At 39.3% G+C, this 57,671-nt stretch carries 55 protein-coding genes and 1 riboswitch (1 of these 56 cut by a window edge); of the genes, 31 read left to right on the top strand and 24 right to left on the bottom strand.

Annotation, left to right across the window (positions count from 1 at the left end):
* Positions 1-305: 305 nt before the first annotated feature.
* A complete protein-coding gene (locus LC454_RS02490) occupies positions 306-1,772 on the bottom strand; it encodes an aminoacyl-histidine dipeptidase (protein WP_223578858.1) in 1,467 nt (488 codons plus the stop codon).
* Between the two features lie 127 nt (positions 1,773-1,899).
* Here LC454_RS02490 and LC454_RS02485 point away from each other — a divergent pair, with 127 nt between their 5' ends.
* Positions 1,900-3,384 (top strand): glycoside hydrolase family 130 protein, encoded by a 1,485-nt coding sequence (locus LC454_RS02485; protein ID WP_223578855.1) that lies wholly within the window; start codon positions 1,900-1,902, stop codon positions 3,382-3,384.
* Here the strand turns inward: LC454_RS02485 and LC454_RS02480 are convergent.
* A complete protein-coding gene (locus tag LC454_RS02480; protein WP_223578852.1) occupies positions 3,356-5,569 on the bottom strand; it encodes a glycosyltransferase family 4 protein in 2,214 nt (737 codons plus the stop codon). The two genes, LC454_RS02485 and LC454_RS02480, sit on opposite strands and share 29 nt — an antisense overlap.
* A gap of 218 nt (positions 5,570-5,787) precedes the next feature.
* On the opposite strand from LC454_RS02480, the gene LC454_RS02475 reads away from it, so the two are divergent.
* A complete protein-coding gene (locus LC454_RS02475; RefSeq protein WP_223578849.1) occupies positions 5,788-6,375 on the top strand; it encodes a sugar O-acetyltransferase in 588 nt (195 codons plus the stop codon).
* 265 nt (positions 6,376-6,640) lie between these two features.
* On the opposite strand, the gene LC454_RS02470 is transcribed toward LC454_RS02475, so the two are convergent.
* The 3 genes from LC454_RS02470 to LC454_RS02460 all read right to left on the bottom strand — a co-directional run bounded on the left by LC454_RS02470 (position 6,641) and on the right by LC454_RS02460 (position 12,069).
* On the bottom strand, positions 6,641-7,039 hold the full coding sequence (locus LC454_RS02470; protein ID WP_223578846.1) for a GNAT family N-acetyltransferase: 399 nt from the start codon (positions 7,037-7,039) through the stop codon (positions 6,641-6,643).
* On the bottom strand, positions 7,036-8,544 hold the full coding sequence (locus LC454_RS02465; protein WP_223578843.1) for an NAD(P)H-hydrate dehydratase: 1,509 nt from the start codon (positions 8,542-8,544) through the stop codon (positions 7,036-7,038). The genes LC454_RS02470 and LC454_RS02465 overlap by 4 nt, the downstream gene beginning before the upstream one ends.
* Positions 8,545-8,646: 102 nt before the next feature.
* Positions 8,647-12,069: a glycosyltransferase gene (locus LC454_RS02460; RefSeq protein WP_223578840.1), complete on the bottom strand. Its 3,423-nt coding sequence runs from the start codon at positions 12,067-12,069 to the stop codon at positions 8,647-8,649.
* A 163-nt stretch (positions 12,070-12,232) separates the two neighbouring features.
* On the opposite strand from LC454_RS02460, the gene LC454_RS02455 reads away from it, so the two are divergent.
* Positions 12,233-13,069, top strand: coding sequence for a DUF4846 domain-containing protein (locus tag LC454_RS02455; protein ID WP_223578837.1), 837 nt, complete (start codon positions 12,233-12,235; stop codon positions 13,067-13,069).
* Between the two features lie 988 nt (positions 13,070-14,057).
* Here the strand turns inward: LC454_RS02455 and LC454_RS02450 are convergent.
* Positions 14,058-14,222 carry a hypothetical protein gene (locus LC454_RS02450; RefSeq protein ID WP_223578835.1) on the bottom strand — a complete coding sequence of 55 codons (165 nt, stop codon included), beginning with the start codon at positions 14,220-14,222 and terminating at the stop codon, positions 14,058-14,060.
* An 857-nt stretch (positions 14,223-15,079) separates the two neighbouring features.
* Here LC454_RS02450 and LC454_RS02445 point away from each other — a divergent pair.
* Both LC454_RS02445 and LC454_RS02440 read left to right on the top strand, forming a co-directional pair.
* Positions 15,080-15,742: a hypothetical protein gene (locus LC454_RS02445; protein WP_223578833.1), complete on the top strand. Its 663-nt coding sequence runs from the start codon at positions 15,080-15,082 to the stop codon at positions 15,740-15,742.
* 8 nt (positions 15,743-15,750) lie between these two features.
* Positions 15,751-16,371: a hypothetical protein gene (locus LC454_RS02440; protein WP_223578832.1), complete on the top strand. Its 621-nt coding sequence runs from the start codon at positions 15,751-15,753 to the stop codon at positions 16,369-16,371.
* Between the two features lie 42 nt (positions 16,372-16,413).
* Here LC454_RS02440 and LC454_RS02435 read toward each other — a convergent pair whose 3' ends face one another.
* On the bottom strand, positions 16,414-16,893 hold the full coding sequence (locus tag LC454_RS02435; protein WP_223578831.1) for an SRPBCC family protein: 480 nt from the start codon (positions 16,891-16,893) through the stop codon (positions 16,414-16,416).
* A 117-nt stretch (positions 16,894-17,010) separates the two neighbouring features.
* Between LC454_RS02435 and LC454_RS02430 the strand changes: the two genes are divergently transcribed.
* The 3 genes from LC454_RS02430 (at position 17,011) to LC454_RS02420 (ending at position 18,835) form a co-directional block, all read left to right on the top strand.
* The gene (locus LC454_RS02430) at positions 17,011-17,520 is read left to right on the top strand and encodes a GNAT family N-acetyltransferase (protein WP_223578830.1); all 510 of its coding nucleotides are present in this window, start codon (positions 17,011-17,013) and stop codon (positions 17,518-17,520) included.
* On the top strand, positions 17,517-18,362 hold the full coding sequence (locus LC454_RS02425; protein ID WP_223578829.1) for a metallophosphoesterase: 846 nt from the start codon (positions 17,517-17,519) through the stop codon (positions 18,360-18,362). Before LC454_RS02430 ends, LC454_RS02425 begins: the two co-directional genes overlap by 4 nt.
* A 182-nt stretch (positions 18,363-18,544) precedes the next feature.
* On the top strand, positions 18,545-18,835 hold the full coding sequence (locus LC454_RS02420; RefSeq protein ID WP_223578828.1) for an RNA polymerase alpha subunit C-terminal domain-containing protein: 291 nt from the start codon (positions 18,545-18,547) through the stop codon (positions 18,833-18,835).
* 125 nt (positions 18,836-18,960) lie between these two features.
* Here LC454_RS02420 and LC454_RS02415 read toward each other — a convergent pair whose 3' ends face one another.
* Positions 18,961-19,386: a cold-shock protein gene (locus tag LC454_RS02415; protein WP_223578826.1), complete on the bottom strand. Its 426-nt coding sequence runs from the start codon at positions 19,384-19,386 to the stop codon at positions 18,961-18,963.
* 281 nt (positions 19,387-19,667) lie between these two features.
* Between LC454_RS02415 and LC454_RS02410 the strand changes: the two genes are divergently transcribed.
* Complete coding sequence (locus LC454_RS02410) at positions 19,668-19,949, top strand: GNAT family N-acetyltransferase (protein ID WP_120258347.1); 282 nt, start codon at positions 19,668-19,670, stop codon at positions 19,947-19,949.
* 55 nt (positions 19,950-20,004) lie between these two features.
* On the opposite strand, the gene leuS is transcribed toward LC454_RS02410, so the two are convergent.
* The gene (gene leuS / locus LC454_RS02405) at positions 20,005-22,788 is read right to left on the bottom strand and encodes a leucine--tRNA ligase (protein ID WP_223578824.1); all 2,784 of its coding nucleotides are present in this window, start codon (positions 22,786-22,788) and stop codon (positions 20,005-20,007) included.
* Positions 22,789-23,006: 218 nt separating this feature from the next.
* On the opposite strand from leuS, the gene LC454_RS02400 reads away from it, so the two are divergent.
* From LC454_RS02400 to LC454_RS02380, 5 genes are read left to right on the top strand one after another with little or no spacing between them, the layout of a single operon-like run.
* The gene (locus tag LC454_RS02400) at positions 23,007-23,885 is read left to right on the top strand and encodes a cell division protein FtsX (protein WP_120258349.1); all 879 of its coding nucleotides are present in this window, start codon (positions 23,007-23,009) and stop codon (positions 23,883-23,885) included.
* 2 nt (positions 23,886-23,887) lie between these two features.
* Complete coding sequence (locus LC454_RS02395) at positions 23,888-24,133, top strand: DUF3098 domain-containing protein (protein ID WP_223578822.1); 246 nt, start codon at positions 23,888-23,890, stop codon at positions 24,131-24,133.
* Positions 24,134-24,148: 15 nt separating this feature from the next.
* Positions 24,149-24,943 (top strand): undecaprenyl-diphosphate phosphatase, encoded by a 795-nt coding sequence (locus LC454_RS02390; RefSeq protein WP_223578820.1) that lies wholly within the window; start codon positions 24,149-24,151, stop codon positions 24,941-24,943.
* A 9-nt stretch (positions 24,944-24,952) separates the two neighbouring features.
* Entirely contained in the window at positions 24,953-25,675 is a 723-nt protein-coding gene (truB, locus tag LC454_RS02385; protein ID WP_223578818.1) for a tRNA pseudouridine(55) synthase TruB, read from the top strand.
* 55 nt (positions 25,676-25,730) lie between these two features.
* Positions 25,731-26,705 carry a bifunctional riboflavin kinase/FAD synthetase gene (locus tag LC454_RS02380; RefSeq protein WP_223578816.1) on the top strand — a complete coding sequence of 325 codons (975 nt, stop codon included), beginning with the start codon at positions 25,731-25,733 and terminating at the stop codon, positions 26,703-26,705.
* 194 nt (positions 26,706-26,899) lie between these two features.
* Here the strand turns inward: LC454_RS02380 and aroQ are convergent, their stop codons facing one another.
* Both aroQ and LC454_RS02370 read right to left on the bottom strand, forming a co-directional pair.
* A complete protein-coding gene (aroQ, locus tag LC454_RS02375; protein WP_223578814.1) occupies positions 26,900-27,319 on the bottom strand; it encodes a type II 3-dehydroquinate dehydratase in 420 nt (139 codons plus the stop codon).
* Positions 27,320-27,513: 194 nt separating this feature from the next.
* On the bottom strand, positions 27,514-29,187 hold the full coding sequence (locus tag LC454_RS02370; protein ID WP_223578812.1) for a gliding motility protein RemB: 1,674 nt from the start codon (positions 29,185-29,187) through the stop codon (positions 27,514-27,516).
* Positions 29,188-29,383: 196 nt separating this feature from the next.
* Between LC454_RS02370 and LC454_RS02365 the strand changes: the two genes are divergently transcribed.
* From LC454_RS02365 to LC454_RS02350, 4 genes are all read left to right on the top strand, one after another.
* Complete coding sequence (locus LC454_RS02365; protein ID WP_223578810.1) at positions 29,384-30,799, top strand: glycoside hydrolase family 125 protein; 1,416 nt, start codon at positions 29,384-29,386, stop codon at positions 30,797-30,799.
* A 54-nt stretch (positions 30,800-30,853) separates the two neighbouring features.
* Entirely contained in the window at positions 30,854-31,678 is an 825-nt protein-coding gene (gene murI / locus LC454_RS02360) for a glutamate racemase (RefSeq protein ID WP_223578808.1), read from the top strand.
* Positions 31,679-31,748: 70 nt separating this feature from the next.
* On the top strand, positions 31,749-31,994 hold the full coding sequence (locus LC454_RS02355; RefSeq protein WP_223578806.1) for a hypothetical protein: 246 nt from the start codon (positions 31,749-31,751) through the stop codon (positions 31,992-31,994).
* A gap of 169 nt (positions 31,995-32,163) precedes the next feature.
* Entirely contained in the window at positions 32,164-33,414 is a 1,251-nt protein-coding gene (locus LC454_RS02350; RefSeq protein ID WP_223578804.1) for a PQQ-dependent sugar dehydrogenase, read from the top strand.
* Positions 33,415-33,973: 559 nt separating this feature from the next.
* Here the strand turns inward: LC454_RS02350 and LC454_RS26340 are convergent.
* Complete coding sequence (locus LC454_RS26340; RefSeq protein WP_262507815.1) at positions 33,974-34,102, bottom strand: hypothetical protein; 129 nt, start codon at positions 34,100-34,102, stop codon at positions 33,974-33,976.
* 44 nt (positions 34,103-34,146) lie between these two features.
* Positions 34,147-34,620: a 23S rRNA (pseudouridine(1915)-N(3))-methyltransferase RlmH gene (gene rlmH / locus LC454_RS02345; RefSeq protein ID WP_223578802.1), complete on the bottom strand. Its 474-nt coding sequence runs from the start codon at positions 34,618-34,620 to the stop codon at positions 34,147-34,149.
* 138 nt (positions 34,621-34,758) lie between these two features.
* On the opposite strand from rlmH, the gene LC454_RS02340 reads away from it, so the two are divergent.
* Entirely contained in the window at positions 34,759-35,652 is an 894-nt protein-coding gene (locus LC454_RS02340) for a DUF3078 domain-containing protein (protein ID WP_223578800.1), read from the top strand.
* Between the two features lie 140 nt (positions 35,653-35,792).
* On the opposite strand, the gene dnaB is transcribed toward LC454_RS02340, so the two are convergent.
* Positions 35,793-37,406 (bottom strand): replicative DNA helicase, encoded by a 1,614-nt coding sequence (gene dnaB / locus LC454_RS02335; protein ID WP_223578798.1) that lies wholly within the window; start codon positions 37,404-37,406, stop codon positions 35,793-35,795.
* 414 nt (positions 37,407-37,820) lie between these two features.
* Between dnaB and ubiE the strand changes: the two genes are divergently transcribed.
* From ubiE to LC454_RS02305, 6 genes are all read left to right on the top strand, one after another.
* Entirely contained in the window at positions 37,821-38,561 is a 741-nt protein-coding gene (ubiE, locus tag LC454_RS02330; protein WP_223578796.1) for a bifunctional demethylmenaquinone methyltransferase/2-methoxy-6-polyprenyl-1,4-benzoquinol methylase UbiE, read from the top strand.
* 86 nt (positions 38,562-38,647) lie between these two features.
* Positions 38,648-39,409, top strand: a complete 762-nt coding sequence (locus LC454_RS02325) for an SDR family oxidoreductase (RefSeq protein WP_223578794.1) — start codon at positions 38,648-38,650, stop codon at positions 39,407-39,409.
* A gap of 10 nt (positions 39,410-39,419) precedes the next feature.
* Positions 39,420-39,869, top strand: coding sequence for a GatB/YqeY domain-containing protein (locus tag LC454_RS02320; RefSeq protein ID WP_223578792.1), 450 nt, complete (start codon positions 39,420-39,422; stop codon positions 39,867-39,869).
* Between the two features lie 89 nt (positions 39,870-39,958).
* Positions 39,959-40,414, top strand: coding sequence for a GNAT family N-acetyltransferase (locus tag LC454_RS02315; protein WP_223578790.1), 456 nt, complete (start codon positions 39,959-39,961; stop codon positions 40,412-40,414).
* Positions 40,415-40,423: 9 nt separating this feature from the next.
* A complete protein-coding gene (locus LC454_RS02310; RefSeq protein ID WP_223578788.1) occupies positions 40,424-40,798 on the top strand; it encodes a DUF423 domain-containing protein in 375 nt (124 codons plus the stop codon).
* 6 nt (positions 40,799-40,804) lie between these two features.
* A riboswitch (Fluoride riboswitch) is annotated at positions 40,805-40,867 on the top strand.
* 37 nt (positions 40,868-40,904) lie between these two features.
* On the top strand, positions 40,905-42,152 hold the full coding sequence (locus tag LC454_RS02305) for a chloride channel protein (RefSeq protein WP_223578786.1): 1,248 nt from the start codon (positions 40,905-40,907) through the stop codon (positions 42,150-42,152).
* Positions 42,153-42,222: 70 nt separating this feature from the next.
* On the opposite strand, the gene mgtE is transcribed toward LC454_RS02305, so the two are convergent.
* The 4 genes from mgtE to LC454_RS02285 form a co-directional block, all read right to left on the bottom strand.
* Positions 42,223-43,539 (bottom strand): magnesium transporter, encoded by a 1,317-nt coding sequence (gene mgtE, locus LC454_RS02300; protein ID WP_223578776.1) that lies wholly within the window; start codon positions 43,537-43,539, stop codon positions 42,223-42,225.
* 170 nt (positions 43,540-43,709) lie between these two features.
* Positions 43,710-44,420 carry a dipeptidase PepE gene (pepE, locus tag LC454_RS02295; protein WP_223578774.1) on the bottom strand — a complete coding sequence of 237 codons (711 nt, stop codon included), beginning with the start codon at positions 44,418-44,420 and terminating at the stop codon, positions 43,710-43,712.
* Between the two features lie 90 nt (positions 44,421-44,510).
* The gene (locus LC454_RS02290; protein ID WP_223578772.1) at positions 44,511-44,687 is read right to left on the bottom strand and encodes a ribbon-helix-helix domain-containing protein; all 177 of its coding nucleotides are present in this window, start codon (positions 44,685-44,687) and stop codon (positions 44,511-44,513) included.
* Positions 44,688-44,697: 10 nt separating this feature from the next.
* Positions 44,698-45,561 (bottom strand): SPFH domain-containing protein, encoded by an 864-nt coding sequence (locus LC454_RS02285; protein ID WP_223578771.1) that lies wholly within the window; start codon positions 45,559-45,561, stop codon positions 44,698-44,700.
* A 97-nt stretch (positions 45,562-45,658) separates the two neighbouring features.
* Between LC454_RS02285 and LC454_RS02280 the strand changes: the two genes are divergently transcribed.
* The 5 genes from LC454_RS02280 (at position 45,659) to LC454_RS02260 (ending at position 51,767) form a co-directional block, all read left to right on the top strand.
* Positions 45,659-46,141 (top strand): DNA-deoxyinosine glycosylase, encoded by a 483-nt coding sequence (locus LC454_RS02280; RefSeq protein ID WP_223578770.1) that lies wholly within the window; start codon positions 45,659-45,661, stop codon positions 46,139-46,141.
* 53 nt (positions 46,142-46,194) lie between these two features.
* The gene (locus LC454_RS02275; protein ID WP_120258372.1) at positions 46,195-47,373 is read left to right on the top strand and encodes an AIR synthase related protein; all 1,179 of its coding nucleotides are present in this window, start codon (positions 46,195-46,197) and stop codon (positions 47,371-47,373) included.
* Positions 47,374-47,431: 58 nt separating this feature from the next.
* On the top strand, positions 47,432-47,869 hold the full coding sequence (locus LC454_RS02270) for an ATP-dependent zinc protease (RefSeq protein ID WP_120258373.1): 438 nt from the start codon (positions 47,432-47,434) through the stop codon (positions 47,867-47,869).
* A 59-nt stretch (positions 47,870-47,928) separates the two neighbouring features.
* A complete protein-coding gene (gene rimK, locus LC454_RS02265; protein WP_223578769.1) occupies positions 47,929-48,864 on the top strand; it encodes a 30S ribosomal protein S6--L-glutamate ligase in 936 nt (311 codons plus the stop codon).
* A 161-nt stretch (positions 48,865-49,025) separates the two neighbouring features.
* The gene (locus LC454_RS02260) at positions 49,026-51,767 is read left to right on the top strand and encodes a DUF3857 domain-containing protein (RefSeq protein ID WP_223578768.1); all 2,742 of its coding nucleotides are present in this window, start codon (positions 49,026-49,028) and stop codon (positions 51,765-51,767) included.
* A 72-nt stretch (positions 51,768-51,839) separates the two neighbouring features.
* On the opposite strand, the gene LC454_RS02255 is transcribed toward LC454_RS02260, so the two are convergent.
* The 5 genes from LC454_RS02255 to thrS form a co-directional block, all read right to left on the bottom strand.
* A complete protein-coding gene (locus LC454_RS02255; RefSeq protein ID WP_223578767.1) occupies positions 51,840-52,286 on the bottom strand; it encodes a DUF3060 domain-containing protein in 447 nt (148 codons plus the stop codon).
* A gap of 263 nt (positions 52,287-52,549) precedes the next feature.
* On the bottom strand, positions 52,550-52,894 hold the full coding sequence (gene rplT / locus LC454_RS02250) for a 50S ribosomal protein L20 (RefSeq protein WP_046674462.1): 345 nt from the start codon (positions 52,892-52,894) through the stop codon (positions 52,550-52,552).
* Between the two features lie 99 nt (positions 52,895-52,993).
* On the bottom strand, positions 52,994-53,194 hold the full coding sequence (rpmI, locus tag LC454_RS02245; RefSeq protein ID WP_002993964.1) for a 50S ribosomal protein L35: 201 nt from the start codon (positions 53,192-53,194) through the stop codon (positions 52,994-52,996).
* 39 nt (positions 53,195-53,233) lie between these two features.
* Positions 53,234-53,794 carry a translation initiation factor IF-3 gene (infC, locus tag LC454_RS02240; protein ID WP_120258375.1) on the bottom strand — a complete coding sequence of 187 codons (561 nt, stop codon included), beginning with the start codon at positions 53,792-53,794 and terminating at the stop codon, positions 53,234-53,236.
* 11 nt (positions 53,795-53,805) lie between these two features.
* A complete protein-coding gene (gene thrS, locus LC454_RS02235; protein WP_223578766.1) occupies positions 53,806-55,731 on the bottom strand; it encodes a threonine--tRNA ligase in 1,926 nt (641 codons plus the stop codon).
* 342 nt (positions 55,732-56,073) lie between these two features.
* On the opposite strand from thrS, the gene LC454_RS02230 reads away from it, so the two are divergent.
* Positions 56,074-56,697, top strand: a complete 624-nt coding sequence (locus LC454_RS02230) for a 7-carboxy-7-deazaguanine synthase QueE (protein WP_104382573.1) — start codon at positions 56,074-56,076, stop codon at positions 56,695-56,697.
* 102 nt (positions 56,698-56,799) lie between these two features.
* Here the strand turns inward: LC454_RS02230 and LC454_RS02225 are convergent, their stop codons facing one another.
* Positions 56,800-57,671: the 3' portion of a hypothetical protein gene (locus LC454_RS02225; protein ID WP_223578765.1), read on the bottom strand. The gene runs 376 nt beyond the window's last position; only the last 872 of its 1,248 coding nucleotides appear in the window; its start codon lies off the right edge, out of view; it ends in the stop codon at positions 56,800-56,802.

Below are 57,671 nucleotides of genomic sequence, written 5' to 3'. Positions count from 1 at the left end.
TTAATAAAATTTTGGTCTAGTAAATCATTTTTTCATCCTGAAAATACAATTATCTTTCGTTTTCTGCAAGGAAAGTGAAAAATAATTGAAAATATCACCATATACGACTATCACATTAGCGGCGGGTTTATTTGATTTTTTTTATACAGAGTAATAAGACGACTTACTTTTTTGGTTGATGAAATACACTATTTAAAGAGAATCTGGAAATAAACAGCATAAAAAATGCCCCCAGAAATTGTGTAAATTTTGGGGGCAAGTATATTCTTATCAAGGCTGCTATTGCAGCAAAAGAGAACAGCGGCTTACTTACGCGGGATCTCTTTTAGAATTTCGAGCACAAAACTCCAATATTTCTGAACAGAAGATATCGAAGCGCGTTCTGCTGGTGAGTGCGCCCCCAATATCGTTGGACCAAAGGAAATCATATCCATACCGGGATAATTGGTTCCCAATATACCACACTCCAATCCAGCGTGACAAGCTACAACTTCTGGAGCCTCCCCGTGTTGTTTTGTATAAATGGATTTAAGCACCTCTAAAATTTCAGAATTTGGATTGGGTGCCCATCCCGGATAATTTCCGGAGAATGCCACATCAAAACCTCCTAATTCAAAGGCAGCCTGTAGTGAATAGGCTAGATCAAACTTGGACGTTTCAACCGAAGATCTGGTTAAACATTTGATCGCAATCTGCTCCGCTTCTACCTCAACTTTAGCGATATTATTGGAAGTTTCAACAAGATCCTCGAAGTCAGCACTCACCCGATATACGCCATTCAACGCTGCATAAACACAATTAATTAAATTCTCCTGCACAGGGACAGGAACAACTGTGGTCCATATCGTATCCGTTGGTTCCACTAAGATTTCCATAGCCGGTTCAGTTGTCGCGAATTCGATTTTGATAGCCTGAGCCAATTGTGTTAAAGCCTCGACAAAGGCTACCGATTTATCTTTACTGACAACAACCTTAGCAACACTCTCCCTTGGAATTGCATTACGAAGGCTTCCACCCAATAACGATGCAATGCGTAAGCCATAGCGCTCATTTGCCTTAAACAGTAGGCGGTTCATCACCTTATTCGCATTCGCAAAGCCCTTATGGATATCCATACCTGAGTGTCCGCCATGCAGCCCTTTTACTGTAAGAACAAAAGATATGGTATCAGAAGGACAGGTTTCTGCGACATAGGATTGTGTAGCCGTAACATCAATACCACCCGCACAACCGATGTCAATTTCATTGTCATTTTCAGTATCAAGGTTCAATAGGATCTCGCCTGACAACACACCACCTTTTAATCCCAAAGCTCCGGTCATTCCAGTCTCTTCATCAATGGTAAACAAAGCTTCAATCGCTGGATGAACAATTGTTGTCGACTCTAAAACAGACATGATCGTAGCCACACCAAGCCCATTATCCGCACCCAAAGTAGTTCCTTCGGCTTTTACCCAATCACCGTCCACATACATTTTAATACCCTCATTGTCGAAGTCAAAAATGGTATCATTATTCTTTTGGTGAACCATATCCAAGTGCGATTGCAACACCACAGTTTTGCGATCTTCCATTCCTGTACTTGCCGGTTTCTTGATCAGCACATTACCTATTTCATCTACGCTGGTTGCTAAGCCCAGGTTTTTTCCGAAATCTACCATAAATGCAATGACACGCTCTTCTTTTTTCGAAGCCCGTGGAACAGCATTCAAAGCAGCGAAATTTTTCCAAATTGGTTTTGGTTCTAATTTATCTAAAGTATTTTCAGCCATATCTAAAAATTTGTATCCGTCAAAGTTACTCCATTTTTACAATATATCCCCCTTTATCGGAAGCTTATAAAAACAAAATCCCTTCGCTGATCGTTCTTATAAGAGTGTAAACTTGAAAAATAACGACATGCACAAACCCGTAAAAGTAGAGCGAAAAGACATTTATTTCAAACCGGATAAGAAAAGGGTACTGGCAAGATTCTTCTCTCTCGGTGAGGAGCGTACCATCAAGGTCATCAAACGTACACTGGAACTGACTGAATCCGAGCGTAAAAAGGTTTTTGGTCAGGTTCTTCGGAGCTACACAAAAAGACATCGTAGTATTATCAATATTTTCGAACGTAATTTTGAGCGTGTAAGTTACTTACTGGAAAAAATTCCTTTTCCTAAAGAAAAACTCAGTCAATTGGACAAGCTGCTGATCGGTTCTTACTTTACGATGGAGTATTCCATTGAATCGGCTGCCCTTTTTAATCCCTCTATCGTAGAACACCCGGATCAGACCGAGCTCTTTAAGGGTGAAAAACGCGTGATACTCAGCTTTCGAGCCACGGGTGAGGGCCATGTATCCTCGATTGTATTTCGGGCCGGAACACTCGACCGGGACAATAATATTCACATAGATTACATTGGTAATTTGTTGGACAAACCTATTCAGGTCAAAAACCACCGCTACCATAAGGAATCTTTTTTAAAGAAGATGAACGAGCTCCACGCCGAACCCACTGAAGTCAAAACGAAACTTGAGCAGAAATTAACAGCAACATTTACCTATGAAGAACTCAAACGCTATATTGACGAGGTCAGGCAGGATAGTGAGGAAAATCTAGAAAACATCACCTTTCTACAGCAGGCGCTGTGGTTGGCCTCATCGCATTATGAAATGACTTTTTCGCTGGATACCTCCATTTCCGAACGTGTGATCTTCCCTATTGCGGACACCGAAAAAAGAGGGATCGAAGACGCTCGCTTCGTGCAGTTTAAAGATGAAAAGGGAGAAAGTGTCTACTATGCGACCTATACAGCCTACGACGGTTTTAGTATCCTTCCCAAGCTTTTAACCACAAAGGATTTCTATCACTTTAAAGTGAAACCGATCTATGGGGAGATAGCCAATAAAGGCGCGGCACTCTTTCCCCGAAAAATCAATGGACGATACGCGATGCTCTGTAGGATAGACGGTGAAAACAACTATATTGCTTATTCTCACAACATTAATATCTGGCAAGAAACCGCCATACGTATCCAACAACCCGAATATGCGTATGAATTTGTGCAGATAGGCAATTGTGGTTCTCCGATAGAGACACAATATGGCTGGCTGATTTTGACCCATGCTGTCGGACCGATGCGTGAATATGTCCTTGGTGCTGCCCTACTAGATCTGGATAATCCGCATGTAGAAATAGGCCGTCTACACAGCCCTTTGATGACCCCAAATGATGAGGAACGGGAAGGCTATGTGCCAAATGTTATTTACTCATGTGGTGCACTGGTTCATAACGAACAGCTTATTTTGCCCTACGCAATGTCCGATTATGCATCGACTTATGCTACCATCAATCTGGAGGAACTCCTACTCGCTATTTTGAATCCTGAGCGCTATCAATAAAGGCGCGGTAAACCACTATATAGGCGAGATAGAAACAGAGTGTACTTTCAGCCCCTTGATTTCGGTTGATTCCATAGGATTCAAGGCCATCACAGCATCCCTTGGTCTCCTCATCATACAGGCCCAGTTTTAAGTCATTCTCACCTAAAAACCAGCGGAAAGATGCAATCATACGGGCAAAATACACTTTTTTGTTGGTGAGTCTAAAGGCCTCACGGTACATAAACACCATTGCTGTGACATCGAGGGGCTGCTGACCAAATTTGCTGATATGTTTACCCCGTTTTGCCCATTCCTGATTTCCGACCAGAGAAAGCCCTCCGTTCTGAACGGTAATACCCTCCAGGAATGTCAGGGTCAACAAGCCTAATTGCTTCACAGCCTCATCATTCAGAAATGGATAGGCCGTCAATAAGGCATAGGGCAAAATGGCATTGTCATAAGCCAGTACCGGTTCAAACCATTGCCAACTGTCGTCCGAGCTTGCCTCATATTCTTTGATCAACTTTTCGATCAGCTCCCGCATTAGTTCGACCATAACTTCGTCATTCGACTGATGATGCAAATACTCCGCAATTCCGAGTATGGTATAGGCAATAGCACGGTTGGACCGCAACTGCTTAAAATGTGGTACGGACCTGAAAAACAGCTCATGTCCCAGCTGGTAATAACTCGTCAATTTTGTTTCCCGAAGGAGTACACCCAGAGCCCAGACCGTTCGACCAAAAGAATCTTCCGAACCCACTTCATCCAGAAAATTATGCTGAAAACTCATAAAATTATGAAACAATCCGTCTTCGCGCTGATGATAATAAATATAACTCAAATAGGTTGAGATACGACGATCATGCCGTTTGTCCGCAAAGTCAGACTGGGCCAATAAAGTCATCAATAGGGCCCGCGCATTATCATCCAGGCAATAACCTTCCTTATAATTGGGTAGTGAATAAGTCGCATGCTGCAGTATACCGACCTGGTTGGTCAGACGATCAATATGCTTCCAGCTGAATTTGGGCATTTCATCTTTAGAAAATGTCGCGTTTTCTTTAAAGCCGTCAAGCGAAGGAACTACTTTATCCAAAAGTCTGGTATAGCGAAGCCCGATATTTTTCCAGGTCATTTCTTTACCAAATGCCCGGGCATTATCCCGCAGGGTCATGCGATGTTCCTGATCGCTAAATAGTGCAGCCAAGGTTGTTGCCATTAATGCTGGATTCTTAAATTCGACCAGCACACCCCGACCATCTGCCAATAACTCTTTGGCGTGCCAATACGGGGTAGATACCACTGCTGCTCCTGCTCCAATTGCATACGACAATGTTCCGCTGGTGATCTGGGCTTCATTGACATAGGGAGTGACATAAACATCACAGGCAGATAAATAGGTAACAAGATCGGACTGGTTCACAAAAGAATTGACAAATTGGACATGATCTTCCAAATGATATGCATCGATCATGCTCTTTAGGTATTCACGGTATTCTTCTCCAGAATGAGCAAGTACATTGGGGTGTGTCTTGCCAACGATCAAATAAATAAGATCTGGTTCGTTTTTAACGACCGCAGCAAGTGACTCGATAACGGTTTCGATTCCTTTATTGCGCCCTATAAACCCAAAAGTCAGTAAAATCTTTTTCCCGGAAAATCCTTTTTTTTCTTTTGCTTCCTCCTGAGTAAGATGAAATTCGGGCACACCATGATGAATGAGCCTAACTTTTGCCGTATTGACCCGATAGACGGATTTCAACAATGTAATTGCATAATTACTCATGACAACAACAATCGAAGCCCGTTTGACTATTTCAATTAAAATTGCTTTTTCATCCACATTTGGTTTTTCCAGGATGGTATGTAAATTTACCAGCAAAGGAATATGGAGTGCATTAATAAGCGAAAGAATATACATACCACTATTTCCGCCAAAAATACCATATTCGTGCTCCAGGATAACGCAATCGTAACCATTGTTGTTGATATAGTCGGCAGCCGCGATGTAAGAAAGCTGATGCTGTTGATCTATGGTAAAAACCACCTCTCCAGGATAAGCATAGTCGCGGTCTGCAACGGCAATGACGTGCTGGATCAAATCCTGGTTGTGTAAGGCCACAGCATGTAACAGATCCGAGGTGAAGGTGGCAATCCCACATTCTTTGGGCAGGTAAGTACTGATATAAGCGATTTTCATTGAAATGATTGTTTTGAATAAAAGCCTTTTGTGAGGACAATAGCATTCATGTGTTCCATTATCTAAATGCTTTTCAACAGCAAATTGTTTGTAAAGAGTATGTTATTTAATCCGGAAGGAGTAAATTTCGTGGATAAATGGCTCCCTTAAATTTTATAGGCCCATGTGGAGCCTGAAAAACTTCCTGTATATTTGTGCCAGATCAAAATATTGACTGAATGAAATCACCCAAGGAGAAAATGATTGCGGGCATCCCCTATATTGATACGGATGGACAACTATTTAAGGAAAGACAATATGCAAAGGAAGAGCTCAAACGTTTCAATGACTCCGAACCGAAACAGATCAAATTCAGAAAACAGATCATCCAAAAGCTGTTTAAAGCGTCCGGTACCCGTTTCTTTTTGGAACCACCATTTCGTTGCGATTATGGTTATAATATTTCAATAGGTGAAAACTTTTATAGCAATTACAACTGTACCATTTTGGATGGGGCTCCAGTGACAATCGGTGAAAACGTATTGTTTGGTCCGAATGTTAGTCTTTTCACCGCTGGTCATCCGATTTATTTTGAAACAAGAAATCAAGGCTGGGAATTTTCGGCGCCCATTGTCATTGAAGATAATGTATGGATTGGCGGTCAGGTAGTTGTTAACCCCGGTGTCCGTATTGGCAGAAATGCGGTGATCGGATCGGGTTCGGTAGTGACCAAAGATATTCCTGCAGATGTCGTTGCCGTTGGAAATCCATGTCGTGTCATCCGGCCGATTACAGCCGCAGACCGTATTGATTATGCAAGCATTTAGACAGCATAAAGATGTCATTTACTATCAAAACAAGGTCATCATGTACGTGATGATCTTGTTTTTAGGTACTTCGCCACGCGCAGCGGACATGAATTGTATTATTCTCGACATATCGCTGCAAACGATGCGAACTTGAGGCACTTCAAAAAATCTCGTTTAAATGTCCGCTCAGTCTATTATTCAACGCGAAGGAAATTTTAAGGACTAGCCTCATCGTGATAGGAATTCCCCATTTGCACATTTATCACTGGGATATATTATACTCTTATAAATTACATATAAATCGGTCCGGCTTACCTGATTCTTTCATTAGAACAAATCCATTTTGTGTCCAAAAATGATGCTGCTGCGAAGTCGCCCAAACAAAGAGACTACGACCTTCAACTGTTTTAATAAATTGGAGCGCATAACGAAGTAGCGCACTGCCTACTCCTTGTTTTCTAAAATCGGGGTGAACGGCAAAATAAAGAATCTCATAATCCCCTTCCGAGCACAGCAAGGTAAGTATGCCGACAACCTCGTCACCACTATAAGCTGCGAAATGAGCCGCTTCAAAATCCCCATCAAGCATGACCTCCGACAGTTGCCTTTTGGCACTGAACACCTCCTTTCGGAGCTTCCAGGTGCGAGCCGCAAATACCTGCTCGATATACCAGTCTGTCATCCCTGTATTTCGAGTTCTAAAAATGCCGCTGGAAGGTAACTAATAATGTCTGAAGGCAATAAGGAATAAACGCCAATTGAAGGTACCGCAATATCAGCTGCCCTTCCGTGAACGTATACTCCCATAACCAGTGCTTCCTGTGAAGAATAGCCCTGACCGACCAAAGCCGTCAATATCCCTGTCAAGATATCTCCGCTCCCCCCCGTAGCCATTCCGACATTGCCGGTGCTATTGAAATAAATTACTCCTTCAGGTGTAACCATCGCACTGTTGGCCCCTTTGATCAAAACGTACAACTGGTATTGTACTGCAAAGGCCTTCACCTTATCCATCTTTTCGAAGTCATTCTGCCAAGTCCCTAGTAATCGACTTAATTCTTTAGGATGTGGAGTCAATATACTTTGTTTCGGAACGAACTGCCATAGCTCAGGTTGTTGCGCCAAAATATTCAATGCATCGGCATCTAATACCAAGGGGGTATCAAGACCCTGCGTGATAAACACCTTAAAAGCATCAATCGTAGATTGGGCTGTCCCCATACCAATGCCGATACCGATGGATTGAAAGCTGTGCACATCGGGAAACTGTGTGATCAGCTCGTCGTCGGGGTCAGTAATTACCATCGCTTCGGGGACGGCAGTCTGAATACTTGTATAGCCACAGGATGGTATGTAAGCAGAAGCCAAACCACAGCCTGCACGCAAAGCAGCCTTTAAGGCCAATTGCACAGCGCCCATCTTGCCCCTACTCCCACCGACGATCAGACTATGCCCAAAGGTTCCTTTGTGATCAAATTTATTTCGTTTCCGGTAGAACGAGCCGAGCAAAGCTGAGTCGACATAGTGAAAAGCAGTATCAACCTGATTAAAGGCTGTTGGGTTCAGCCCAATATCTAATACGCGAAATGCTTTGACCCGAAATCTATTCTCAGGCATTAACAGCCCCAATTTAGGGGACTGAAACGTATACACCAGATCAGCCTCCACAACTGGTGAATCCTTGGGTGTAGTTTCGTCACTTAAAAGACCTGAAGGCATATCTATCGCATAAAGCGGACCATCACAATGATTGATGGCTGCAATGAGATTCCGCCAGAATTCATTCAGAGGGTATTTCAGTCCGTAGCCAAACAGACAATCCAACACAATTGCCCCTCCAGGAATATGAACCTGACTTTCACTACTGATTTTTTGGATAAGATGAGCAGGCAACCGGTTTTGGTTTGCTAAGTTATCTGCGGAATAATCGGGCGAATCAATTAAATAAACGCTGACCTCAGCTTGCTGTTGATCCAGGAGCCTGGCCAGTACCAGTCCATCGCCACCATTATTGCCTTTACCACAAAAAATACAAAAAGAGTGCTGCTCCAAGCTTGGATGCTGCTGCTTGATTGCATCAAAAACAGCGGTCGCTGCCCGCTCCATCAAGTCAAGACTGCTGATCCCCTCATCTTGCATCGTTTGTCTATCTACCCAGCTCATCTGGGGCGCCGAAAGTATTTTCATGTTTTTCTTCCTGTTTTAGCGAATCATGTCCTTCTCGACTATGAAAACAGATTCTCCTGTTCTAAATTACTTAGAAAATAGGGTACCACCAAGATCTAATCCCTATTCGCTGACCGTTACTTCCCGCACTCCCCCTGTTCGCTTCAATGTACCCCAGGTATTCAATTCACCTTTAATGGCTTTTCTGACCGATTTGAATAACACAAAATACATCAGTTGTCGCCAGAAAAAACGCTGCGGAAACAGGTAGATCAAATTTTTTATTTTCTCACCTTCCATCCGAAAAGCAATCCCGGCAAAGAAAATATCCACGAATACAAATAAAAAGTAATAAAACATAACCTGACCAAAACCATTATGCAGGGAGAACAAACCGGCGAGGCCCGTCCAGCTGATTCCATTGACTTCACTCAGTGAAAACAGACCGCTAAGCAAGGAAAACAGCATAAATAGATCTGCCAATGGCGCAAATAAGGGCAGGATGATCTGAAAAATCAAGATATTGGGCATACCGACCATACCGAAATATCCGTATCGGGGGTTTAACAATGTATCTCTATTTTTCCAGAAGCTTTGCAGCACGCCAAAACTCCAGCGGAAGCGTTGCTTGAAAAGCATTTTTACAGTATCGGGTGCTTCGGTGAATGCAACCGCTTCTGCCGAGTTGCGTACGGTATAACCGGCCTTCAGTATCCGCATGGTCAGATCACAGTCTTCGGCCAATGTATCTGTTGTAAACCCACCGACTTCCAAAATGACGGACCGCCGAAAAGCACCGATTGCGCCGGGAACGACCGAAATCATATTGAGCAGATCAAAAGCCCTTCTATCCATATTCTGCGAAGTGATATATTCAATAGATTGCCAATGGGTCAGCATATTGTGTACATTACCAACTTTCACGCTACCGGCAACCGCAGCAACCTGATCTTTATTGAAATACTTAATCAACATCCGCAAAGCGTCAGTCTTCAACTGCGTATCTGCATCTATACAGAGTACAAAAGCCGCATCGGACTGTTGGATACCATAATTGAGCGCCGAGGCTTTACCGCCGTTGAGTTTTGTAAACAACCTGACCTTTGGGTGGTCGCCATAGACCTTGCTCACAATTTCGAAGGTTTTATCTTTGGATCCGTCATCGACAAAAATCAGTTCATAGGCTGGGTAATCGAGATGAAGCAGGCTTTTGATTGTCGCCAAAACGGTCACCTCCTCGTTATAGGCAGGGATAATAATACTGACCTTTTCCTGGGAATCCGATATCAATTCCGATTGTTCCTTCCTATTTTTTCTTGTTTGTCGTATGGCCAGATAGGCTATCATCGCTGTACGAAAGATTGCCAATACAATCGCTAGTGAGAAAATCAGGTTAAGAAAGATATTTCCGTAAAACAGTGTGCCTAAAAAAAGCCGATTGGATGATCCGCTGAACCCCGAATCCGATGCATTTTGCACGGGCGGCATTAACTCATCGCGTTTCTTGCCCATAAGGTCTCCGATCGTCGCAAATTTATAACCATGTGCTTTGAAATAATGAATAATACGGGGTAGTGCCTCAATAGTAGCGTCCCGATTACCGCCAGCATCATGCAGCAGGATAATATTGCCATTGTCACGTTGTTTTACAACTTCATTATAAATTTCATCCGCAGTACGTCCGGGAAGCCAGTCATTGGGATCAATATACTCACCGACATTAATGTAGTTTTCCTTTCGGCTCTGGGCGACCGGAAGAATTTCAGCGACAGTCTGCGGTTCGGCATCAGCATTAAACGGTGCACGGAACAGAATCGTGCTATGCCCGGTAATACATTCTATGATCTTCCGGGTTGCATTTAACTCAAATTTGACCCTATTGGGACCTATTGTTGACATATCGGGATGGAAAAAAGTATGATTCCCTAGCTCATGTCCCTGCTGGTACTCTTTACGTACCAGATCCATATTTTTTTCGGCCATAACCCCCACAAGAAAAAATGCTGCTGGAGCATGCTCTCTTTTTAAAATATCCAAAACCTCGGGTGTATATGTTGGATCAGGGCCATCATCAAAAGTCAATACGACCGTGTTGTCCCTTTCGCCAAAACGCTTAATCACATAATTACTCGGCGTCTTGACATACTGCTGATCCTCGATCAAACCATTAGCCGGATTGTATGCAAATTTTACCAATCCGGGCTCGGGGCTATTCACCAAATCCAAAATTTCACCATCACCGATATATTGTATCCCCCCGACCTTGATTTTGCTTATTTTTTCAAAATCAAAAGGCTCCTTGGCCAAATGATCATGATCCAAAGATCTCGAGATAAAGGACCATAAACGGGCATCTTCACTTCCCAACCGCCAAAGTGCTATACCCGCCAATCCCCAATCGTCGGCTTTGCGGATCAAATTGAAGTAGGTGGCAGCATCCGTGAAATAGACATCATGGCGCATGCCAGTGCCATCCTTGTAACTAAAATTAAGATTCGCTGACTCCCGATCGAACCGAATGTTTGCATTGTAATTATGTGCCAGGATAACCGCATTGTCATAGGTCATGGTCTTGCCCACTTTTCCAGCTGGCCAATCGTATCCATAACAGGCCAACGCCAAAATCACTTTATCTGCATCCACCTTACTGCACAGCTCATCCAGGTTCTTTTCAACCCAAGCCTGGTGGGAAATCGCACCGGCATTACTTTCGATGGAATGCTGATCATAGGCCATTAAAATGATGTAATCATTGTATTTTTGTAGCGAAATGGGATCGTAATCATCATTTTCGGGTGAAATATCCTGTGAAACCAGTAAACCTTCGCTATGAAAAACCTGATAGATTCGCGCCATAAGATCGTTTAAAGGTTTATGGTCATCCAGTTGAAGGTTTTCAAAGTCGATATTGATGCCTGAAAAACCATTCCTCTTTATTTTGATTAAAATATCATCAATAAAGCGTTGCTGTTTTGCTGGATCTGAAAGTATTGTCCGTACAGTCTGTCCATCAAAGTCATTGCCGCTGAAATTGGAAATTTGGGCAATTGCCTTCCGTTTATATTGATGGATCACATTCAGAGCAGCGGTATCGGCTTTATCGACAATGGTATCCTGACCAGGCACCGTAAAAAAGGACTCCATGGCAACCATATCCAGATGTCCTATGTTTCGCCTGAGGTCTGACAAAGATTGCTGCCGAACCTCATTGGACCAGGAACTGACATAAAAGCCCATGTTAATCCTATTTTTATTGCCAAGATGCTTCATATGTTTCAGTTCCCGGTCGCGTTTAATCTTTTCAAGTTCCGATCTGACGACCGTAAACTCCTTAAACTGTTTCGAGTTTTTCAACTTTGCGGTAGACTTTGCCGTCAAAGGTGCATTTGTATTGATTGTTGGGAATGGAGGCACCTGGATCTTGCCCAGGGTATAGACAACGCATACGATGGCTACGATCATTCCAATGATCAGTGCCCTGCTCATCCATGAAAAAGCGTACCAACGCTTTTTGCTTGACGTCTGAAAAATCTGTTTTTCTGACATAAAATATTGCGATTAACTTCGGCTAAGCTACATCAGAAAATGATCCAAAACACTCATCTTCAGCTTAAAAATTCCTTAATTTTACAAGACTCCTCAACCTGGACACTCTGCCGAATTTTGACTATCTTAGTAAGATCGGTAACACTGACTTAAAAACTCTGATATGACAACAACATACCTGCTATTATCCATCCTATCCTTACAAGCTCTTATCGGCTGCGGACAGTCTAATTCAGCAGTATCCCAACCGAAATCCAAAGACCTAACTGTGGAGACCAGCAATCCTGACGGGAGACAATTTATTGATCCAAAGGGAATGACTGTCAAATCAAGAATCTTATTGCCTGCAGGTTTTGAAAGACTCAGCTACACGTCAAAAGATTTCGGTAGTTTTCTCGAAAACCTTCCGTTATACCCCATTGATCATGAGGTACGTTATTATAACGGAAAAATTAAGCCCCGAAACAACATCTATAATAGCGTTATAAAACTCGATATCGGCAAACGCGACCTGCACCAATGTGCCGACGCGGTCATGCGATTACGGGCAGATTACCTCTACCAGCAAAAGAGGTATCAGGATATTAAATTCAATTTTCTCTCCGATGGCAAACCACGTACCTATACAGATTATGCTAAAGGAGACTATTCGTATCCAAAATATTGGAAGTATATGGAGTATATTTTTGCCTATGCCAACACGGCTTCTTTGCACGATGAGCTTCCTAATGTAAAATCGTCCACAACTGTCAAAATCGGCGACACTTTCGTACAGAAAGGCTCCCCCATTGGCCATGCGATTATCGTCGTTGATCTTGCTAAAAATAAGGAAGGCAAAACAATTGTATTACTTGCCCAAAGCTATATGCCTGCGCAGGAAATACAGTTATTGAACAATTGGAACAATGCAGCGTTAAGCCCTTGGTACGATATTGACAAAGATGTGATCAATACCCCAGAATGGACTTTTTATGCCCGTAACCTGAAAACCTGGAAATAGTAACATCCTCCTGAAAATTCTTTCAGCAATTCTTGAACAATAAAACCGAATTACGGTCCACATAGTTATATAAGTTTGTGGGCTGTGGAATGGGGCTGGAGTTCTGCTCCGAACAATATCCCTGTCCGCTATATCATGAGTTTAAAAGTCTTCGCAATAGCCTATCGGAGATGCTTCAAAAAACGACTGTCGGCCAATTCAATAATGACCTCATAAAAGGAAAAATCCTGCTGACGAAATCCAAAATTATGCCAGACCAGGACAACTAAAACGCCACTCAAAAGTGGACGATATAGGTCCAAAATTACATATTTTTCACCTAATTATGGATGCCTTCCTAGGATTCTAATTGTCGCTGCAGCATTTCAAACGCTATCTTTATTGAGATTTCCAAATATAAACAAAAGAAATAAATAAAACTCATAATTATACTGAAATGAAACAACTTAAATAAAATAAAAACACCAATAAACCAGTATTCGATCTCTTTTTGATCTTATAGCTATAATAGCAGGTACTAAAGCCGTCTCTCCCTAAAAAGAACAGCTATAAAGAATTCCTTCACACCATTAGCTACCGTCCAATACCGTTTGCATTAAATAGCTGTAAACGATGCATTAATCAAGAATAAGTCCGTGAATGAGTAGCTCTATTTGCGAAAAAATGATAAAATAACAGGGTTAAAAAGCACATTTCTTATGGGTTAAAACCACATAGACCATGCGCATTATTGGTCAAAATAGTATTCTTACATAATTTTCACCCTTTGACACAAAATTCACAAAACATATTATATTATCATTTAAAATAGAATACTTTACAAACATCACATAAATAAAAAAATAACATACAAAACACAGTAAAAACTACGGTTTTCGACTAAAAAAAGGCATGGATAAAATTCTATCCACACCTTTTTTTCAATACAACAACCTCCCCTACATCGAGTCAATCTAAAATGTCATTTTTCAAAAGCTGTATATTTCTACTACACTTTGCTTGCTTGCTTGCTTGCTTGCTTGCTTGCTTGCTTGCTTGCTTGCTTGCTTGCTTGCTTGCTTGCTTGCTTGCTTGCTTGCTTGCTTGCTTGCTTGCTTGCTTGCTTGCTTGCTTGCTTGCTTGCTTCAAACAAAACACCTTTCACAATTTCCAAACGACGGGAGTAAATGATCATCAACAGCTATGCGTCAGCATGCGTCACCTCCACCCTTACGCTAACCGCATTTTTAAGCGACATGAGCCCTTTGCAGACAGCAAGAGCAGCAAGACATGGCTCAAACCAAAAGATGTCTTAAAAACCTTAAAAAATAGGTATACTCCAATCAGCTAGCACGGAGCAAACGATCATTAGCAGCTATCCGTCAGCATGCATCACAGCCACCCTTTATCTAACCGCATTTTTAAGCGACACAAGCCCTTTGCAGACAACAAGAGCAGCAAGACATGGCACAAACCAAAAGATGTCTTAAAAACCATAAAAAACAGATCTAATCCAAAACAGCTTGCACAGAGCAAACGATCACTAGCAGCTATCAGCGAGCATACATTACAGCCACCCTTTATTTAAGTACATTTTTAAGCGATACAAGCCCTTTGCAGACAACGAGAACACAGAACATAGCCCAAACAAAAAGATGCCTTAAAAACCATAAAAAACAGATCTGCTTTAAAACAGCTTTTACAGAGCAAACGGTCATCGGTAGCTATCCCTCAGCTTGTGTTGCCCCATCCTTACGCTAACGATATTTTATAATTGGTAAAAGCGCTTCATCTGCAATACCACTAGATTTACCTTATAAAAAAACAGCCAGTAAACAACTAAAAAAACACAAAAAAAACTATCTTGCAGCAAAATAACACCATCTAAATAAACAGAAAAATCACATCCATAAAACACAATCCAAATCATAAATCCAAACAAAAGTGAAAACTACAGCAGAAACTTTAAACATAGAAACATTCAAACAATCTTACTTCTTGTTATCTTTGCTGTACTACATAATTCATTATATGCATAATTATTCCGCTGAAGACAGTTTATTTATACAGATCGAGATTAAGAAAATAAGAAAAGCCCGTAACAATGTCATCACTTTTATTATGGCAATCTTTCTCATTTCCTTTGTCATCTTGTTATATGTTTTTTCGGACCGGTGGCTGGCTACCCCAGAAAAGCGGACTGTTTACCATAGCCCCACCATATCTCTTTACACAATCTTCCTATTCCCTATCATACTATTTACCGGATTAAGTTGGGCCTTGTCTATCAAAAACCAAAAATATATTAGCGTACTACAGCAGCTCGACAGCCACGACTTAGGCATCTATCGAAAGTACACAAGCATACTTACTCAGCGATATGCAGCCATTGCGCCCTACATTTTCTGTAGAAATGAACTTATATTCTTTCCTCTTTTTGGAAGTAAAAAGATTCCAATCAATCAAATCAAACGCATAGAAATAAAATATGTCCATAATTATCGCGACACATACAGCTACCACATCTATTTTTATAACGATGCTACAAAAATCTATCAGACAACAATGCACCAGATAGCTGCCTTCGATTTTCTACAGAAACAGCTTCTGGAGGAAAATCCAAATCTAACGATCATCGCACGGAACCAGATACCCTCGTATTTGAGAACAAAAGACAAGCCTACACTCTATTAATTTATTATATGGAAAGTTATTCGTCCGACAACAGTTCATTTTTACAAACGGAGATAAGGAAAATCTGCAAAGTCCGCAATGCCATTATTGGACTATTTATAGCGATGTTTCTTCTTTGCTATGGCTTCTTCTTCTATGTTTTTTTGGATAAGTGGACAGCTGCTTCAGATAAACTGACTTTTTTTTACAAATCCCTCCCGCTCTTGAGTACATTGTTCGTCTATTTCGGCGTACTATTCGGCGGGCTGAGCTGGGTCGTTTATGCCAAAAATCAAAAATTTATTATTGCCTTACGAGGTCTTAATAGCCGTGATCTTGATATTTATCAGCGGTACACCCGAAGACTTGTCCGCATCTATGCAACTATTGCGCCGTACCTTTTTCAGGAGCATGAGCTTGTATTTTTTCCTTTTTTTGGAAGTAAAAAAATTCCGATCAGTCAGATTCACCGTATAGAGACCAGGATCATAACGAACCACCGTGGCCCGAATAGTTTCCGCGTCTATTTTTACAATGAATTCACCAAGATTTATCAGGTGACAATGAACCAAAGAGGTGCATTCGATTTTCTCCAGGAACAGCTTTTAGCGGAAAACCCGAACCTCAGCATCATTGCAAGAAACCATTAAACACCTCACACACAGTCTACATGTAAAAAGCAATCCTCCACCCTACCCTTCGAGATAGCGGCTATAATCTCCTGATTCAGCAACCAGCTTGATGATATGGTCCCGCTCTTCAAGAAATCGTCTCATATAACTTGTTAGGAAAGACCATTCGGCAAACCGCCCCAAAGGACCCAGGGGCGCCCTAAAATTAAATACATTCCGCATCAGCACCGAACCATCAGCCTGCTCTTCGAAAAGATGCTGATGATCCATCGACTGAAATGCCCCCTGTATCATTTTGTCTTCGAAAAAATAGGGCTTTTCCATTTTTGTGATCCGCACCGTCAACGTTTGATATACACCCAGATGTTTTGCCCGCCACTGAACGGTCTGTCCGGCTTCGATCAGTCCACTGGTCACCCCCGCGATCGCCTTCTCATTTGTCTTCCCAGTCGAATACATGTGTAAGTCTATACTGCGGGCCAGATCAAAAACTATCCCTATTGGTGCATTTACAGTGGTGTCTAATACAAGTGTTGGCATAAAATCTTGCTATCGGTGAATTCGGAACAAATTTCGTAAAAAACACGAATTTCTTAGGAAAGAGTCTAACAATTATCTAATTTAACCCTCCAATCTAATATCGATAACAAGAAGGCTATGATCACATTGCTTCCATTTGAAGAAGCTGACTTTGACCGCTTCAAATCCTGGATCAGATCTCCAGAAGAACTCCTGCAGTTCGCAGGTCCATATTTTTCATTTCCAGTGACTGACGAACAATTAAAAAAGTATATTGACGATCCCAAACGCCGTCCCTATAAAATTATCAGTACAGAAACACAAAACGTTATCGGGCATTGTGAATTGAACTTTGAAAGAAGTATACCACGATTATGTCGCATATTGATTGCTGACAATACCGAAAGAAATAAGGGCTATGGCAAGAAAACCATCAATGCAATGCTGAAACTGCTCTTTGTTGACAACACTTACGATCAAGCGGATTTAAACGTTTATGACTGGAACACGAACGCAATAAAATGTTATGAGGGTGTAGGGTTTCAGATCAATGAAGGCACCACAACTGAAACCTCAATCGGCAATGAAACCTGGAAGGGCCTGAATATGCAAATCACCAAATCGAACTGGCTAGCCAAAACACAATGAAAAAGAAACGTTTTTTTAAAAAAGCCTTTATTACCCTGACCTTGATCGCTGCTCTGCTCGGTTATTATGCCTGGCGGATCGAACCACATTGGGTCAAATTTGATCAGCTAAAACTCCCCATAAAAAACCTTCCTAGCAACCTTGAAGGGAAAACGCTCGTTCAGATCTCGGATATCCACATCGGCGACTATGTCAGTAAAGATTTTATCAAAAACAACTTCGCGAAAGTTGATATAACACATCCGGACATTATTGTTTACACAGGCGATTTTGTCCGATTGGTCCACAATGCCCTCCCACTCGCTGATCTCGACGAAGTCATGCAATTAGCACCAAAAGGAACACTACAGACATTGGCCATCTTGGGAAATCATGATTATGGACGAGCCTTTAAAGACAGTACTGCAGCCGATTCAATCACTATCCTGCTAAAAAAGTATCATATTACTGTTTTAAGAAACGAAAGTGTGAATATAAATGGTCTACAGCTCTATGGTATTGACGACTATTGGGGAACAAACTTTGACCCTGTAAAAACTATGCAGGACTACACCCCTAACCAAGCGAGCCTTGTCCTCTGCCACAACCCCGATGTTGCTGATTTGGATGTATGGAATGGCTATGAAGGCTGGATTTTATCAGGCCATACACATGCCGGGCAAGTGCGTATCCCATTCTGGGGTTCACCCATTATCCCCGTCTCTAACAAAAACTACGATCAGGGTATTAAAAAACTTCCTGGAAACCGAACCCTTTACATCAACAGGGGCCTCGGTCATAGTATCCCCGTCCGCTTTAATGCACGACCAGAAATAACCATTTTTACCTTAACAAAGGGCTAAGATGTCGGATACAGCCGAGTTTAATGCCACACGAAATGGAATTAAATCAGGCAGGATAGAAAACTGTTCTCAGCATTTATTTATACTATATCACAAATTGGTTGAAAAATTCAAAGCACTGAAGCATATTCTATCATTGAAAATTGTACCGATATTGTGATTAATTAGCAGATGTAGGTCATATGACAAGAATCAAAACCAAAAGAACATGTAGTAATGGGCACAGCTTCTATAAGAGTACAGATTGCCCAACATGTCCCATATGCGAAAAGGAAAAGAAACCTGAAGATGGTTTTCTAGCTCTTTTGGGTAGCCCCGCTAGAAATGCGCTATTAAACCATGGTATAGATCAACTTGAAAAGCTAGCTCAGTACTCGATGAAAGATCTACTGAAGCTCCATGGCCTTGGAAAGGCTTCCTTGCCGCTGTTAAGTCAGGCTTTAATGGAAAAGGGATTAAAATTTAAGGAGTAGGCTATTCTGTCAGTTGATAACAAAAAAATAAGCCCTCGATTGGCTTCCATATAGTTTCTCGCTACTTAGAAGTGCTTGAGGGCTTTATTATTCAACGCTTTTAACACAAGCGGAATCTTCGTTTACTAATACTCGATCAAAACTTCAGTTACCTGAGCACCTTGTTTTGCGCTTTTGAATTTGAACTTAACTTTCTGATTCAGATTCAATTTCTGTCCAACAAGACGATCATTGAAATAAATAGATTGTTGCGTCTCATTATCTCTGATGAACCCATAATTGGAGTCGGTATTGTAATGTACAACTTTTCCAAAAGAATAGTCATCTTGGTGGTTAGAAGACATACTTGGACTCTCCCCTTCTTTCAATTTGATTGCAGGTCTGTCTGAGATATTCCCATGTTCATCAACATAAGCAAACAGTTCTTCCAAAGATTTTCCTTTGTCATTGTTTGTTTTGTTGAATTCTTTTTTCTCAATTTTTTGTTGTTTTTTGAGTAATTTCTTTTTTTCTCGTTCTTTTTTGTTAAATGTAATTTGGCTTTTGCTCATTCAATATGGATTAAAATAAAATGTTCCCGAGGAGATGTCGGACCTTTAGAGCTTCGTTGAAAAGATAAAAATGCGAGGTGTTCTAAGGAGATAATTGCAAAGGTACGAAAAAAATAGGAAAAATCAACGACATCCGATAATACATCTGACAGCCACACAGCCTCAATCCGGAGACGCTCCGACTATCACCATAACAGACATATAGCCAACATAGCAACACAAAATTTGAACGTTTTCATAAAACAAAAATATCTTTTGGACGTTATTTTGAAAAAAACACTATGGAAGTAAAAAATATCGAAAGAGACGACAGAGGTAATTTCATTGCTGAAGTGGAAAATAATGAGGCCGGGATTTTGGAATATACCTGGCAGAGTGAGTACGAGTTTTCCATAGACCATACCGAGGTCTATGACGAATACAAAGGAATGAGTGTCGGTAAAAAACTCGTTCTTGAAGCTGTAGATTATGCCCGGAAAAACGATGCCAAGATTGTCCCAAATTGTCCTTATGCAAAATCAATTTTTGACAAAACAATTGCCTTTCAAGATGTACTGGCATAAAAAAGCCATTTTATCACTGGGACAAAATGGCTTTTATGTTTGATAACTGTATAGACTAAGCTACAATATTGATTATTTTCCCTTTTACAAAAATAATCTTCTTAATTGGCTTACCGTCCAGATGTCTTTGTACATCGGCATGTGCCTTGATCATTTCTTCAACAGTTTGTTGATCTAAATCCAATGCAAGTGATAGATTAAACTTCATTTTACCATTGAAAGAGACCGGATATGCAAATTCAGATTCGACTAGATATTCCGGTTTGAACGTAGGATAAGTTGCCTGAGAAAGTGTACCTGCCTCATGCCCCAATAAATGCCACAATTCCTCCGTAATATGCGGTGCATAAGATTGAAGAACGATAACAAGTTGCTCCAATATCTGGCGCTTATTGCATTTCAAATCGGTCAATTCATTCACACAGATCATAAAGGCCGAAACAGACGTGTTGAACGAGAAACGCTCGATATCATCTTCCACTTTCTTAATAATCTTATGTAAAGCTTTAAACTCGGCTTTTGAAGGCTCTTCATCTGAAACATTAAAATTACCTTCGGCATCGTGAAACAGGCGCCATACTTTCTTTAGAAACTTGTAGACACCTTCGATACCATTGGTATTCCATGGTTTGGCTTGCTCCAATGGCCCCAAAAACATTTCGTAAAGACGTAAGGTATCAGCGCCATAAGTCTCAATAATATCATCTGGATTGACGACATTGAATTTCGACTTGGACATTTTCTCCACTTCGCTACCACAAATGTATTTACCGTTTTCCAAAACAAATTCAGCATTCGCAAAATCAGGTCTGAAATTTTTGAATTTTTCAAGATCCAAAACATCATTCGATACGATATTAACATCGACATGCAAAGGAATTGTATTATAATCATTTCTCAAGCCATAGGACACAAATTGATTGGTTCCTCTGCCCTCTTCATCGAGTACACGGTAGACAAAATTTGAACGCCCTTGAATCATACCTTGGTTGATCAATTTTCGGAATGGTTCTTCCTCATTATGATAGCCAAGATCTTTTAAAAATTTATTCCAAAAACGTGAATATAACAAGTGACCTGTAGCATGTTCTGAACCGCCAATGTATAAATCAACAGCTTTCCAGTAGTCAACAGCTTCTTTTGAAGCAAAGTTACCCTCATTCTTTGGATCCATGTATCTGAACCAATACCATGAAGAACCTGCCCAACCTGGCATTGTACTCAACTCATATTCATACTGATCTTCATATTTCCAGTCTTTAGCACGCCCCAAAGGAGGTTCCCCAGACTCTGTTGGCAGGTATTTATCAACCTCAGGTAATAATAATGGTAGTTCTTCTTCTTTAATAAGGTACGGTAGACCATTTTTAAAGTAGACTGGTACGGGTTCGCCCCAATAACGTTGACGACCAAAAATCGCATCGCGCATACGGAAATTGATCTTCGCTTTGCCTAATTTCAATTCTTCCAGCTTCGCAATCAGCGCAGGCACAGCCTCCTGATAGGTCATACCGTTGATAAAATCAGAATTGATGTATTTTCCATCCTTATTCGGATCAGCCTCTTCTTCAATCTGCTGTGTATCCGAAATCGGAATAATTTCTAAATTAAAATGCTTAGCAAAAACATAATCACGTTGATCGCCACTAGGTACAGCCATAACCGCCCCTGTGCCATATCCCGCCAAAACATAATCTGCAATCCAGATCTGCACATCACGGCCTGAAATAGGGTGTTTAGCAAATGAACCTGTAAAGGCTCCCGATACTGTTTTGGTATCGGCCATACGATCTAGTTCAGATTTTTTTGATGTCTTCTCAATATAAGCTTCAACTTCAGCTTTTTGTTCGGCTGTCGTCAACAATGCGACCAATTCATGTTCAGGTGCCAAAACGACAAATGAAACACCGAAAATAGTATCCACACGAGTTGTAAAGACTTCAATTTCGGAGTCCAACTGTGGAACTGGGAATTTGACCGAAGCTCCAACGGATTTTCCGATCCAGTTACGTTGCATTTCTACCAAGGGCTCTGGCCAATCAATGGTATCCAAACCTTTTAACAAACGATCGGCATAAGCAGTGATACGCATTGACCATTGCATCATCTTCTTTTGCTCTACAGGATACCCTCCACGCTCGGACACGCCATTGATCACCTCATCATTAGCCAATACTGTCCCTAAAGCAGCACACCAATTGACCGTGCTCTCACGCAGATAAGCAATACGATACTTTAACAACTCACGTTGTTGTTTTTCTTCATCAAAAGATTTCCATTCTTCCGAAGTGAATTCTAATACATCTTCGTCAGAAACAGCTTGAACAGCAGCAGAACCATTTGTCGAAAATTTCGTAATCAATGTATCAATGGGTTCAGCTTTATCCGTCTCTTTATTATACCAAGAACCGAATGATTTCATAAAAATCCACTGCGTCCATTTATAGTATTCAGGTTCAGAAGTACGAACTTCTCTACTCCAATCATATGAGAAACCGATGTTGTCCATCTGCTCGCGGTAACGATTGATATTTGCCTCGGTTGTAACGGCAGGGTGTTGACCCGTTTGAATCGCATATTGCTCTGCAGGAAGTCCAAAGGAATCATAACCCATTGGATGCAATACATTGAAGCCTTTCAGTCGTTTGTATCTTGAAAATATATCCGAAGCAATGTATCCGAGTGGATGACCAACATGTAGTCCTGCCCCAGATGGATAAGGAAACATATCCAACACATAGTATTTTGGCTTCTGATGCGCATCTGATGTTTTATATGTTTGATGATCCGCCCAAAACTTCTGCCACTTTTTCTCTAATGATTTGTGATTATACTCCATTTTTGTTCGTAAGGAATTTTTATGACTTGCGAAATTACGATTTTAATACTGAAATGTGATAAAATTTTTGTAGTTTGAACAATAAATTCTAGTATTGAAAAGTTATTTAAACATAGGTAGAAAACTAAATTCGAATTGATTTTTATCAAAGTAATTACAAGATAAATTCGAAATCTTCCGCTCAATTAGTTACTTTCGCAAATAAATTTTTGCTTATTATGTCAGAATACGAATTAAGCACACAAAAAAGAAAAACAAAGTCTGTATATGTATCCACAGTTATCAGTATAGCACTGGTACTATTGGTAACAGGTATGTTAGGCTTATTATTGGTGCACGCTAAAAATCTTTCAAAGTACGTTAAAGAAAACATTGTCCTGAATGTTATTGTAAATGATGGCACCAGTGAAGGCGATGTACTTTCTTTGCAAAAAGATCTTGAAAAAGACCCTTATGTCCTTCGTTCAGTGTATATCAGCAAAGAAATTGCTGCCAAAAACCTGAAAGAAGATCTTGGTGAAGATTTTGTACAGTACCTTGGGCACAACCCATTATTGCCGTCATTGGATGTCTATATGAAGGAGAATTATGCCAATACGGATAGCATCAAGACTTTCATCGAAAAAATCTCTAAAAACAATAAAATAAAAGAGGTTGTCTATCAGGAGTCATTGATTGATATGGTCAATAAAAACGTACGCATCATCGGTATGATTGTTTTGGCTTTTGCTGTTATTTTATTGATTATCGCTGTGGCATTAATTAACAACACCATACGTTTGGCCATTTACTCGCAGCGTTTCTTAATTAAAAGCATGCAATTAATCGGCGCAACTAAAAACTTTATTCGTAAACCTTTTATCACTTATGGTATTATCCATGGTTTGCTGGGTTCACTGATTGCGATCCTACTATTGATATTGACGCTCAAATTAGCACAACAACAAATACCTGAATTGGTCTTTTTACGCAACTGGTTTGAGTTTGCGATCATCTTCTTAGGTGTTATCTGCATCGGGATTTTAATCTCAGGGCTTAGTACCTACTTCGCCGTAACTAAATATTTAAAAGCTCAATCTAACGATTTATATAGATAAAAATGGCTCAAATAAAGAAATCTACTGAATCTGTAAATAGAGGTTCCTTCGTATTTTCAAAATTAAATTATCAGCTTTTTATAGCTAGCTTGGTTCTTGTAGTCATAGGCTTTGCGCTGATGTCCGGTGAAACTGATATTTATAGTTTTACCAAAATAACTTTAGCGCCAATTGTAGTCGTCCTCGGCTTTGCATTGGGATTTGTAGCGATCCTGTATCGCCCCAAAACAACTAAAACTGAAGAATAATCTTATTAAAAACTGATGTCTATTATTGAAGCTATAATCCTTGCTATCATCGAAGGATTAACGGAGTTTTTGCCTGTCTCCTCTACAGGTCACATGATTATAGCAACTGCACTGATGGGTATTCAACCCTCTGCCTTTGTTAAATTATTTACGATTGTCATTCAATTGGGAACGATTTTATCAGTTCTCGTCTTATATTACAAGCGATTCTTTAAATCGCTTTCATTTTACTATAAGTTGGTGATCGCTGCTATTCCTGCATCGGTACTTGGATTACTTTTCAACGATTTTATCGATTCACTTTTGGAAAGCCCGCTGATGGTTGCGATTATGCTGGTAATCGGCGGTGTTGTCCTACTTTTTGTCGACAAATGGTTTAATAAACCTACTGTTGAAGATTCGGACAACGTCTCTTACAAGCAAGCCTTTATGATCGGTGTATACCAATGTCTGGCTCTGATTCCCGGTACATCCCGATCCGCTAGTACCATCATCGGTGGTATGGCCGAAAAATTAACACGTAAAGCAGCCGCAGAATTTTCATTCTTTCTGGCTTTGCCGATGATGTTTGGCGCTTCAGCTGTTAAACTATTGAAATTCTTCAAAGAAGGAAATACATTTACAGGCGAAGAGCTTAATCTTCTTATTGTAGGTAACCTCATTGGTTTTGTTGTCGCAATTGTTGCAATAAAATCCTTTATTGGATTTTTAACCAAGTATGGTTTTAAGGCCTTCGGATGGTATAGAATAGTTGTGGGAGTTGTTATTCTCGTGCTACTTCTTTCAGGTCATAGTTTACAAATTATCTAAAATTTTTTCATGGAGAATATAGAGGTTGGTGAAAACTCAGCAAGGTTTAATTTTGCTGAAGGCGAAATGTTGTTGATTGATAAACCTTTAACATGGACAAGTTTCGACGTTGTTGGGAAAGTCAGAAACTCACTGAAACCATTAAAATTAAAAGTTGGCCATGCAGGTACATTAGACCCCTTAGCAACGGGGTTGCTAATTGTCTGCACAGGTAAGTTGACAAAAAAGATCGACAGCTACCAGGCCGAAGACAAAGAATATACAGGGACAATTACATTGGGCGGAACCACTCCATCTTATGACCTGGAAACCGAAATTGATGAGCTATTCCCTATCGATCATATTACCGAACAGATGATCTTTGATGCGGCAAAGACCTTTGAAGGCGACATACAACAGTTTCCTCCAGCGCATTCTGCCATAAAGATCAATGGTGAACGTGTCTATGCAAAAGCTCGTCGCGGTGAAGAGGTTGAAATAAAATCCCGCCAGGTAAGGATCAATAGTTTTGAAATTGAGAAGATTGAACTTCCGAATGTGTATTTTCGCATTTCTTGCTCAAAAGGCACATACATCAGATCATTAGCATACGACTTTGGAAAAGTATTACATAGTGGATCCCACCTAAGTTCTTTAAGACGTACCAAAAGTGGTGATTATACGATTGAAAACGCCTGGAATCTTGAACAGCTTATCGCCGAAATAAAACGTCATAAGGAAATCATTAAATAAACCCATCGCTGCACTTTATTGATTCTTTATCTTATTTTTGCAAAAAATCCAATAAATGAAAATCTACAGAAGTTTAGAAGATTTCTCCCCCGTTGAAAATGCAGTAGTTACCATTGGTACTTTTGATGGTGTTCATATTGGCCACCAAAAAATATTGGTCCACTTAAAAGAAGCTGCTCAAAAAATTAACGGCGAAACCATATTACTTACTTTTTTCCCTCATCCACGGTTAATTATTAACCCAGATGATGATAGCTTACGTTTAATAAATGATATTGAGGAAAAAGTAAGTCAACTGAGCAAGGTCGGTATTGACCATCTTATCATTATCCCCTTCTCCCGAGATTTTTCCAATCAAACTCCTGAAGAATATATTAGCAATGTGCTTGTAGGTAAATTGGGTACTAAAAAAATCGTTATCGGATATGATCACCATTTTGGAAAAGATCGTAAGGGTACATTAGGCGATTTGGAACAGTTTGCATCCATATTCGACTATAGTGTAGATGAGATCCCGGAACAGGATATCAATGACATCGCAGTCTCTTCCACGCGTGTGCGTGAAGCACTGATTAAAGGTGATATCAAAACAGCCAATCTATATTTAGGTTATCCTTTTGAATTAACGGGAACAGTGATCCGAGGGGATCAAATCGGGCGTACCATTGGATTTCCTACAGCCAATCTACAGGTACATGAACCGCATAAATTAATTCCTGCTTATGGTATATACGCAGTAGAGGTTTATATATACAACCACATCCAGAATATTACTACAGGCGAGTATAAAGAAGAGAATCCTATTTCTATCGCTAAAGGCATGGGCTATATTGGCACAAGACCTACGGTTGACGGTATGAATCGTGCGATTGAAATCAGCCTATTTGATTTTGATCAGGATATCTATAGCAAGACGCTCCGTGTTAAATTCCTGCACTTTATTCGTCATGATGAACGCTTTGACTCATTAGAGGAAATGAAAGCGCAAATCAAAGCAGATGAAGTAGAGATAAGAAGCCTTATCGGATAAAATCTAAGGGCATACAGTTAAAAAGAATAGGCGGGAATTCCCGCCTATTCTTTTTATAACTAACGTATTCTTTGCATCCTAATTGCTCCCACATCATCTTATTTATTGCCCGTTAGGCCTTTTTTAATCGATCATGCTTCACTGCGCTCAGTACGGATGTTCTAGGAGCAAACTAAGTATCTACAATAGATTTTTTAAACTAAAAGAGCTTCGATGCCAAGTCTATAACTATCTAACCCAAAGCCACAGATTACCCCCTTACAGTTTTTAGCCAAAAAGGAATGATGCCTAAATTCTTCCCGTTGATGAACATTGCTGATATGAACTTCAATAACTGGGGTCTGAACAGCAGCAATAGCGTCCCCAATGGCAATAGATGTATGGGTATATGCTCCAGCATTCATTACGATGCCATCATACTCGAAACCGACCTCATGAATTTTATCAATTAATTTGCCCTCAGAATTACTCTGAAAATATTCCAATTGAACTGTAGAAAAACGTGTCTTTAACTCCTCAAAATAACTCAAGAAATCCTGACTTCCATAGATTGACTTTTCCCTAACACCCAATAGATTTAAGTTTGGGCCATTTAATACAAGGATTTTTTTCATCGGTATTTAGTGATTGATTCAATATTATCTATTCGATTATGCATTCAAACTAACCCAGTAGTATCGGTTACATTTTAAACGACATTAAAATGAATATATTAAACAAAAAACATCATGATTATACATTCCTTTATACGGCCTGAATAATCATGATGTTTTCATAAGCTGTAATTGCTCAAATATATAAAAACTTCCTATAAATCATTATAGATTGCTCTAAAGCTTGAACGAAGTCCAAATGTTACCACGCCTGATTTATTCACGACAGGTGTTTCATATTGTGCTTTCGCATAGCGTTGCATATACCCCAATTCTAAACGAAGGTTATATTTCGGATTCAGTACATACGCTGCTTTCGCATCCGCATAATAGATATTATTTTTTATCCCCTGTGCGATATGGTTTCCATACATATTCGGGATGGTGTTATACGATTGAAAGATATTTCCGCCCATATTAGTTCCGTCAGGAAGATCCAATCCGTTTTGTGTATACATTCCCTGTAATGAAAAGTCCCATCTGTCCCAGGCATAGTTTACGAGACCAACCAATTCTCTAAAGTTAGCACCTTTTGGGTGCGCCAATGGCTCGGCATTGTTACTATAATTGGAATAGGATTTAAAGTGTGCGTAAGTATAGGGTCTAGCAGTATTATACTCCGCAAGGAAGTTTAGGTTTTTGACACCAAACATGTCATAACCTCTTACCCCTAACTGTGCACCCCACTTGTTATGTGCATAACCATTACCCGCAAAAAATTCCTTGGCCGTAAATTCGCCTAATAGAAACTGACCATAAACAGTCAAATTATAAGGCAATTTATATTTGGACGTCAGCCCTAGGAACATCTTATCGGGTGACGTACGATTATTACTCTCCACAGGGCGAATAAAGATAATTGGACTCAAATAGCTAAAGTCAAATCCGCGCTTTCCGGCCTCATCTTGCGCTGCCCAAACCACAGATTGAAAAAAACCAACGGACAATTTATTAGTCACATTCCAATCCAAATATTGAAAAGCTCCCCATTTTTTCCCGTCACCTAAACGCGTATTTTTTTGGCCTTCCATAGGATATATCCCAGTTAGATCCTCTCTTGGATGTGTCGGATCATTCATGTAAGCCCAAATGGATGTATACTGTACATTGCCGATCGTACCGGTCAGCTTCAGATGTGCATAATTAGACGAAAAGTCAGAAAGCAACATCGAGCGGTAACCATCTCCAATAAAGTTCTTATCGTATGCTATAGTCGCTTGGATATACTTGTGTGCATCGTAGGTCATACTTGCAGTCGCATACATCCAGTCCATTTTATTTTTAGCCTGAAATTTGGTATTTCCCTGACCAGGAATTACTTTATTAGCGACAATATAATCGTCAAGATACTTTGGAAAAACAGCTTGGCTTTCAAAGGCCGATGAATTAAAGGTGAATTTATTACCCACATTCAATCCCACTTGAAATCCTCTACCATTCATCCATGTACGACGTTTATCGCCCTGCATATCTTTTCCAATATACATATCCGGCAAAAAATCCGCATAAAACGTATAATCATCTTTCTCCACTTGAATCAAATGTTCATTAAAGATTTTACGCATGAACCAATTTGATGAGGAAACCGGTTTATTGGATTGAATCGAGTCAAATTTGGCCAACAACAAAGAATCCTTGATGACAAATGGTTTAGCTGTTGTGTGCATTCTCGTTTCAGTAGAATAAACGACATCGTTCATTTTCTGATAAAAATGATACGAATAAGGCTGACTTTTAATTTGTCCAAAACCTGCGAACGAGACACCTACCCCGATGCCTGCCAGCACAATTCGAAGTAAATTATTTTTTTTTGATATATTAAGCCCCATAAAATTATTTCAAAGATTATTTCTTCTAGCAAAATGCATTCCTAACTGCAAATTAACCGAATAAAAATGACTTTATTAACATGCGTAGTCAATTTTATAATGCTAAATCGTATTTGCTGTTCGTTATATTCAAAAATATTTATATCTTGCATTCTAGTAAATAACCTTGTATAACAAAAAATCAGCCCTAATAAGCATGAAACGCAGAACTTTTATCCAAAACGCAACCTTATTGACAGCAGGTGCATTTGCAAGCAAATTTTCTTTTGCTCAGGAACATTCTTTTCCTACTGTACGCACAGCCAAAGAAAAACGGCTTTTTTCAAGTAAAGTCATTGAAGATGCCATTACAGAGTTTCAAAAAAATGTCAAAAACAAGGAACTGACCTGGTTATTTAACAACTGCTTTCCAAATACATTGGATACGACTGTATTTCCCTATGTTCAAAATGGCAGAAACTATACCTATGTTATTACAGGAGATATAGATGCAATGTGGTTACGTGACAGTAGCGCACAGGTGTGGCCCTATCTTCCTTTCATGAAAAAAGATAAAAAATTGCAGAATCTCATTGTTGGATTAATACAAAAACAAAGTAAATGCATCAACATTGATCCTTATGCAAATGCTTTTTATAATGACCCAACAAAAAAAGGCGAATGGTTCAGTGACCACACAAGCATGAAACCCGGAATCCATGAACGAAAATGGGAAATTGATTCACTATGTTATCCGATTCGACTTGCTTACCATTACTGGAAGGAAACAAATGACAGTAGTCCATTTAACGAAGAATGGCTAGAGGCTCAGCACAAGATCTATCAAACTTTTGTTGAACAGCAACGTAAGGATAATTTAGGTCCTTATAAATTTGAGCGAACAACGTCAAGGGGTTCAGACACACTACAAGTGGATGGTTACGGTTATCCCGTAAATCCGGTAGGTTTGATTTGCTCAAGCTTTAGACCTTCGGATGACTCGACTATCTTTTCTTTCCTGATTCCTTCCAACCTATTTGCAGTGGTCAGTTTGAGACAATCTGCGGAAATTCTCAAAAAGGTTAAAAACGAACAGACACTTTCGGCAAAAATGGAATCGCTTGCGAATGAAGTTGAGGCTGCCGTAAATAAATATGGAATTATAGATCATCCAACCTTGGGAAGAATATATGCGTTTGAAGTAGATGGTTATTCAAGTCATCTCATGATGGACGACGCAAATATCCCTAGTTTATTGGCTCTGCCCTATTTAGGTGCAGTCAATCTTAATGACGAAGTCTATCAGCGTACACGTAATTTTGTGCTGTCCGACAAAAACCCATTCTTCTTTAAAGGTACCGCAGCCGAAGGTATCGGGGGGCCGCATATTGGCCGCGATATGATTTGGCCAATGTCCATTATTATGCGTGCGCAAACTTCGACAAATGATGAAGAGATCCGCAATTGCATCAAAACCTTAGTGAGCACACATGGTGGTACAGGATTTATGCATGAATCCTTCCATAAGAATGATCCAAAAAAATTCACAAGACATTGGTTTGCCTGGACTAATACATTATTTGGCGAATTAATTTGGAAAATATATAAAGAGAAACCATCTTTGCTTCAGTAAAACTGAATCTTATAACGCAATGTTATAGGTGGATGTAACTTATAGCATTGCGTTATGGATAATACACTGACTTCTGGTCCTATTGGCATTTTCGACTCCGGCTATGGCGGCCTTTCTGTATTTAAGGAAATTCAGCAGCTCCTTCCTCAATATGATTATATTTATTTAGGTGACAATGCACGTGTCCCCTATGGTACACGCTCGTTTGAAACCGTATATAGTTACACCAAGCAATGTGTGTTTAAATTGTTTGATTTAGGATGTAATCTTGTTATCTTAGCCTGTAACACCGCTTCGGCAAAAGCATTAAGAACGATTCAGCAAAACGATCTTCCTCCCGGAAAAAAAGTACTTGGGGTCATCAGACCAACAACTGAAATCATCCATAATTATACGAAAACAAACAAAATCGGTATCCTCGCAACGACAGGAACGGTAAAATCGGAATCCTATAAGATAGAGATACATAAATTTAATCCGGAAATTGAGGTTTTTCAACACGACTGTCCTTTTTGGGTTCCACTGGTTGAAAATAATGAGATTAATACTGAGGGCGCACATTATTTTGTCCAAAAAGATATCCATGAACTGTTGCAGAAATCCGATCAAATTGATACCATTGTATTGGCATGTACGCATTACCCCTTATTATTACCCGTAATCGAAAAATACGTCCCAAAAAATGTCAATATTATTTCCCAAGGACCTATCGTTGCGAAAAGTCTACAGGAATACCTTCACCGTCATACTGAAATAGAAACATACTGTTCAAAAAACAGTCAGTTGGCCTTCTACACCACTGATGATCCTAGGGATTTTGAAAGCAAAGCAAAAATATTCTTCGGAAAACTTGTAGATGCCAGCCATATCAGTGTTTGAAAATAAAAAGCTGCAAATTTTTAAAACTTTTGTCGTTTTCTTTTCGTTATTCTAGGTAAAGGAGCATACAATGAAAAAGAATTATGTAACCATTGCATACAATCAAGAGACACAGCATTGTGAGTCAAAAGAGTTTTCAACTTTTCAGGAAAGTGCGGACTATTTTAAGACTTTTGAAACATCCGCTCAACCAAACTATATTCCTGTATGTGTCTATAATTTAAGCACAAATGCACTATTAGAGGTTAGCGATTATTATGTCAATAAAGACAAAGAACTACAACAGATACTGACTCACTGTCTGAACACCCTCTAGTTTCCCCTTAAAAATACCCGTCAAAAATAGATGGATTTGTTATCCTGCCGCCCCTTTATTAGGCTTATGGCCGGATGTCGATAAATTTATTACATGATATCGGACAGCATTTCATTAATTTTTAATATCTTCAAACGAACAATCAGACCAAAAAAACAAGTCATTAATAATGAAAAATAAACTGACAATAAGCCTTTTAACGATATCACTTGGCTTGACCGCCTGCAATTCCAACCATGCAAATTCAAACTCCGGTTCAGATAGCACAGCGAATCCTAAGGATACTACAAGCTATCCACCGGTAGAAACGCAAAAAGCAAATTCGGACTACAAACCTGCTTTTGCTGGGCAGACCAGAATTGCTGGTGCTAAAACAACTACAGCTTTCGAGGGTAAAGTGATAGCCGAGGGACTAAAGTCTCCCTGGGGTATTGTAGCGCTACCTGATGGCAGACTGCTAATTACAGAGAAAGAGGGCGATATGCGTATTGCAAGTGCTGATGGCAAATTAAGCGAACCAATCAAAGGTATACCTGCTGTCAACACAAGTGGTCAAGGTGGATTACTCGGGCTGAGGCTCGATCCGAATTTTAGCTCCAACCGTATGGTCTACTGGGTATTTGCGGACAATACCCCCGCAGGAACATTAACGGCTGTTGCTAAAGGTAAGCTCTCTGCGGATGAAAAATCATTTGAAGAGGCTAAGGTTATCTATCAAGCTACTCCCGCTCATAAAGGTAATCTCCATTACGGCGGACGTATCGTTTTTGACAAAGAAGGAAATATTGTTTTTAGTACCGGAGAGCGCTCCGATTTAGTGACGAGACCTCTGGCTCAGGATTTGAATGCTGCTCTGGGCAAGATTTTGCGCATCACAAAAGACGGACAGCCTGCATCAGGCAATCCATTTATCGGAAAAGCAAATGCACGACCAGAGATCTACAGCTATGGACATCGTAATCCGCAGGGGCTTGCTTTCCATCCTGAAACTGGTGATTTATGGGAAACTGAATTTGGCCCACGTGGTGGAGATGAGCTCAACAAAATCCAGGCAGGTAACAATTATGGTTGGCCAACCATAACTTACGGAATTGAATATAAAGGAGATAAAGTTGGTGCTGGAATACAGCAAAAAGAAGGACTTGAACAACCGGTTTATTATTGGGATCCTGTGCTCTCTCCAAGTGGAATCACATTCTATACAGGACAAAACATTCCTGAATGGAAAAATAATCTCTTTATTTGCGGTTTAAGTAGCACGCATATTGCCAGAATTATTTTGAAAGATAATAAGGTTGTTGGCGAAGAACGACTATTAGGCAGTGAAGGGCAGCGGTTCAGAGATATTACACAAGGGCCGGACGGGGCCTTATATGCAATTACTGATCTTGGCAGACTCTATAAAATAGATAAAAAGTAATTATAAAAAAACAACGATGTCTGAAAAGATCAGACATCGCTGTTTTTTTATTCTATTCGTATCCCCACGACAGTTTTTCTTCGAACATCTACTATGCGGAGGGTTCTATTTACTTTTTGGACAGCTCCTTCAATGATGCGTTCAGGGAATTTAGCCATTACTCTTCTGGTGAAACTCAGGTCTTCCTCTATTTTTTCAATTTTATTACTCCTATTACATAATACTAAATCCCAAAAGGTCACTGGGCACAACCTAAAGTTTGGCTCGATTATTGATCAATATACAATCGAAACAATAAAATATTATATGGTAAAAAAAGAAAAAATGAAAAAATTATTAGAAATTAACCCCTTATCATTCTATGTGACCAACTGGGGATTTGTAAACAACACTCAACCAAAAAGAACGCGCAAAACCAACCAACCTTCTCCGAAAAATTAAGCGTTTTCCTCCAAACAATTTCAATCAAATTTATTAAAATCATCTGCTGATATCCTCCATACGGATATTAAGTAAGAGATTTATTCTTTTACTTATTCCGTAATTAGAGGATATCAAATTATGCAAAATAAATTGCCAATAAAATCACAATAACGATACAGGCTATCATGATGTATTTATTCAATTGGCTATTTTTCTCTCCTTCATCACTTTTATAGTGATAATCACGTTTATTTGGCAAATTCATAAGTCTGTTTTTATTAATGATGAAGTTACGGACTTTTTTCCATATTATTCATGATGATAAGGTTCACCTTTCATAATTGAAAACGCCCGATAGAGTTGTTCTGTAAAGAATAAACGGATCATCTGATGCGAAAATGTCATTTTTGACAAGGACATTTTGGAACTGGCACGGTCATAGATCTTTTGATCAAATCCGTAAGGACCGCCAATAATAAAAACCATATGTTGCACACTATTGATCATCATTCTCTCTAAATAAGCAGAAAAATCCAAAGAGCGAAACTCTTTACCAAACTCATCCAGTAGTATGACCATATCCTGTGGCTGTAATTGTTTTAAAATCAATCCGGCCTCTTTCTCTTTCTGCTGCTCCTCAGAAAGGCTTTTACTATTTTTGATGTCCGGTATCACAACAATATTAAAGTTGACATAGAACTTTAGTCTTTTGATGTATTTGTCGATTCCTTCGATCAAGTATTTATCATCTGTCTTTCCAATACAAAGTAACGTTATTTTCATAGTATCAATCAAGTTCCCAAAGTTCCGATTTTATTTAAAATATACGTAAACAAAAAGCCACAAAACAATAAACAAAGATATTCGTTTAGTTATAGAACATTTATTTTCGCAACATATGCACAAAAACCAAATTTTAGTATGAAAAAAATTAAATCGATCTTTCTTATTGCCTTAAGTTTAATTAGCTTTCGAAGTTTCAGCCAGGAAACCTCTATAGATACCAGCAAAACATGGATAATTAAAGGTGAAAACACTTTTTTGATCAACCAGAGTTCCTTCTCAAATTGGGCCGCAGGGGGTGTCAATTCATTTTCGGGAAATCTTACCTTAAATTATGATTTCAATTATAAGAAAGACAAATGGTCTTGGGATAACAAAGTATTAGCAGCCTATGGTTTAACTTTCCAAAAGGAATCGGGCTGGCGCAAAAATGATGATAGATTAGTATTGAATAGTTTACTGGGACATAAAGCCTCAGAATATTGGCTGTATACCTTTTTTCTGAACTTTAACACGCAATTTGCCGATGGGTTTGATTATACCAAAACTCCCAAAGAGCGTATTTCACGATTTTTAGCCCCAGCATATTTAAGTTTTGGACCGGGTTTTGCCTACAAAAAGTCTGACAACTTGAGATTTAATCTATCTCCAGCGGCGGTAAGATTCGTTTTTGTCAATGATACTCTTCTTTCTACAAGATACGGACTAGACCCAGGTAAAAAAGTGAGAACTGAATTCGGAGCTTCTTTTGATGCTTATTACAAGGTAAACCTCATGGAAAATGTTGCCTTTGAAAATATCTTGAAACTCTATTCAAATTACTTGGATAAACCACAGAATGTTGACATTGACTACACTGCTAATCTCTTCATGAAGGTCAATAAATTCATCACTGTAAATGCTGGCATACAGATGATTTACGATGACAATACAGCCATTCCTGTTATCAAAGATGGAAAAGAAATCGGAAAACGGAACTCTGCTTTACAGATCAGACAGATCGTCGGGGCTGGGGTGACGTACAAATTCTAGTTGCTTAAAGTGAAAATATACAACAATCCGTAGAAGATAACGAAGATAGCAACGATGGTTGATTAAACCTAGGTCAATAAAAAAGCCGAAATATGATATTTCGGCTTTCCCATTTATGGATACTGATGTAAAATTACAGATTAAAAAGGTGCATCGTCAGGCATATCATTCATGCGAGAAGGCATCGTAATGCCTCCGCTAAAGCCTGCTCCACCGAAGTCTTCACCAAAATTTGGTGACGGATTCAATGCTGAGGCAGAAAATGTAGTTGGAGCATCTCCAAAACCATCACCGCCACCCATTCCGGAAAACTCGTCTTCAAGATCGACAAATTTAACGAATTTACCTACGAAACGAAGTGGTACGATCCCCGTTTCACCATTACGGTGCTTGGCGATAATAACTTCACCGACACCTGCTGTTGGGCGTCCCTCTTCATCTTCGGTCAAACCATAATACTCTGGTCTATATAAGAAAAGTACCATATCGGCATCCTGCTCGATAGATCCTGATTCACGCAAATCCGATAGCATCGGCCTTTTACTATTTCCTGGTCTGGACTCCACTGCACGGCTCAACTGCGATAATGCCAGTACCGGAATACTCAACTCTTTCGCAACAGATTTCAAAGCACGAGAAATACTACCGATTTCTTGCTCACGGTTACCACCGCCCTTGCCTTCAGCTTTACCATGCATCAATTGCAAGTAATCGACAATCACCATCTGGATATCATATTGTGCTTTCAGACGACGGCATTTTGCCCTAAATTCAAATACGTTCAATGCAGGAGTATCATCAATAATGATTGGCGCCTCAGTCAGTCGACCGATACGTGAATGCAATTGTTGCCATTCATGATCGGCAAGATTACCTTTTTTCAGCTTCTCTTGTTCAATTTCGGTTTCACCTGCGATAAGACGATTAACCAGCTGAACAGAGGACATCTCCAGCGAGAATACTGCAACAGCCTTGCCATGGTCAACAGCAGCATTTCGCGCTACAGACAATACAAACGCTGTTTTACCCATCGCTGGACGAGCGGCGATAATCACTAAGTCAGAAGGCTGCCAACCAGAAGTCATGCGATCAAGTGCAGTTAAACCCGATGGTACACCCGTCAGGCCATCTGTACGATCACGCAACATCTCAAGATTGGAAATTGCTTCACGCATAATGTCATCCATCTTACGCGAATCTCTTCTCAAGTTATTTTGTGCAATATCAAACAAGCTCTTCTCGGCATGATCCAAGAGATCAAAAATATCCGAGGTCTCATCATATGAACTATTAATAATCTCAGTAGAAACTTTGATCAGCTCCCTTTGGATATATTTTTGCGAAATAATACGCGCATGGTATTCGATATTAGCAGCAGAAACAACTCGATCGGTAAGCTGCGTGATATAATAAGCTCCACCCACCATTTCCAGTGCCCCCATTCTACGTAACTCGGAGGTGACTGTCAGAATATCAATAGGCGAAGTCTTTTGAAATAAGCCAAATATAGCTTCAAAAATTTTCTGATGTGATTCCTTATAAAAAGACTCTGGTTTTAAAATATCAATAATCTCGCTCAGTGCATTTTTTTCAAGCATCAATGCGCCCAAAACAGCTTCCTCAAGATCTACTGCCTGGGGCGGTAGCTTACCCAAGCCGCTTACCATGTTGTTTAATTTGGTACGGCGCTCACCATAACTACCTCTTTTGTTATTATCCGTGTTATTCGCTTCAAAATTGCTCTCGTTCATCATGATATTATATCAGAAATATAGCTTCCCCGCTCTTAAATTTAAGACGGGATAACAAATGTATAAAAAATAAAATTCACAAAGACGCTGAATTACAAACAGCATAATTAGTCCGTCAGGCACCAAACGTCAAAACGCTTTGAAGGACACAGTTTTAACGATCCACTTTTCAACATTACATGTTGAAAACATGTTGAAAATAAAAAACAAGTACTTAAAATCAATACATTAAAAAGTGTTGATAACTTAAAGCATTGTGAATAACCAAAATGATCGAAATTCAAAATGATTGGGTTTAATTCTACCTGAACACCACGCTAGCATTGCTTTGTTAACGCAGAAAAGGCTTCAACTTTAAATCAAAAAACAAATCCCATTTTAAGCATTAAAAATATACTTATATTGTATATTTGTAAAATGACGCACGATTCTTCAACATTAAAGCCCTATAAAGATGCCAATGATGGCAAGAAAAAACAGGTAGCGGATATGTTCAACAATATTTCCCATTCCTATGATTTCTTAAACCACTTCATGTCCTTAGGGATTGATATTATATGGCGAAAGAAAGCCATTAATGCCCTGAAGTCCATTAAACCTCAGCTCATGTTAGATGTGGCTACCGGAACAGGTGATTTTGCATTGGAATCCATCAAGATATTGAATCCAAAAAAAATAATTGGAGTCGATATTTCTCAAGGAATGCTTGATGTGGCTAAAAAGAAAATTGTAAACAAAGGACTGGAAAATCAATTTGAAGTACAATTAGGCGATTCGGAAAGGCTTCAATTTGAAGACAATACCTTTGACGCTGTTACTGTTGCATTTGGTGTCCGTAACTTTGAAAACTTAGAAAAAGGATTGTCCGACATTTACCGCGTATTGAAACCCGGTGGTAAGGCCGTTATTTTGGAATTTTCGAATCCCAAAAAATTCCCGATAAAGCAGCTCTACAATTTTTATTTCAAATATGTAACACCGACCATTGGAAAATTCTTCTCAAAAGATGCCAGTGCTTACGAATATTTACCGGAATCCGTTGCTCAGTTTCCAGATGGACAGAAATTTGTTGCAATAAATAAAAAAGCTGGCTTCGACCAAACGATTGTGAGACCACAAACATTTGGCATCTGCACAATTTATATTGCTACCAAATAAGTCTATGAAGGATTCTTAATTGAGTTTTATCAACAGATGAATTTACAGTTGGTAATGAGGTTTACTATTTCAACTAGTTAAAATATATGACAAAGACAGTTTTCATCACAGGAGCAAGTTCAGGTATTGGTCAAGCCTGTGCTGAAGTGTTGGCGAAGGAAGGCTACAACCTTTTGCTATGTGCCCGTAGACTAAATCGGCTGGATATATTGAAGGAAAAATTGAATTCAATCTATCCCCATATCAAAATTCATACGTTTGAATTGGATGTCAGAGATTCAGAACAGGTTCAAAACCAAATGAACGGTTTACCAGAGGAATGGAAAACAATCCATGTATTGATCAATAATGCAGGCCTTAGCCAAGGTCTGGATCCGATCCAGGATGGCGATATCGGTGACTGGGATCGAATGATCGACACCAATGTCAAAGGACTACTTTATGTCAGCAAAGCAGTCATCCCATTAATGGATACCGCAAATGGAGCACATATTGTCAATTTGGGCTCTATTGCAGGCAAAGAAGTATACCCAAATGGTAACGTATACTGCGCAAGCAAACATGCGGTAGATGCGCTAACAAAAGCGATGCGTATAGACTTACTTTCCAAAGGTATAAAAGTCACTTCTATCGACCCCGGTATGGTTGAAACAGAATTCTCTGAGGTTCGCTTTCATGGAGACAAAGAAAGAGCAAAAAGCGTGTATACAGGCGTACAGCCCCTGACCGGTACCGACATTGCTGAAACTATTCTTTTCGTCATCACCAGACCAGCTCATGTTAATATCAACGATCTATTAATAATGCCGACAGCACAGGCTACAGGCACGATTGTCAATCGAAAATAATTTAAATATCATGTCATTAGAAACACAAATAAATCAAGACATTAAAGCAGCAATGATTGCAAAAAATACGGCAGCATTGCGTGGATTACGTGCGATTAAAGCAGCTATTCTCCTCGCGAAAACGGAGAAAGGCCATGCAGAAGATCTGAATCAAGAAGCTGAAATTAAAGTTTTACAAAAACTGGTAAAACAAAGACGTGAATCTGCTGAAATCTATAAGACTCAAAATCGTGAGGATCTTTACCAAATCGAGGTAGAAGAAGAAAAAGTGATTGAGGCTTACCTTCCTAAACAAATGAGCAAAGAGGAAGTAGAGGCTGTTATCAAAGCGATCATCGCTGAGACCGGCGCTTCATCCATTAAAGAAATGGGAAAAGTAATGGGTGCTGCTAATCAAAAATTAGCCGGACAAGCTGACGGAAAAACAATTTCCGAAGTTGTAAAAAGCCTATTGGCATAATTTTCCCTTTTAATAATACAAATTGAGTTACCGATCAATCTGTTTTATTTTATGGTCGGAAACTCAATTTCCCTTCTTTATTCGCTATCATGCAATATAATTGGAAACTTAAGAATTTTGAAGAGCTAACAAACCGTGAATTGTACCGTATTTTAAAATTACGTACCGAGGTTTTTGTAGTGGAACAAGAGTGTCTATATCCTGAACTGGATGATAAAGATTACGTCTGTCTGCATCTTTGGGCTGAGCAGGATGGAGAGATTGTCGCTTACACCCGTTTAGTTCCAGCTGGAACTTCATATCCACAACCTTCCATCGGACGTGTTATTGTTGTGAAAGAAGCCCGAGGCACAGGCCTAAGCCAACTGCTTATGCATAAATCTATTGAAGCTACTTTAGACGCTTTTGGACCTCAGGATATTCAAATCGGTGCGCAATTCCACTTAAAGTCATTCTATGAGAAATTAGGATTTGAGCAAAACTCTGAACCTTATCCAGATTACGGAATCCTTCACATTGACATGACTAAATCTATTATCAAATAGGCTATTTTTATGAATAACATTGTAATCATTACTGCTGCCCTATTGGGCGCGTTGGCAATTATACTTGGAGCCTTTGGAGCACACGCATTCAAAAAAATTCTATCGCCCGAAAAACTGGATTCTTTTGAAGTGGGTGTTCGCTATCAAATGTATGCAGCGATCACCTTATTGATTCTTGGGCTAAACCTATCCTTTGAATATCAATCTGAAAGAGTTGCCTATTATTTAATTACATCAGGTACCCTTTTGTTTTCAGTAAGTATTTATTTTCTTTCCTTTGCAGAATACTGGAAAAAAAATCTAAAATTTCTTGGACCAATCACTCCTCTAGGAGGATTATTGATGATCCTCGGCTGGATTGCAATTATTATTCGTTTTTTATAACTTTGTCTAACATATGGCAATGATGTCTGCCTTGAACCGCCCTAATAAGCTGATGGCGTCTACTTTTTAGTATAAAAACAACAAATTTTATATAAAGTGTAGGCTTATGGCTATCAGAATTTCAAATCAACCACCTCAAATTAATCTGCATTTTATTGCTAAATGGCTTATTACTTGCTGTATAATAGGCTTTATTGTTGGATCAATCTGTGCATTCTTTCTTTTTTCGCTGAATTGGGTCACACAATATAGAGAAAACAATTCCTGGATAATCTATGGATTACCACTTGCAGGTTTGATTATTGCCCTATCCTATCAGCGCTGGGGCAACCCTTCAAGCAAAGGGAATAACCTCCTAATCGAAGAATATCTTCGTCCACAACGCAGGATACCGCTTGTTATGGCACCACTTGTACTATTCGGGACTTTACTTACCCACTTATTTGGCGGATCAGCCGGACGTGAAGGAACAGCAGTTCAGATTGGCGGAGCAATAGCCGATCAGCTCAACCATTGGTTTGATTTCGACAAAACCGAACGACGCATCCTAATATCTATCGGTATTACTGCGGGTTTTGCCGCTGTATTTGGCACACCACTTGCCGGAACCGTCTTCGGCCTTGAAGTCCTGCTCATTGGTAAAAAAAGATATTTTGGTATCCTCCCCTGCCTTGTCACAGCCTATATCGCAAATTTTAGCTGTCAATTATGGCATGTACCGCACACACATTACCCAATACATGAAATGATCCCTGCGCTTTCTTTAAGCAATATTGGGTTTAGTTTGATTGCTGGAATTTTATTTGGCTTGGCAGCATGGTTGTTTACTTTCACGGGGGACTTCTTCAGTACTCAATTTAAAAAGATCAAATCCCCTCTGCTCAGACCGGTGATCGGTGGTATCATCATCGTGATTACTGTGGTATTGCTAAAAAGCACAAAATATATTGGCTTAGGTATTCCAATGATTCAGGAGGCTTTCAATAATCCCTCGGATTATTATGATTTCTTAATCAAATTGGTCTTAACCACATTTACGCTTTCTGCCAGTTTTAAAGGCGGAGAAGTGACCCCTTTGTTTTTTATCGGGGCTACACTTGGCAGTGCACTCAGTGGCCTTATCCCACTTCCGCTTGGATTATTAGCTGCGATGGGCTTTGTTGCCGTATTCTCTGGCGCTACAAATACACCCTTAGCTTGCATCATTATGGGCTATGAACTTTTCGGCTTCCAACCTGTTGTTTTTATAGCAATTGCTTGTATAACCGCATTTATATTCTCCGGAAAAAAAGGAATTTATATTGCCCAGAAAGGTGGAATTAAAGAAAAATTGTATCGAAAATTGAATTTGTAATTCAGTCAATAAAAAAAGCATAAAACCAAGCTGTGGTTTTATGCTTTTTTCTATATTTTATCTGAAAGGCTTACAATAATTTACCTTGCAAAAAGAATGCTGCAACGGTAAAATAAATAATCAATCCCGAAACGTCCACTAATGTTGCGACAAAGGGCGCAGATGCTGTGGCTGGATCCAATCCAAATCGACGCAAGATAAATGGTATAAATGAACCAGACAGCGTTCCCCACAACACAATAAACACCAAAGACACCGCTACCGTAAGACCTATTGCAATCCAATACGGACCATAGTCATACAGACCAAGAAAATGCCAGGCTAATATCCGCAGGAAACCAATAGAGCCTAATATCCCGCCCAAAATCAATCCGGAAGAAACTTCCCTTTTCATTACATACCACCAATCTTTGAGTTTCAATTCACCCAGAGCCATAGCTCGAATAATCAGTGACGCTGCCTGCGAACCCGAATTTCCACCGCTGGAAATAATTAGGGGAACAAACAATGCCAATACAACTGCCTTTTCCAGCTCTCCTTCAAAAAAGCCCATGGCTGACGCCGTAAGCATCTCACTAAAAAATAGTATAATAAGCCATCCGGCCCGTTTTTGCACGAGCTGAAGCAATGGTGTCTTAGTATAAGCCAGATCCAATTCCTCCATACCCCCAAATCGTTGAATATCTTCGGTGTCACGATCTTCGATCCGGTCTAATACATCATCAAATGTCACAATCCCGACCAATACGCCCGCTTCGGTAATAATCGGTAAGGCACTTCGGTCGTATTTCTGGAAAATTTCGAAGGCTTCCTCCATGGGTGTGGAGGCTTTAATAGCTGCAAAATTATAGTCGATTAAGTCCGAAATCTTTGTAGATCCATCGGACAAAAGTAACTGACCGATCTTCAAATCGTCAATCAACACATTTTTCTCGTCAACAACATAAATAAAATTGAGCGTTTCAGCTTTTCTTCCAAAGACTTTAATGTGCCGAAAGACATCATCCACAGTATAATAAGGACGTACCTGCACATACATTGGTGTCATCAACCGGGCAATACTATCCTCTTTATACCCGATCAGCTCCAGGGCCATCTGCTTTTCACGCTCGTTCAAGAGATTAATCAAATATTTAATCAGATCATCCGGCAATTCAGAAAGCAATTCGTTGCGCGTATCGGGCTTTAGATTATTCAGCAATTCGGACAACTCCTGCTCGGTCATTGATTTAATCAACGTATATTGAACATCTACTTCCAAAAAAGAAAAGATTTCCAATCTATCCTCTAGCGGATAGTCCATAAAATGTTGATGCTGCTCACCTTTACTTAGACGCGATATTTCTTCCGCAATATCGGCCGGGTGTAATGCTGAATTTTTTTCCATTGGAAGAAAGTTTTAATGGATTTAGCGCAAAAGTACCTTATTTTGTATGATATCCAATCATATACAAAAGTATTTTTTAACGAAGAAAGACCCAATATTTATTTATATAGGCTGCAAACTGATTTTACTTTATTATTAAGCTACAAAAAGAGTGCAGATTTTACAAAATCTTAAAAATTAATTAATCCAGGATCAAGTTCCACAGCGTCCATATTTGGTCTGAATAATCGGGCAGTCAACGTTCCTTCAAGTTTTATTTCACCTTGACTTACTTTGAGCCAGCTTCCTTCCCGAAGTCCGACGACAGGTTGCGAATTAAATTGATGAAACTCCTGGATACGGGTTTCACGGGTTTCTCCTTTATGTGTCGAATTCATATCAGGGTCCAAAAAATGCGGATTAATATTAAAAGGCAAAAATCCCAAAGCATCAAAACTAGGTGGATAGACAATAGGCATATCGTTTGTTGTACCAATGGTCAATCCTGTCAGATTAGATCCAGCGGAAGTACCTACATAGGGAATTCCTTTCCCTACCTGTACACGTAGTTGATGCACAAGATCCAGATCATACAAGGTCTTCAACAACAAGAATGTATTTCCCCCACCAACAAAAATTGCTTTTGCTTCCTGGATAGCCTTTTTCTTGTTCTCAAATTCATGTAATCCGCTTACCTTTATATTCTTATCACTGAGAGCCTCCTGAACTTTCGCCGTATACGCATCAAAAGAAATTCCAGATGGTCGCGCAAAAGGAACAAATAGCAGCTCATCAGATGCAATAAACTTCACAAAATCCTCTCTAATATATTCCAGGAATTGACTACCATGGATGGTACTTGTGCTTACCACCAATAAATTATAAATGGGATTGATCACCATATCTTATTACTTAAATATTATTTAACAAAAAAATGTACCTTTGGCTTCATTTATAACGAAGCCAAAGGTACATTTTTAGTTCTTGATTCTTTATTTTTTATCTGCGGACTTTTTATCCGTACTCAATCTTTTATTTTCTTGCAGCGCTTTATGTAAAAGATATTCTATCTGCCCGTTAACACTCCTAAACTCATCCGCGGCCCATTTTTCCAATGCTTTATACATCTGATCATCTAGCCGCAACATAAAGTTCTTTTTATCTGCCATTTTATTCAGTTTATTGATACAAAGTACCGGTATTTACAATTGGGGTTGCAGCCTTTTCTCCACAAAGTACGACCATAAGGTTACTTACCATAGCTGCCTTTTTCTCATTGTCCAATTCTACTATATCTTTTTCGGACAATTTTTTAAGTGCCATTTCAACCATTCCTACGGCACCATCGACAATCTTGGAACGTGCAGCAACGATTGCGGCCGCTTGTTGCCTTTGTAGCATCGCCCCAGCAATTTCGGATGCATAAGCCAAATGGCTAATTCTAGCCTCTTTAATAATAACTCCTGCAGGTGCAAGACGATCTGAAAGCTCCTGCTCAAGAATATGGTTAACGGTATCCCCGCCTTCGCGCAAAGTGATCTCAGCCCCCTCGTCCTCAAGGTTATCATAAGGAAAACTTCCCGCAAGATGCCGCACAGCCGCCTCACTTTGCGTACGTACGTAGGAAGTATAGTTACTTACATCATAAGCGGCTTTATAGGTATCCCCTACCTGCCATACAATGACTGCACCTATCTCAATCGGATTTCCCATCTTATCATTTACTTTCAGCGTTTGTCCCTGTAAGTTGTCCGAACGTAGACTGATCTTTATTGTAGAATACAGCGGATTGACGAAAAACAAACCGTTTTCTTTGACCGTCCCCACGTATTTACCGAAGAAATTCAAAACACGTGAATGATTTGGATTAATAATCATTAATCCCTTCAGGATAAAAAATGTCCCGATCATTAAGGCTACGCCAAGTACAACATAAAGCGAACTCGAATCGACATTGGCAAACGAAAATATGGCAGCTATAAAAGAAGCTACCGCAATTAATAGAGCTAAATAGCCCGACATAGGTTTAATCAACTTTTCCATAATTTATTAATATATATTTGATATCATTTTAATATCATAAATATAGCAAAAAACATTTCATATTTCAAAGCCAAAATTTTTATTATTATTTTTGATCATGCTCAAAAGATCCTTTTTACCTCTTGTGAATGCCCACACAAAAACACTCATTCTCGGATCTCTACCCGGGGATAAATCATTGGAGCAAAATGAATATTATGCACATCCTCAAAATCGATTTTGGAAAGTGATCCGGCATTTATATAATAGCCCAGATGCGACAAACTATGCTGACAAAGTAAACCTGCTAGTGAACAATGGTATTGGCCTTTGGGATGTATGTGCTGAAGCTTCTCGTCCCGGCAGCATGGATTTAGCCATCAAAGACGAAAGTCCCAATCCAATTATAGCTCTACTTGAGGCAAATCCCGCGATCAAACTGGTCGTTTTTAATGGACAAAAGGCTCACAAGTTATACTTAAAGTATTTTAAAAAAAAGGAAAACATCACCTATATATGTCTCCCCAGCACAAGCCCTGCCAATGCAAAAACAAACCTCGAAAAACTCATCGTGCATTGGCGAGCGATCATAAGTGATTAAATTACATAAATAAGGTTCGTTAATTCAGCGCTATTGCTTATTTTTGCGCTAAGATGTCAGATTTAAAATACAATCAACGAGGTGTATCCGCTGGAAAAGAGGATGTGCACAATGCGATAAAAAATATCGACAAGGGTCTGTTTCCCAAAGCATTCTGTAAAATCATTCCCGATATTTTGGGTGGAGATCAGGACTGGTGCAATATTATGCATGCTGATGGTGCTGGCACCAAATCTTCCCTAGCCTATGTCTATTGGAAAGAAACGGGAGATATTTCGGTTTGGAAGGGCATTGCACAAGATGCAATTATCATGAATATTGACGATTTACTCTGTGTTGGAGCAACCGATAATATTCTGCTATCATCCACAATCGGACGGAATAAAAATCTTATTCCTGGAGAAGTCATTGCAGAAATCATTAATGGTACAGAAGAAATATTGTCCGAGCTTCGTGATTTAGGTATCGGTATTTATTCAACCGGTGGTGAAACTGCTGACGTTGGTGATCTGGTACGTACAATAATTGTTGATAGTACAGTGACATGTCGTATGAAACGTGAAGATGTCATTTCAAATCACAAGATCAAAGGAGGCAATGTAATTGTCGGTTTGGCATCCAATGGAAAGGCGAACTATGAGAAAGCCTATAATGGCGGTATGGGTTCCAATGGTTTGACCTCTGCACGTCATGACGTATTTAACAAAAAAGTAGCAGAGAAATATCCAGAAGCATATGACCCTGCAGTTCCATACGAACTTGTTTTTGCAGGAAGTCAAGACTTAACCAATGATATCGTCGTTGAAACGGGCGAAAAAGTGACAGCGGGTAAACTCGTACTTTCTGCCACGCGTACTTACGCTCCAATCATTAAAAATATATTAGATAAATACCGTTCTCAAATTGATGGAATGGTACATTGTTCGGGGGGGGCGCAAACTAAAGTACTGCACTTCGTTGACAATGTACACATCATTAAAGACAATCTTTTTCCGATTCCGCCGCTCTTCGAATTGATACAGAAAGAATCTAATACAGACTGGAAAGAGATGTATAAGGTATTTAATATGGGACACCGTATGGAATTATATGTACCTGAAGCTATTGCTGCGGACATTATTGCCATCTCTGAGTCGTTCGGCGTTCCGGCGCAAATTATCGGTCGTGTGGAAGAGGCAACTTCTAAAAAAGTAACGATTACATCTCCTTTTGGAGAATTTATTTACGAATAAAATAGGAATGCACCAACCTCTATTAAAGAGATTGGTGCATCTATTCCATTTGGTTTAAATGAAAGAAAAACTTCTCGTGGGTTGGAAAGAGACCCTAGATTTACCTGAATTAGGAATATTTGGCATAGAAGCAAAAATCGATACCGGTGCTGCTTCATCTGTTTTGCATTGTAATTCCTATAAAATCGTGAATGAAGATGGCCAGGACTGGATTCTCTGTGAACTCATTACCAATTTTGAGACCGAAGAAACCAAAGTTCTAAAATTAAGACTTTATAAAACAAAACTGGTTAAAAGTTCGTTTGGTCAGGAGGAAAAGCGTTACTACATCCGAACCACAGCGAAACTTTATGATCAAGTTTTCAGTATCAAGATTTCATTTCGAAATCGCTCCAAAATGACTTATCCGATGCTTTTAGGAAAGAATTTTCTATATCGAAGATTTCTGGTTGATGTTTCCAAAGAAAATCTCTCCTTGAAGTCCCCGTCAAAATAAAAACAAATAGCAAAGCTATTTTGTTATCTTAGCACAAAAATATATTCAATATACAAACCGTGAAAATTGCCGTATTATCGACAGTAAAGAGTTTATACTCAACTCGTCGTCTCGTAGAAGCTGCCCAACAAAGAGGACACGAATGTGTTGTCATAGACCACAGTAAGTGTTACGTTGGCATTCAACAAGGTAAACCAAGTATTCATTACAAAGGACAGGATCTCAGTGGTATTGACGCTATTATTCCCCGAATAGGGGCTTCGGTCACCTTTTATGGTTCGGCTATTGTTAGACAATTTGAGGTGATGGATGTAATTTCCGCAAATCCAAGTCAAGCGATTACCAGATCCAGAGATAAATTGAGATGTCTACAGATCTTGTCCGGTGCAGGTATTGGGCTTCCGATTACGGGCTTTGCTCGTACAGCATCTGATGTTGATGATCTAATCAGTATGGTCGGCGGCGCTCCATTAGTGATCAAACTATTGGAAGGTACGCAAGGGATTGGTGTTGTTTTAGCAGAAACTAAAAAAGCAGCTTCATCTGTTATTGAAGCCTTCTACGGCCTCGGAAATAATATTTTGATCCAGGAGTTCATCAAAGAATCGAAAGGTTCTGATATCCGAGCTTTTGTGGTTGACGGGAAAGTTGTAGGGGCAATGAAGCGCACAGCCAAAGAAGGTGAATTTCGTTCAAACATACACCGCGGTGGCACAGCGCAAGTCATACGCCTAAGTAAGGCCGAAAGAGAGACTGCAATAGCTGCTGCAGCCCAATTGGGGCTTACGGTGTGTGGTGTGGATATGATTCCTTCAGACCGGGGACCGCTGGTTCTCGAGGTGAATTCCTCCCCCGGGTTGGAAGGTATAGAAAAAGCTACAAAAAAGGACATTGCTTCGGAAATCATTCAATACATCGAAAGACAGTATGAAATGAAGCAGACACAAATGCCTAAAGTAGTGAAGAAAAAGAAAAAGAGAGAGAGTAAACTATAATATCTCCGGATTAAAAGAAAAAAGGGTTGCCTATGTACACAGGCAACCCTTTTTTCTTTTTAGACAGGCCAGGTTTTTACTCTATAAGGATTAGTAAAGATCCTTAAATTAAGCTACAGTTAAGTCCAAATTTTACTTATCTTAGGTTAAATTATTAATTGATGAAAAGATTTAGCCATCTTCTATTAGCTTTTGTAGTCGTACTAGCTGCATTCTCTTGGTCGTTTAGCCAAACATCCATTCAAAAAACAGCATCGCCAACTTGGCTCCGCCCCCTTACAAAAAAAGCCCTAAAACCAAATCTGGATGATATTAGCGATGGGTATTACTATGAATTAATCGAGCATCAAATAAACTTAGCGAGCCAAACAAAATATTATAAGGACATTAAAGTATTATTTGATCAAAGTGGAATCGAAAATCTGGGACAAGTTCAGGTAACTTTTGATCCGCATTTCCAAAAACTTCAATTACATGAGTTGAAGATCATTCGTAATGGGAAAGATATCAACTTATTACCGCAAGCAAAATTCAATCTCCTCGCATCCGAAACGGAGCTTTCGAGATCTATCTACAATGGAAGTCAGATGGCTCATTGTGTCCTGGAGGATTTACGTAAAGACGACAAGATTGTATTTGCCTATTCAATAATTGGTGCAAACCCTGTATTTGAAAACAAATTTTTCGACACCTATTATTTACGTGGTTATGAGCCTACCGGCTTGGTTCATCTCAATTATATTGTACCTCAAGGTCGTAAACTTCAATTCAAAAGTTTCAATGGCGCTCCAGAAGTACAACAACAATCCGCAGGAAATACAACCAATTTCTTTTGGGAATTGACCGAAGATAAAACAGTACAATACGAAAATTATAGTCCGGCTTGGTATAGCCCTTTAAAATATATTCAGTGTTCAGAATTCAATACTTGGCTGGAGGTAGATCAATGGAATAATAGGATCAATCCCATCCCACAGATTGCTCAATCAAGCGCACTTCAAACTTTCGTTAATCAACTATGGAAAGAGTCAGATGGACAGCCCTATGTGTACCTAAAAAAAGCCTGTGACTTCGTACAAAATGAAATACGGTACATGGGTATTGAGATGGGCGAATATTCACACCGGGCGAATGTACCCGAAAAAGTGTTTTCGCAGCGCTACGGCGATTGCAAAGATAAGTCAATGCTGCTAGCGACAATACTTAAAAACAAGAACATTGGCGTAGGACTGGTATTAGCCAATACCTATAAGGATCGCGGGCTACAGGAAGAACTCCCATCGCCTTATGCTTTCAACCACATGGTTATTGAAGTGAATGTTGACGGACGTTACCAATATATAGATCCAACCATCACCAATCAAGGTGGAGATATCAAAAACAGATATTTCCCTGCCTATGGAAAAGTGCTCTCAGCGATGGGTAAAGGGAAACTGACAGATGTACCGCAGAATATTACCGGAAATATTAAAGTCAGGGAAACATTGACACTTGAAGGCAAATTCGAAGCTACCCTTGATGTACACACTATCTATCTCGGCAACGAAGCGGACAATATGCGGGCTTATTTTCAAAGTAGTGCCAAAAACGATATACAGAAGCAATACCTGGAGTACTATGCGAAAACCTATCCCAAAATCAATAAAATCACCAATATCCAATACAAAGACGATATTGAAAACAATCGTGTGGAGATCATCGAAAAATACAAAATAAAAAATATCGGAAAAGCAGAAAACGGATCTTCTAAAAAATATATTTCCATATTGGGCACAAATATCAACGACAAGCTGCCCGAAATTATGGAAGATCGTATAGCTCCACTAAGCCTGCCTTTCCCCAATGATATCGAATATAAAATCTACGTGGTTAACAAGGGGAAAAAACTATTTGGCAGCCATAGAGAAAACAGCTTTTTCGACCGTAATGCCTATGTATTCGGTAAAACATTGGAGATAAATCCAGATAGTATTAAGATTGCTTATACCTTAGGTTTTCATGAGCCCTTTGTTGAGCAAAAGGATCTGAAACAGTATTATACGGATTTTGCTGATCGCGACAATATATTTTTCAATGGTTTCTATCTCGATGCTGACGGATATGCGACAGATGGAATAACGAACTTGGGTACACCCACATCATCGAAGGAGATTAATTGGTTCACCCTACTTTTATTCATCGTCTCGGTACCTACTGTGATCTGGTATATTGTTAAAAAGTATAACAAGAGCAAACCTATTATCATCAAACCCTATGATGAGGCTGATTACTATCAAATAGGCGGATGGATGATCGTACTCCTTATTGTGTTATTTATCAATATATTAACTTTATCTGGTATATTTTTCTTCCAGCAGTCCTTTTTTAATTTAAACACCTGGCAAGCAGTTGATCAGGTAGCCGGTATTTCATCCTTTTCATATAAAATTCTGCTGCTGGTAGAAATGATTGGTAATGTATTTATCCTTGCTGGTTTGATTTATAGCGTTATTCTACTGATCAAAAAAAGGGATATTTTTGCCCAGACCTTCTTTATCGTCGCTCTATTTATGGCCATATTCTGTACAATTGATGGAATTGCATACTATTTTATTTTCAACGGATATTTAGATAAAACAGAAGACCTATTCACGACCTACAAAGATAATATTAGAGCGATCCTCTTTTTCTGTATCTGGGGAACTTACGCATATAACTCCGAACGTGTCAAAGGTACTTGTCTTCGAACATATGACGATGAAAATCCTATGCCGCGGCCCATGACTCCTCATCCTTTTGATCAGGATTTCTTAAAGCCCTATCCCATACAAGAACAAAATACGGGAACTGCATTCGGAGAATATAAAACACAAAAAGACGAAATAGATCAGGAGCAGCCTGATGATAATCAAGCTAAAAACTAGATGCTAATTTCTAAATAAAAAAGGGTTTTGCATGATATCATGCAAAACCCTTTTTTATTGGTGCCTTTTCAGCTATTTCATCTTCATCACCATATTATCAGCTCCTTCGGTAGATACTTTTACTTGGCCAGATTTGTTTTTAGTCGACTTGTAGTGAACATGGTTTTTAACACCTTCAATTTGCACTGTCTCCAAAGAACCAATATTAACCATATTGTCTGCGCCCTCTATTGTAACAGTTGACACGTCGTTTCCAGTTACTGTATTACCTTTACCCTCAATAATAACTTTACTAACATTACCACGTATCACGACTTTATTATCGGCACCTTCTATTTGGATTATCTCTCCTCCTTTGGCTTCTATTGTCCGGGTGTTACCCACACCCTCAATTGATATAACTTTGCCCTGCTGATCAGATACAGCATTTATTGGAGCTTTGTAACCTGACCCCTTAGCCATAACCATACCTCCTAATAAAAGAAGTGAAAATCCAAATGCGATAGTTCTTGTTTTCATAATTGTATGTTTATAGCTCATTCTACAAAAATCAAACCTAATATTGAGTGTAAATCGCTATTACCTATAGTTTGATAATTTCAGTTGTTCAAAAGAGGCTTTAGGGCTTCCGACAAATAAAATACGCCGAGCAGTTCCCCGCTATACATACAAACATCGTCCAAAAAAGACTACAGTAATCTAAGAGGTAACAAATGATAACAAAAAAGGAGCCTAAAAGGCTCCTTTAATATCTCTAACAAATTGATAACGGATTAAAAACTCTATTTTACTGCGTCTACAACTGCTTTGAAAGCTTCTGGGTTATTTAAAGCTAAATCAGCTAAAACCTTACGGTTCAAACCAATGTTTTTAGCGTTTAATTTACCGATCAATTGGGAATAAGAAATTCCGTGTTGACGAGCTCCAGCGTTGATACGTTGAATCCATAAAGCTCTAAACTCGCGTTTTTTGGTTTTACGATCGCGGTAAGCGTATTGTAAACCTTTTTCTACTGTATTTTTAGCAATAGTATAAACTTTGCTACGTGATCCAAAGTAACCTTTTGCAAGGCCTAGGATTTTTTTGCGTCTTCTTCTTGAAGCTACTGCGTTAACCGAACGTGGCATATTTTTAAAATTAGTTTGGTAAAAGGTGCCATGTATTTCAATGAACTTACGACCCTGTACCCGGTTAAAAAATTATTATTAAATAAAATCGAATAAAACTTATTTACCGATAGCAAGCATACGTTTTACGTTGCCCATGTCGCCATCAGATACATAACTTGTTTGTGTTAAGTTACGTTTACGTTTTGTGCTCTTTTTTGTCAAGATGTGGCTTTTGAAAGCGTTTTTTCTTGCAATTTTACCTGTTCCAGTCAATTTGAAACGTTTCTTTGCGCTGGAATTGGTTTTAACTTTTGGCATAATACTTATAAATTTTATATCAATCTGTTAGAATTCTTATTATTTTTTAGGAGCCTTTGGAGCTACTGTTAAAAACATACGTTTCCCTTCTAATTTTGGTAAAAGTTCAACTTTACCGTAATCTTCCAGTGCCTGAGCGAAGCGTAACAACAAGATCTCACCTTGATCTTTGTGTACGATAGCACGACCTTTGAAGTGTACGTATGCACGTACTTTCTCACCACTTTCAAGAAACTTAATCGCATGTTTCAATTTGAAATCAAAATCATGTTCACCAGAGTTAGGTCCGAAACGAATTTCTTTGATAACAGTCTGTTTTGCATTAGCTTTGATTTCCTTTTGTTTCTTCTTCTGTTCGTAAACAAACTTACTGTAGTCGATAATCTTACAAACCGGCGGTACAGCATTTGGCGAAATCTCCACTAAATCAAGTTCCAACTCATCAGCCAACTCTAACGCTTTGCGCGTAGGGAAAACTCCTTGTTCCACATTATCTCCTACCAAACGTACCTCAGGTACCTTTATTAACTCATTAATGCGGTGATCTGGTTCTTTCTTTCTCATTGGTGGTCTTGGACCACCGGGTCTTTTTAATGCCAAATGTTTAAAAATTAAACGGTTATTTCCTTAATTAATATATCTCTAAATTCGTCAGCAGTCATAGTGCCTAATTCCACTGAGCCATGTTTACGTACAGAAACTGTGCCATTTTCCACCTCTTTTTCCCCTACAATCAACATATAAGGAAGCTTTTTCACTTCGGCGTCTCTGATTTTTCTGCCCACCTTCTCGTCACGTAAGTCTATCAGTCCGCGAATATCGGAATTATTTAGCGAATTCAAAACATTTTGCGCATATTCTTCGTATTTTTCTGACACTGGCAAGACGATAAATTGCTCAGGCGCAAGCCATAACGGAAATTGTCCCGCACAATGTTCGATCAATACGGCCACAAAACGCTCCAACGATCCAAATGGTGCACGGTGAATCATCACTGGACGATGTTTCATATTGTCACTGCCAGTATACTCTAATTCAAAACGTTCCGGTAAATTGTAATCAACCTGAATAGTACCCAACTGCCATTTACGTCCCAGGGCATCTTTTACCATGAAATCTAATTTCGGGCCATAGAAAGCCGCTTCACCATATTCCACAACTGTCGGCAAACCTTTTTCTTCAGCGGCCTCAATAATTGCAGATTCCGCTAAAGCCCAATTTTCATCAGTTCCGATATATTTCGTACGGTTTTCAGGATCACGCAACGAAACCTGTGCAGTATAGTCATTAAATCCTAAAGCACCAAATACATAAAGAACGAGGTCGATTACTTTTTTAAACTCATCTTTAACCTGATCCGGACGACAGAACAAGTGTGCATCATCTTGAGTAAACCCACGCACACGAGTTAGACCATGCAACTCACCTGATTGCTCGTAACGATATACAGTACCAAATTCGGAAAAACGAACAGGTAAATCCTTATACGAACGTGGTTTCACTTTGTAGATCTCACAGTGATGTGGACAATTCATCGGCTTCAACAAAAACTCTTCACCTTCGATAGGTGTTTTGATCGGTTGAAACGAATCTGCACCATATTTCTCATAGTGACCAGAAGTCACATACAATTGCTTATGTCCAATATGTGGAGTAACTACAGGCTCATATCCTGAGTTCAATTGCGCTTTTTGCAAAAAATCAATTAATTTTTGACGTAACGCGGCTCCTTTTGGTAACCATAAAGGTAACCCTGCACCAACTTTCTCAGAAAATGCAAAAAGTTCCAGTTCCTTACCTAACTTACGGTGGTCACGTTTTTTTGCTTCTTCGATGAACTTCAAATATTCAGTAAGCTCCGATGCTTTCGGAAAAGTTACTCCATAGATACGAGTTAACTGTTTACGAGATTCATCACCTCGCCAATATGCACCAGCGACGTTAGTCAATTTTATGGCTTTGATAAACCCTGTATTTGGAATATGAGGACCACGGCACAAATCAGTAAACTCACCTTGTGTATAGAATGTAATCTTTCCATCCTCCAAGTCTTTAATCAGATCAAGCTTGTACTCGTCACCTTTTTCAGTAAAATACGCTAAGGCATCTGACTTCGAAACAGCCTTACGCTCAAACGTCTCTTTACGTTTGGCAAGTTCCAACATCTTGTCTTCAATGGCCTTAAAGTCATCCGAAGAAAATTCGCGATCGCCGAAATCAACGTCATAGTAAAATCCAGTTTCAATTGCTGGACCAATACCGAATTTAATCCCTGGATATAAAACTTCCAAAGCCTCAGCCAATAAGTGAGCCGAAGAATGCCAAAAAGTAGATTTTCCTTTTGTATCATTCCAGGTTAACAACTTAACACTAGAATCTTCTTCAATCGCACGGGCAGAATCCCACACCTCACCATTCACCTCAGCCGCAAGGACATTTCTCGCTAAACCCTCAGAAATTGATAAAGCAATTTCTGCTGCAGTGATTCCTTTTTGATATTCTCTAACGGAACCATCAGGTAGTGTAATTTTAATCATTTACAACTATGATTTTTATATTGTTAAAAAATAGAAAACACAAAACAACATGTACAATTATGTTATTACACTTATGTTTTCAATAAATAAATTGTGAAACAAATTTAGCAAAAATTCTGGTAATAAACAGTTTTTTTATGATCTCTTACCCCTTTTGGACAATCTTCTCCTTTTTATAGCCAAGTTTATTTTTTCAACAAAATACATATCTACTGCCAAGAAACCTGAGATGGTCATTAATTTTTCCACCAAATAAAAATGACACGAATTCTACCGAAAACAACAAGAGAAATTGAGCATAGTCATTAATATTTGCTACTTTTGCAGACTCAAATTTTAACTATGTCGAATCAAGTACCAGAAGACGGAACACGATTACCTTTGATGGAAGAATTTTACACCATTCAAGGAGAAGGTTACCACACCGGGACTGCTGCTTATTTTATCAGATTAGGAGGTTGCGATGTTGGCTGCCATTGGTGCGATGTAAAAGAAAGCTGGGATGCATCTATCCATCCGCTTACAGCTGCAGATTCAATTATCGAAAATGCAAAAAAATATCCTGCTAAAACAGTTGTTATCACAGGGGGTGAGCCTCTTATCTATAATCTAGATTACCTCACAAAAGGTCTCCACGCTGCGGGCATAAAAACTTTTATTGAAACATCAGGTGCATATCCTTTAAGTGGAGAATGGGATTGGATATGTCTGTCTCCAAAAAAATTCAAAGCTCCAAGAAAAGATGTGCTCGATGCCGCCGGTGAGCTCAAAGTTATTGTTTTCAACAAAAGCGATTTTGCTTGGGGAGAAGAATATGCACAATTAGTTGGGCCAAATTGTAAATTATACCTTCAGCCAGAATGGTCCAAATCCAAAGAAATGACTCCGTCTATTATTGACTATGTCAAGGAAAATCCAAAATGGGATATCTCCCTACAGACACACAAATTTCTAAATATTCCTTAACCAGAATATAAAAATAATCAAAACAAAAAAGCCTTCAATCTAAGTAGATTGAAGGCTTTTTTATGCTGACTTGCTTTAGTCTTCTATTCAGAAAAATCTAAATCACTTTACATATTCTTTTATAAACGCGTCAAGTTCAAGAGTTTTGGTCTCCTCCCCTTCTTTATCTCTCACCAAAACTTTACCATTACTGTCTACATCCAAAAATAATAGACTAGGATTAATAATAATTTTCCCATTCTCATCCAACAAGCCTATTTTCCCATCTTCAGAGAACATCAAATAATTATTTAAAAACTTACTTATATTTTCCTTCTTATCAAGCAAAACTTTCCCTTCTTGTGTGACCAGTCCAAAATTTCCATCTTTTTGAAAAATAGCCAATCGTTCAGTTGCTGGAGTGAGCCAGTCAAACCCTGTTTTATTGACTTTGTTCCCCTTTTTATCCAATAACCAAAAGTAATTGTCCTTATCTGAAACAATGGCAATACGATCATTAAAATAGGCCAATGAAAAAAGTGAACATGGCAAAACCTCTTCTCCGGTTGAACTCTTTATTCCATAATATTCATCATTCGTATCATTATCTTTCACCATCACCCATTTGAGCGACTTATCCAGGGGAAAAGTATCTTCAAACAAACTTACGTCTTCGCCTTCTTCTGTATGACTACTCCCTGATATATCAACAACTTTAACATCCTGAGGCAATTGAAAACCTTCCACAGTTGAAACATTAGATACTTTAGTTGTCTCAAAACCCAAATCTGTATTTTGACCCAACGACAGTTTAAGCACCGCTCCCGGGAGATCATTTACAAATGAAAAAGCAGTCATGTAGTATGTTGGCACCGCCTCCGAATACCAAACAGTTGCTTCCGCAGAATCCGCCTGATTTTTGATAAATAATTTTGCTTTTTTACAGGTCACACCAGCAACATCTTCAATCTCTCCTAAATCTTGCATCCATACAT

Origin of the sequence: Sphingobacterium sp. GVS05A (assembly GCF_019969845.1) — a bacterium.
Lineage (GTDB): Bacteria > Bacteroidota > Bacteroidia > Sphingobacteriales > Sphingobacteriaceae > Sphingobacterium.
This window is presented reverse-complemented; position numbering and strand designations above follow the sequence as displayed.

Bases quoted from the DNA above. Each gene is read 5' to 3' on its own strand.
- LC454_RS02490 (WP_223578858.1), bottom strand. From the start codon at position 1,772: ATGGCTGAAAATACTTTAGATAAATTAGAACCAAAACCAATTTGGAAA.
- LC454_RS02485 (WP_223578855.1), top strand. From the start codon at position 1,900: ATGCACAAACCCGTAAAAGTAGAGCGAAAAGACATTTATTTCAAACCG.
- LC454_RS02480 (WP_223578852.1), bottom strand. From the start codon at position 5,569: ATGAAAATCGCTTATATCAGTACTTACCTGCCCAAAGAATGTGGGATT.
- LC454_RS02475 (WP_223578849.1), top strand. From the start codon at position 5,788: ATGAAATCACCCAAGGAGAAAATGATTGCGGGCATCCCCTATATTGAT.
- LC454_RS02470 (WP_223578846.1), bottom strand. From the start codon at position 7,039: ATGACAGACTGGTATATCGAGCAGGTATTTGCGGCTCGCACCTGGAAG.
- LC454_RS02465 (WP_223578843.1), bottom strand. From the start codon at position 8,544: ATGAAAATACTTTCGGCGCCCCAGATGAGCTGGGTAGATAGACAAACG.
- LC454_RS02460 (WP_223578840.1), bottom strand. From the start codon at position 12,069: ATGTCAGAAAAACAGATTTTTCAGACGTCAAGCAAAAAGCGTTGGTAC.
- LC454_RS02455 (WP_223578837.1), top strand. From the start codon at position 12,233: ATGACAACAACATACCTGCTATTATCCATCCTATCCTTACAAGCTCTT.
- LC454_RS02445 (WP_223578833.1), top strand. From the start codon at position 15,080: ATGCATAATTATTCCGCTGAAGACAGTTTATTTATACAGATCGAGATT.
- LC454_RS02440 (WP_223578832.1), top strand. From the start codon at position 15,751: ATGGAAAGTTATTCGTCCGACAACAGTTCATTTTTACAAACGGAGATA.
- LC454_RS02435 (WP_223578831.1), bottom strand. From the start codon at position 16,893: ATGCCAACACTTGTATTAGACACCACTGTAAATGCACCAATAGGGATA.
- LC454_RS02430 (WP_223578830.1), top strand. From the start codon at position 17,011: ATGATCACATTGCTTCCATTTGAAGAAGCTGACTTTGACCGCTTCAAA.
- LC454_RS02425 (WP_223578829.1), top strand. From the start codon at position 17,517: ATGAAAAAGAAACGTTTTTTTAAAAAAGCCTTTATTACCCTGACCTTG.
- LC454_RS02420 (WP_223578828.1), top strand. From the start codon at position 18,545: ATGACAAGAATCAAAACCAAAAGAACATGTAGTAATGGGCACAGCTTC.
- LC454_RS02415 (WP_223578826.1), bottom strand. From the start codon at position 19,386: ATGAGCAAAAGCCAAATTACATTTAACAAAAAAGAACGAGAAAAAAAG.
- LC454_RS02410 (WP_120258347.1), top strand. From the start codon at position 19,668: ATGGAAGTAAAAAATATCGAAAGAGACGACAGAGGTAATTTCATTGCT.
- leuS (WP_223578824.1), bottom strand. From the start codon at position 22,788: ATGGAGTATAATCACAAATCATTAGAGAAAAAGTGGCAGAAGTTTTGG.
- LC454_RS02400 (WP_120258349.1), top strand. From the start codon at position 23,007: ATGTCAGAATACGAATTAAGCACACAAAAAAGAAAAACAAAGTCTGTA.
- LC454_RS02395 (WP_223578822.1), top strand. From the start codon at position 23,888: ATGGCTCAAATAAAGAAATCTACTGAATCTGTAAATAGAGGTTCCTTC.
- LC454_RS02390 (WP_223578820.1), top strand. From the start codon at position 24,149: ATGTCTATTATTGAAGCTATAATCCTTGCTATCATCGAAGGATTAACG.
- truB (WP_223578818.1), top strand. From the start codon at position 24,953: ATGGAGAATATAGAGGTTGGTGAAAACTCAGCAAGGTTTAATTTTGCT.
- LC454_RS02380 (WP_223578816.1), top strand. From the start codon at position 25,731: ATGAAAATCTACAGAAGTTTAGAAGATTTCTCCCCCGTTGAAAATGCA.
- aroQ (WP_223578814.1), bottom strand. From the start codon at position 27,319: ATGAAAAAAATCCTTGTATTAAATGGCCCAAACTTAAATCTATTGGGT.
- LC454_RS02370 (WP_223578812.1), bottom strand. From the start codon at position 29,187: ATGGGGCTTAATATATCAAAAAAAAATAATTTACTTCGAATTGTGCTG.
- LC454_RS02365 (WP_223578810.1), top strand. From the start codon at position 29,384: ATGAAACGCAGAACTTTTATCCAAAACGCAACCTTATTGACAGCAGGT.
- murI (WP_223578808.1), top strand. From the start codon at position 30,854: ATGGATAATACACTGACTTCTGGTCCTATTGGCATTTTCGACTCCGGC.
- LC454_RS02355 (WP_223578806.1), top strand. From the start codon at position 31,749: ATGAAAAAGAATTATGTAACCATTGCATACAATCAAGAGACACAGCAT.
- LC454_RS02350 (WP_223578804.1), top strand. From the start codon at position 32,164: ATGAAAAATAAACTGACAATAAGCCTTTTAACGATATCACTTGGCTTG.
- LC454_RS26340 (WP_262507815.1), bottom strand. From the start codon at position 34,102: ATGAATTTGCCAAATAAACGTGATTATCACTATAAAAGTGATGAAGGA.
- rlmH (WP_223578802.1), bottom strand. From the start codon at position 34,620: ATGAAAATAACGTTACTTTGTATTGGAAAGACAGATGATAAATACTTG.
- LC454_RS02340 (WP_223578800.1), top strand. From the start codon at position 34,759: ATGAAAAAAATTAAATCGATCTTTCTTATTGCCTTAAGTTTAATTAGC.
- dnaB (WP_223578798.1), bottom strand. From the start codon at position 37,406: ATGATGAACGAGAGCAATTTTGAAGCGAATAACACGGATAATAACAAA.
- ubiE (WP_223578796.1), top strand. From the start codon at position 37,821: ATGACGCACGATTCTTCAACATTAAAGCCCTATAAAGATGCCAATGAT.
- LC454_RS02325 (WP_223578794.1), top strand. From the start codon at position 38,648: ATGACAAAGACAGTTTTCATCACAGGAGCAAGTTCAGGTATTGGTCAA.
- LC454_RS02320 (WP_223578792.1), top strand. From the start codon at position 39,420: ATGTCATTAGAAACACAAATAAATCAAGACATTAAAGCAGCAATGATT.
- LC454_RS02315 (WP_223578790.1), top strand. From the start codon at position 39,959: ATGCAATATAATTGGAAACTTAAGAATTTTGAAGAGCTAACAAACCGT.
- LC454_RS02310 (WP_223578788.1), top strand. From the start codon at position 40,424: ATGAATAACATTGTAATCATTACTGCTGCCCTATTGGGCGCGTTGGCA.
- LC454_RS02305 (WP_223578786.1), top strand. From the start codon at position 40,905: ATGGCTATCAGAATTTCAAATCAACCACCTCAAATTAATCTGCATTTT.
- mgtE (WP_223578776.1), bottom strand. From the start codon at position 43,539: ATGGAAAAAAATTCAGCATTACACCCGGCCGATATTGCGGAAGAAATA.
- pepE (WP_223578774.1), bottom strand. From the start codon at position 44,420: ATGGTGATCAATCCCATTTATAATTTATTGGTGGTAAGCACAAGTACC.
- LC454_RS02290 (WP_223578772.1), bottom strand. From the start codon at position 44,687: ATGGCAGATAAAAAGAACTTTATGTTGCGGCTAGATGATCAGATGTAT.
- LC454_RS02285 (WP_223578771.1), bottom strand. From the start codon at position 45,561: ATGGAAAAGTTGATTAAACCTATGTCGGGCTATTTAGCTCTATTAATT.
- LC454_RS02280 (WP_223578770.1), top strand. From the start codon at position 45,659: ATGCTCAAAAGATCCTTTTTACCTCTTGTGAATGCCCACACAAAAACA.
- LC454_RS02275 (WP_120258372.1), top strand. From the start codon at position 46,195: ATGTCAGATTTAAAATACAATCAACGAGGTGTATCCGCTGGAAAAGAG.
- LC454_RS02270 (WP_120258373.1), top strand. From the start codon at position 47,432: ATGAAAGAAAAACTTCTCGTGGGTTGGAAAGAGACCCTAGATTTACCT.
- LC454_RS02260 (WP_223578768.1), top strand. From the start codon at position 49,026: ATGAAAAGATTTAGCCATCTTCTATTAGCTTTTGTAGTCGTACTAGCT.
- LC454_RS02255 (WP_223578767.1), bottom strand. From the start codon at position 52,286: ATGAAAACAAGAACTATCGCATTTGGATTTTCACTTCTTTTATTAGGA.
- rplT (WP_046674462.1), bottom strand. From the start codon at position 52,894: ATGCCACGTTCGGTTAACGCAGTAGCTTCAAGAAGAAGACGCAAAAAA.
- rpmI (WP_002993964.1), bottom strand. From the start codon at position 53,194: ATGCCAAAAGTTAAAACCAATTCCAGCGCAAAGAAACGTTTCAAATTG.
- thrS (WP_223578766.1), bottom strand. From the start codon at position 55,731: ATGATTAAAATTACACTACCTGATGGTTCCGTTAGAGAATATCAAAAA.
- LC454_RS02230 (WP_104382573.1), top strand. From the start codon at position 56,074: ATGTCGAATCAAGTACCAGAAGACGGAACACGATTACCTTTGATGGAA.